Annotated in this window: 44 protein-coding genes and 1 other RNA gene (1 of these 45 running past the window's edge); 16 read left to right on the forward strand and 29 right to left on the reverse strand. The window is 34.2% G+C overall.

The window, feature by feature from the left end; translation table 11 throughout:
- From BLP44_RS11135 to BLP44_RS11145, 3 genes are all read left to right on the forward strand, one after another.
- Positions 1 to 4,671, forward strand: a 4,671-nt coding sequence (locus BLP44_RS11135; protein WP_091132948.1) for an HYR-like domain-containing protein, incomplete at its 5' end; no start/stop codon positions are given.
- Positions 4,672 to 4,801: 130 nt separating this feature from the next.
- Complete coding sequence (locus BLP44_RS11140; RefSeq protein ID WP_008468871.1) at positions 4,802 to 5,719, forward strand: PorP/SprF family type IX secretion system membrane protein; 918 nt, start codon at positions 4,802 to 4,804, stop codon at positions 5,717 to 5,719.
- A 12-nt stretch (positions 5,720 to 5,731) separates the two neighbouring features.
- Positions 5,732 to 7,675: an OmpA family protein gene (locus tag BLP44_RS11145; protein ID WP_091132952.1), complete on the forward strand. Its 1,944-nt coding sequence runs from the start codon at positions 5,732 to 5,734 to the stop codon at positions 7,673 to 7,675.
- 116 nt (positions 7,676 to 7,791) lie between these two features.
- On the opposite strand, the gene BLP44_RS11150 is transcribed toward BLP44_RS11145, so the two are convergent.
- The 6 genes from BLP44_RS11150 to pyrR all read right to left on the reverse strand — a co-directional run bounded on the left by BLP44_RS11150 (position 7,792) and on the right by pyrR (position 12,431).
- Entirely contained in the window at positions 7,792 to 8,298 is a 507-nt protein-coding gene (locus BLP44_RS11150; RefSeq protein ID WP_170830230.1) for a CAP domain-containing protein, read from the reverse strand.
- 185 nt (positions 8,299 to 8,483) lie between these two features.
- Positions 8,484 to 9,128: a pyridoxamine 5'-phosphate oxidase gene (pdxH, locus tag BLP44_RS11155; RefSeq protein ID WP_066034104.1), complete on the reverse strand. Its 645-nt coding sequence runs from the start codon at positions 9,126 to 9,128 to the stop codon at positions 8,484 to 8,486.
- A 145-nt stretch (positions 9,129 to 9,273) separates the two neighbouring features.
- Entirely contained in the window at positions 9,274 to 10,179 is a 906-nt protein-coding gene (locus BLP44_RS11160) for a ribonuclease Z (protein WP_091132955.1), read from the reverse strand.
- 59 nt (positions 10,180 to 10,238) lie between these two features.
- Complete coding sequence (locus BLP44_RS11165) at positions 10,239 to 10,571, reverse strand: hypothetical protein (protein ID WP_008468866.1); 333 nt, start codon at positions 10,569 to 10,571, stop codon at positions 10,239 to 10,241.
- 205 nt (positions 10,572 to 10,776) lie between these two features.
- Positions 10,777 to 11,706 carry an aspartate carbamoyltransferase catalytic subunit gene (locus BLP44_RS11170; RefSeq protein ID WP_008468865.1) on the reverse strand — a complete coding sequence of 310 codons (930 nt, stop codon included), beginning with the start codon at positions 11,704 to 11,706 and terminating at the stop codon, positions 10,777 to 10,779.
- Positions 11,707 to 11,891: 185 nt separating this feature from the next.
- Positions 11,892 to 12,431, reverse strand: a complete 540-nt coding sequence (gene pyrR, locus BLP44_RS11175) for a bifunctional pyr operon transcriptional regulator/uracil phosphoribosyltransferase PyrR (RefSeq protein ID WP_091132957.1) — start codon at positions 12,429 to 12,431, stop codon at positions 11,892 to 11,894.
- A gap of 252 nt (positions 12,432 to 12,683) precedes the next feature.
- On the opposite strand from pyrR, the gene BLP44_RS11180 reads away from it, so the two are divergent.
- From BLP44_RS11180 to BLP44_RS22950, 3 genes are all read left to right on the forward strand, one after another.
- Positions 12,684 to 13,298 carry a RipA family octameric membrane protein gene (locus tag BLP44_RS11180; protein ID WP_091132961.1) on the forward strand — a complete coding sequence of 205 codons (615 nt, stop codon included), beginning with the start codon at positions 12,684 to 12,686 and terminating at the stop codon, positions 13,296 to 13,298.
- A 29-nt stretch (positions 13,299 to 13,327) separates the two neighbouring features.
- Positions 13,328 to 14,290, forward strand: coding sequence for a hypothetical protein (locus tag BLP44_RS11185; RefSeq protein WP_091132965.1), 963 nt, complete (start codon positions 13,328 to 13,330; stop codon positions 14,288 to 14,290).
- Positions 14,291 to 14,460: 170 nt separating this feature from the next.
- On the forward strand, positions 14,461 to 14,634 hold the full coding sequence (locus BLP44_RS22950; protein WP_165352393.1) for a hypothetical protein: 174 nt from the start codon (positions 14,461 to 14,463) through the stop codon (positions 14,632 to 14,634).
- A 215-nt stretch (positions 14,635 to 14,849) separates the two neighbouring features.
- Here the strand turns inward: BLP44_RS22950 and BLP44_RS11190 are convergent, their stop codons facing one another.
- Together BLP44_RS11190 and BLP44_RS11195 are read right to left on the reverse strand one after the other, a co-directional pair.
- Complete coding sequence (locus tag BLP44_RS11190; RefSeq protein WP_091132969.1) at positions 14,850 to 16,469, reverse strand: ABC-F family ATP-binding cassette domain-containing protein; 1,620 nt, start codon at positions 16,467 to 16,469, stop codon at positions 14,850 to 14,852.
- 326 nt (positions 16,470 to 16,795) lie between these two features.
- Positions 16,796 to 17,569: a TlpA family protein disulfide reductase gene (locus BLP44_RS11195; protein ID WP_091132974.1), complete on the reverse strand. Its 774-nt coding sequence runs from the start codon at positions 17,567 to 17,569 to the stop codon at positions 16,796 to 16,798.
- 293 nt (positions 17,570 to 17,862) lie between these two features.
- Here BLP44_RS11195 and BLP44_RS23150 point away from each other — a divergent pair, with 293 nt between their 5' ends.
- Positions 17,863 to 18,006, forward strand: a complete 144-nt coding sequence (locus BLP44_RS23150; RefSeq protein WP_244511750.1) for a hypothetical protein — start codon at positions 17,863 to 17,865, stop codon at positions 18,004 to 18,006.
- Positions 18,007 to 18,201: 195 nt separating this feature from the next.
- Here BLP44_RS23150 and chiA read toward each other — a convergent pair whose 3' ends face one another.
- The 5 genes from chiA to BLP44_RS11225 all read right to left on the reverse strand — a co-directional run bounded on the left by chiA (position 18,202) and on the right by BLP44_RS11225 (position 32,305).
- Positions 18,202 to 22,938, reverse strand: coding sequence for a T9SS-translocated chitinase ChiA (gene chiA, locus BLP44_RS11205; RefSeq protein WP_091132978.1), 4,737 nt, complete (start codon positions 22,936 to 22,938; stop codon positions 18,202 to 18,204).
- Between the two features lie 486 nt (positions 22,939 to 23,424).
- On the reverse strand, positions 23,425 to 25,491 hold the full coding sequence (locus tag BLP44_RS11210) for a beta-N-acetylhexosaminidase (RefSeq protein ID WP_091132982.1): 2,067 nt from the start codon (positions 25,489 to 25,491) through the stop codon (positions 23,425 to 23,427).
- Positions 25,492 to 25,644: 153 nt separating this feature from the next.
- Positions 25,645 to 27,582, reverse strand: a complete 1,938-nt coding sequence (nagB, locus tag BLP44_RS11215) for a glucosamine-6-phosphate deaminase (protein ID WP_091132985.1) — start codon at positions 27,580 to 27,582, stop codon at positions 25,645 to 25,647.
- Between the two features lie 105 nt (positions 27,583 to 27,687).
- Positions 27,688 to 29,256, reverse strand: coding sequence for a RagB/SusD family nutrient uptake outer membrane protein (locus BLP44_RS11220; protein ID WP_091132988.1), 1,569 nt, complete (start codon positions 29,254 to 29,256; stop codon positions 27,688 to 27,690).
- 10 nt (positions 29,257 to 29,266) lie between these two features.
- Positions 29,267 to 32,305 (reverse strand): SusC/RagA family TonB-linked outer membrane protein, encoded by a 3,039-nt coding sequence (locus tag BLP44_RS11225; RefSeq protein ID WP_091132992.1) that lies wholly within the window; start codon positions 32,303 to 32,305, stop codon positions 29,267 to 29,269.
- 277 nt (positions 32,306 to 32,582) lie between these two features.
- On the opposite strand from BLP44_RS11225, the gene BLP44_RS11230 reads away from it, so the two are divergent.
- The 3 genes from BLP44_RS11230 (at position 32,583) to BLP44_RS11240 (ending at position 35,971) form a co-directional block, all read left to right on the forward strand.
- A complete protein-coding gene (locus BLP44_RS11230; RefSeq protein WP_008468852.1) occupies positions 32,583 to 33,635 on the forward strand; it encodes a sensor histidine kinase in 1,053 nt (350 codons plus the stop codon).
- A complete protein-coding gene (locus BLP44_RS11235) occupies positions 33,625 to 34,326 on the forward strand; it encodes a LytR/AlgR family response regulator transcription factor (RefSeq protein ID WP_008468851.1) in 702 nt (233 codons plus the stop codon). Before BLP44_RS11230 ends, BLP44_RS11235 begins: the two co-directional genes overlap by 11 nt.
- Before the next feature lie 175 nt (positions 34,327 to 34,501).
- A complete protein-coding gene (locus tag BLP44_RS11240; RefSeq protein ID WP_091132995.1) occupies positions 34,502 to 35,971 on the forward strand; it encodes an MFS transporter in 1,470 nt (489 codons plus the stop codon).
- A 124-nt stretch (positions 35,972 to 36,095) separates the two neighbouring features.
- On the opposite strand, the gene BLP44_RS11245 is transcribed toward BLP44_RS11240, so the two are convergent.
- The 5 genes from BLP44_RS11245 to ffs form a co-directional block, all read right to left on the reverse strand.
- Positions 36,096 to 36,593, reverse strand: a complete 498-nt coding sequence (locus tag BLP44_RS11245) for a hypothetical protein (RefSeq protein ID WP_091132998.1) — start codon at positions 36,591 to 36,593, stop codon at positions 36,096 to 36,098.
- Positions 36,594 to 36,684: 91 nt separating this feature from the next.
- The gene (gene fsa, locus BLP44_RS11250) at positions 36,685 to 37,341 is read right to left on the reverse strand and encodes a fructose-6-phosphate aldolase (protein ID WP_066034088.1); all 657 of its coding nucleotides are present in this window, start codon (positions 37,339 to 37,341) and stop codon (positions 36,685 to 36,687) included.
- A 250-nt stretch (positions 37,342 to 37,591) separates the two neighbouring features.
- On the reverse strand, positions 37,592 to 37,783 hold the full coding sequence (locus BLP44_RS11255; protein WP_091133002.1) for a hypothetical protein: 192 nt from the start codon (positions 37,781 to 37,783) through the stop codon (positions 37,592 to 37,594).
- A gap of 4 nt (positions 37,784 to 37,787) precedes the next feature.
- On the reverse strand, positions 37,788 to 38,591 hold the full coding sequence (locus tag BLP44_RS11260; RefSeq protein ID WP_091133004.1) for an SDR family oxidoreductase: 804 nt from the start codon (positions 38,589 to 38,591) through the stop codon (positions 37,788 to 37,790).
- 174 nt (positions 38,592 to 38,765) lie between these two features.
- Positions 38,766 to 38,863, reverse strand: an RNA gene (ffs, locus tag BLP44_RS11265) — signal recognition particle sRNA small type.
- A gap of 88 nt (positions 38,864 to 38,951) precedes the next feature.
- Here ffs and BLP44_RS11270 point away from each other — a divergent pair.
- Together BLP44_RS11270 and hutI are read left to right on the forward strand one after the other, a co-directional pair.
- A complete protein-coding gene (locus tag BLP44_RS11270; RefSeq protein WP_091133007.1) occupies positions 38,952 to 40,001 on the forward strand; it encodes a glutaminyl-peptide cyclotransferase in 1,050 nt (349 codons plus the stop codon).
- A 94-nt stretch (positions 40,002 to 40,095) separates the two neighbouring features.
- Complete coding sequence (gene hutI / locus BLP44_RS11275) at positions 40,096 to 41,334, forward strand: imidazolonepropionase (protein WP_066034084.1); 1,239 nt, start codon at positions 40,096 to 40,098, stop codon at positions 41,332 to 41,334.
- Between the two features lie 155 nt (positions 41,335 to 41,489).
- Here the strand turns inward: hutI and BLP44_RS11280 are convergent, their stop codons facing one another.
- A complete protein-coding gene (locus tag BLP44_RS11280) occupies positions 41,490 to 42,368 on the reverse strand; it encodes a hypothetical protein (RefSeq protein WP_008468844.1) in 879 nt (292 codons plus the stop codon).
- 98 nt (positions 42,369 to 42,466) lie between these two features.
- Here BLP44_RS11280 and BLP44_RS11285 point away from each other — a divergent pair, with 98 nt between their 5' ends.
- Together BLP44_RS11285 and BLP44_RS11290 are read left to right on the forward strand one after the other, a co-directional pair.
- On the forward strand, positions 42,467 to 43,504 hold the full coding sequence (locus tag BLP44_RS11285; protein ID WP_091133010.1) for a formimidoylglutamase: 1,038 nt from the start codon (positions 42,467 to 42,469) through the stop codon (positions 43,502 to 43,504).
- Between the two features lie 134 nt (positions 43,505 to 43,638).
- Entirely contained in the window at positions 43,639 to 44,886 is a 1,248-nt protein-coding gene (locus tag BLP44_RS11290; RefSeq protein ID WP_091133014.1) for a DEAD/DEAH box helicase, read from the forward strand.
- Here BLP44_RS11290 and BLP44_RS11295 read toward each other — a convergent pair.
- The 3 genes from BLP44_RS11295 to aroC form a co-directional block, all read right to left on the reverse strand.
- Entirely contained in the window at positions 44,883 to 47,066 is a 2,184-nt protein-coding gene (locus tag BLP44_RS11295) for a response regulator (RefSeq protein ID WP_008468841.1), read from the reverse strand. The two genes, BLP44_RS11290 and BLP44_RS11295, sit on opposite strands and share 4 nt — an antisense overlap.
- A 125-nt stretch (positions 47,067 to 47,191) precedes the next feature.
- Entirely contained in the window at positions 47,192 to 48,454 is a 1,263-nt protein-coding gene (locus tag BLP44_RS11300) for a dicarboxylate/amino acid:cation symporter (RefSeq protein ID WP_008468840.1), read from the reverse strand.
- A 52-nt stretch (positions 48,455 to 48,506) separates the two neighbouring features.
- On the reverse strand, positions 48,507 to 49,565 hold the full coding sequence (aroC, locus tag BLP44_RS11305; protein WP_091133017.1) for a chorismate synthase: 1,059 nt from the start codon (positions 49,563 to 49,565) through the stop codon (positions 48,507 to 48,509).
- A 188-nt stretch (positions 49,566 to 49,753) separates the two neighbouring features.
- Here aroC and BLP44_RS11310 point away from each other — a divergent pair, with 188 nt between their 5' ends.
- Together BLP44_RS11310 and BLP44_RS11315 are read left to right on the forward strand one after the other, a co-directional pair.
- Positions 49,754 to 50,575, forward strand: coding sequence for a UDP-2,3-diacylglucosamine diphosphatase (locus tag BLP44_RS11310; protein ID WP_008468838.1), 822 nt, complete (start codon positions 49,754 to 49,756; stop codon positions 50,573 to 50,575).
- 139 nt (positions 50,576 to 50,714) lie between these two features.
- On the forward strand, positions 50,715 to 51,212 hold the full coding sequence (locus BLP44_RS11315; RefSeq protein WP_008468837.1) for a hypothetical protein: 498 nt from the start codon (positions 50,715 to 50,717) through the stop codon (positions 51,210 to 51,212).
- A gap of 186 nt (positions 51,213 to 51,398) precedes the next feature.
- Here BLP44_RS11315 and BLP44_RS11320 read toward each other — a convergent pair whose 3' ends face one another.
- From BLP44_RS11320 to BLP44_RS11350, 7 genes are all read right to left on the reverse strand, one after another.
- Positions 51,399 to 51,824, reverse strand: a complete 426-nt coding sequence (locus tag BLP44_RS11320) for a protease complex subunit PrcB family protein (protein WP_008468835.1) — start codon at positions 51,822 to 51,824, stop codon at positions 51,399 to 51,401.
- Positions 51,825 to 51,838: 14 nt separating this feature from the next.
- Positions 51,839 to 52,984 (reverse strand): N-acetyl-alpha-D-glucosaminyl L-malate synthase BshA, encoded by a 1,146-nt coding sequence (gene bshA, locus BLP44_RS11325; protein ID WP_091133020.1) that lies wholly within the window; start codon positions 52,982 to 52,984, stop codon positions 51,839 to 51,841.
- A 244-nt stretch (positions 52,985 to 53,228) separates the two neighbouring features.
- Complete coding sequence (locus tag BLP44_RS11330; protein ID WP_066035183.1) at positions 53,229 to 53,711, reverse strand: ABC transporter ATPase; 483 nt, start codon at positions 53,709 to 53,711, stop codon at positions 53,229 to 53,231.
- A gap of 89 nt (positions 53,712 to 53,800) precedes the next feature.
- The gene (locus tag BLP44_RS11335) at positions 53,801 to 54,592 is read right to left on the reverse strand and encodes a (Fe-S)-binding protein (protein ID WP_008468829.1); all 792 of its coding nucleotides are present in this window, start codon (positions 54,590 to 54,592) and stop codon (positions 53,801 to 53,803) included.
- 134 nt (positions 54,593 to 54,726) lie between these two features.
- Positions 54,727 to 56,064, reverse strand: a complete 1,338-nt coding sequence (locus BLP44_RS11340; protein WP_091133021.1) for a 4Fe-4S dicluster domain-containing protein — start codon at positions 56,062 to 56,064, stop codon at positions 54,727 to 54,729.
- A 6-nt stretch (positions 56,065 to 56,070) separates the two neighbouring features.
- Positions 56,071 to 57,036, reverse strand: a complete 966-nt coding sequence (locus tag BLP44_RS11345; protein WP_008468826.1) for an MlaD family protein — start codon at positions 57,034 to 57,036, stop codon at positions 56,071 to 56,073.
- A gap of 50 nt (positions 57,037 to 57,086) precedes the next feature.
- On the reverse strand, positions 57,087 to 57,671 hold the 3' portion of the coding sequence (locus tag BLP44_RS11350) for an N-acetylmuramoyl-L-alanine amidase family protein (protein WP_091133712.1). The gene runs 540 nt beyond the window's last position; only the last 585 of its 1,125 coding nucleotides appear in the window; the start codon falls outside the window, past its right edge; the stop codon is at positions 57,087 to 57,089.

Genomic DNA, 57,671 nt, shown 5'->3' on the forward strand with positions numbered 1-57,671 from the left:
AAAGTAAGCGGACAGTTCGTAGCTTCTGAGGGATGCGGAAACGCCGGAACTTATACCAACACTTGGACTGTAAAAGATGACTGCGGAAACACTTCAGAGACTTTCACTCAGGTAATTACGATTCAAGATACAACTGCTCCTACTTGGCCAACTGCTCCAACAGCTTTGAATGTGACTTTAGAATGCAGCGATACAGAAGGTCTTGCAGCAGCTCAAGCTCAAATCCCTATAGCTTCTGACTTATGCGATTCAGATGTTCTAAACATCGAAAAAGTAAGCGGACAGTTCGTGGCTTCTGAAGGATGCGGAAACGCAGGAACTTACACCAACACTTGGACAGTTAAAGACGATTGCGGAAACACTTCTGAGACTTTCACTCAGGTAATCACCATTCAGGACACAACTGCTCCTACTTGGACAACTGCTCCAACAGCTTTAAATGTGACTTTAGAATGCAGTGATGCAGAAGGACTTGCTGCCGCTCAAGCCCAATTCCCTATAGCTTCTGACTTATGCGATACTGATGTTCTAAACATCGAAAAAGTAAGCGGACAGTTTGTGGCTTCTGAAGGATGCGGAAACGCAGGAACTTACACCAACACTTGGACAGTTAAAGACGATTGCGGAAACACTTCTGCTACTTTCACTCAGGTGATCACAATTCAAGATACAACTTCTCCTACTTGGAATACTGTTGCTGGCTCTCTAGACGTGACTTTAGAATGCAATGACACAGAAGGTCTTGCAGCGGCTCAAGCTAAAATCCCAGCTGCTTCTGACTTATGCGATTCAGATGTCCTAAACATCACTAAAGTAAGCGGAGAGTTCGTGGCTTCTGAAGGATGCGGAAATGCTGGAACATACACCAATACTTGGACTGTGAAAGATGATTGTGGTAACACTTCAGAGACTTTCACTCAAGTGATCACCATTCAGGACACAACAGCGCCAACTTGGACGACTGTTGCTGGCACTCTAAACGTAACTTTAGAATGTAGCAATACAGAAGGTCTTGCGGCTGCTCAGGCTCAGTTCCCTACAGCAGCTGACTTATGCGATGCTGATGTTTTAAACATTGAAAAAGTAAGCGGACAGTTCATAGCTTCTGAAAGCTGTGCAAACGCTGGAACTTACACCAATACATGGACTGTAAAAGATGACTGCGGTAATGTTTCTGATACTTTTACTCAGGTAATCACAATTCAGGATACTACAAAACCAACTTTCGCTGGTGAACTTCCTGCAGATATTACAGTTTCTTGTGACGCTGTTCCAGAACCATTTAATATGGTAGCTTCTGATAATTGCAATGTAGACTTACCAATTGTTTTCAGTGAAACTAAAAGCGATATTAAAAACGAATGCGGTACAGAATATACCTTAACTCGCAACTGGTCAACAAGTGATTGTGGAGGAAATTCAATTTCTTATACTCAAATTATAACAGTAAGAGATACTACTCCTCCAACCGGTACAGCACCAGCAGATGTTGCCAATCTACAAAGTGCAGCAGACATTCCAGGAGGAAGTCCAGATGACATAAAAGATGCAACAGACAATTGCTCAGGAACTGTAAATATTACTGTAAGCGACACTAACAATGGAGGAACAGGATGTAATGGAGAATCTTACATCTTAACCAGAACTTATACATTAACAGACTGTGCAGGCAATAAAACTGAATTAGTTCAAACCTTTACAGTTGAAAATAAAGTTTCTGTAAGCGGTATTGCTACAAATGTAAGCTGCCAAGGAGAAAGCGACGGTTCAATTGCAGTTACTAGCAGTGCTGGAGCTACTGTAGTAATTACCAATCAAAATAATGAGGTAGTTGGAAATACTAATCTACCAGCTGGAACTTATACACTTACTGCAACATCTTCAGTAAATACTGAAAATGAAACTTGTACAGCAACTGCAACAGTTGTGATTACAGAACCAAATTATAGAGTTAAAATATCTGGTCAAATCATAAATGTAGACACTAACGCTCCTCTTGCAAATGTACCTGTAACATTGATTCCTCAAGGAACAACTACAGGACCAATACAAATGCGTATTACAGGTGCAGACGGAATGTACAGTTTTACAGGAATGCCTGCCGGAAGTTATTTAGTGCAAGTACAAGATGCTAATTTAAATAGTGCCTATCAATTATACCCTGTTGATTCTAGCTTATTCTTTACTACTCTAGAGGAATGTGCTTTCCAAGTTCATAACTTCGAATATGGAGCTTCTAAACTTCCTGTTCTTGGAGATTATGTTTGGTACGATACTAATAGCAACGGAATTCAAGATGAATGGTATGATGCCAATAATGATGGTGCCGTTACTAAAAACATTCCAGATTCTAATGGAGCTATTGATTACACCCAATGGGAATGGATAGATCTTAACGGAGACGGAAGCTATGCTGGTCCTCAAAATATTGGGGAATTAAATGCTGGTGGTTTCGGAAATGCTCTTAGTGCAAATGTGATCATTGATGGTCCAAATGGATATCATGATGAAGTTATTGTGGGAATAGAAGGTTTCTGGAGAAACCGCCCAGAAATAGCAAATCCTTATGGACAATATACCGTAAAATTGGTAAGAGATGCTAATTTCGATACTGTAGCTGCAAACTTAGGATTTACTGGTTTGGTAAAAGTCATTCCTTCAATGTCTGCTAAAAACATAGCTGGCAAAACAACTAAAGCGCAATTGCATACCGTTTGTAAAACCACAACAGATAGCGGTTATGTCGTAACAGTTACACCAGAAGATTTGGTTCATTTAGATATTGATTTCGGTGTAAGCTGTAAAGAATACAAAGATATTGTAGCTAATGATGACAGCGCTGGTCCAATTGCAGGTGTAAATCACACTACAACCAATGTACTTAATGTATTGCCAAATGATACTTTAGAAGGAAATCCTATAACTGCATCTGATGTAATTATAACAACTGTAACACCAAACGAGTTTTTACAATTAAATGCTGACGGTTCTGTTGATGTACTGCCAAATGCTCCAGTTGGAACATTAACAATGGTATATCAAATTTGTGAAGCTGATCAAACAGACAATTGTGACACAGCAACCGTTACCATTACAATAGAAGCTCCAGTTATGACTGTTGCAGCAACATCAATATGCGTTAATGATGTTCCTTACCTAGATTACGTAGTAACACCAGGAAACTTTACTCCTGTAAATGGCGTGACCATAGCATGGGCAGATAGCAATAACAATGTAGTTACAACAATGACTGATCTGCCATTAAGTGGACGTGTACTATGGCCAGGAGCTGTAGTAGATGAACAAGGCAAAGGAATTGACTGGCCAGGCTGGATTTTTGAAAATAACAGATGGATTGAAGCAGCTGATGGATTTGAAAAATTACGTCCAACAGCAAATGTAACTCTATCTCTTAATCCAAGCCAAACTATCACAGTTAACTATCCTCCTGCTGATCCTTTTTGTACTGCGAGACCAACATTTGCTATAGTGGCAAACGATGACAATCCTGCACCAATAATAGGAAACTCAGGACAAACCACAGTGGGCAATGTTTTAACCAACGATACATTAAATGGTTCAGCAGTAAACATCAATGATGTAACTTTAACAACAAGCGTTACTGATCCAACAGGATCGATATCGATAGCTTCTGACGGAACAATAAACGTCGCAGCAAATACACCGGGAGGCACTTATACATTAACGTACCAAATTTGCGAAAAAGCCGATTTTGGAAACTGTGATACTGCTATAGTAACCGTTACTGTAATTTCCCCACTAATTGCAAATGATGATACATACAGTAATATAGGATGTAACACCTTTGGATTAGTAGGCAATGTTTTAAGTAATGATTTAAAAGGAGGAACACCAGTAACAATAGAGTTAGTAAACTTTACACTTACAGCCGAAGGGAATAACACCAAAACAGATCCAAACATTACAGTTGATGCTTCTGGTAATGTAAATGTATCAAGCTTGACACCTGCAGGAACTTATATTTACAACTATACAATCTGTGACAAATTAAGTTCTCAAAACTGCGATTCTGCCACTGTAACAATCATAGTGATTCCAAATGGTGTTGTAGAAGTAAGCGGCACAGCATGTACAGATGACTCAACATTAGTTAACTTGAACAGTCTGCTTCCTGAAGGAAGTCCATTGACTGGAGTTTGGCAGGATAGAAACAATACTAATGCGCTTCAGGGAAGCATTCTTAATCCATTCGGTTTAGCATTAGGCAATTATGCTTTTGAATATATAATAGCTGACGAAAGATGTCCGAGAAGCATAGTTTTAAATATGGAAATCAATGATGATTGTAAAGTCTTAGCTTGTGGTAATGTATTAGTGCATAATGCTTTTTCTCCAAATGGTGATAATATAAACGATTTCTTTAAAATTGACAATATCGATGATACCACTTGTTATCCAGGCAATACTGTGGAAATATACAATCGCTGGGGAGTTTTAGTATTTGAAACTACAAACTACAATAATACAACGAATGCTTTTGATGGAACTTCAAGAGGAAGAACAACTGTTAAGCAATCTGACGGACTACCAACTGGAACTTATTTTTACATTATTAACTATAAATCTCTGGATGGAAACAACAATGTTCAAGATCATAAATTAGACGGATACTTGTATCTATCCAAATAGTACTTAGAATACGCTGTAAATATCATTTTACAGCGTATTTAAAAACATCCGTAAAATTTAACCATCTCAACAAAAACATTGAAATTCAATGATTTAAAAAGTCAATAGTAATTATTAAATAAAATCTACTATGAGAACAAAATTATTTTTCTTCGTCATTCTGTTAGTTACATGTTCAGGGTATTCACAGCAAGATGCACAGTATACACAATATATGTATAACACAATAAATATAAATCCTGCCTATGCAGGTTCTCGTGGAGCACTTAGTATTTTTGGTCTTTACCGCACCCAATGGGTAGGTCTCGACGGAGCACCAGAAACAAGCAGTTTTTCAGTTAACTCTCCTATAAATAATAGCAAACTAGGTATAGGGGCTTCATTAGTCAATGACAAAATTGGTCCTACCAATGAGAATAATATCTCAGTAGATGTCTCTTATACAGTTCAGACATCTGCCGATTTTAAACTTTCATTTGGTATTAAAGGAACTGCAAATATTTTCAATTTAGATGTAAATAAATTAAATCCTGCTGATCAGGGAGATCCTCAATTTCAGGATTTAAACAATAAATTCAGTCCAAATGTTGGAGCTGGAGTCTACTGGCATTCTGATAAAGCTTATATTGGTTTGTCTGTTCCAAATTTTATTGAAACAAATCGTTACGACGACAATGACGTAGCAATTTACAAAGACAAAATCAATTATTATTTAATTGGAGGTTATGTATTCAATCTTGACAAATATGAATATGTAAAATTTAAACCTGCTGTTTTAGCCAAAATGGTTCAGGGCGCACCGCTTCAAGTAGATCTTTCAGCCAACTTTATGTTCTATGATAAATTTATGCTTGGTGCAGCCTATAGATGGAGCGCTTCTTTAAGCGCTATGGTTGGATTTCAAATCACAGACGGACTTTATTTAGGTTATGGGTATGATAGAGAAACTTCAAACTTAAACAATTATAATTCAGGATCACACGAAATTTTCCTTCGCTATGAATTCTTCTCAAACAAAGGCAAAATGACAACTCCTCGTTTCTTCTAAAAATTAGGTATCATGAAAAACTATACACTACTTTTAATTACAATTATAGGTGCTTTTTCATTTAGCAGTTATGCACAGCAGTCAAAAATAAATAATGCAGACAAAAAATATGACGGCTATGCTTATGTAGATGCAATAAAAACTTATGAAAAAGTTGCTGCAAAAGGCTACAAATCTGAAGATATGTTTAAAAAACTGGGAAATGCCTATTACTTCAATTCAGATTTTCAAAATGCGGCAAAATGGTATGGCGAGTTATTTGCAATGAACACAAAAGTGGAACCAGAATACTATTTTAGATATGCGCAATCTCTAAAATCTACTGGCGACATCAGCAAAGCCAATAAATTTCTGGATGAGTTTAATGCTATCTCCAAAAATGACAGCAGAGGAAAACTTTACAAAGAAGATGTAAACTACTTGGACCAGATTAAAGCAAATTCTGGGAGGTACCAGATAGAAGATGCAGGTATAAATAGCAGGTACTCAGATTACGGATCATTTATTTACAACAACAAAATATATTTTGCTTCAGCGCGAGATACTGGAAATTTTACAAAACGCAAACACAAATGGACGGGAGAATATTTCACCAACATTTACGATGCAGATTTAGATCCTGCAACAGGAAGCACATCAAAGGTAAATAAATTCAAATCTGCTATTAATACCAAATTTCATGAGGCCTCTCCCGTGTTCACAAAAGATGGGAAAACAGTTTATTTTACCAGGAATAACTATATTGATGGAAAAAAAGGAAAAGACGAAAACAAAGTTACCTTAATAAAACTTTACAAAGCAGAGCTGGGAAAAGATAATAAATGGACCAATATTACCGAGCTTCCTTTCAATAGCAATAACTATAGCACGGCTCACCCAGCTCTTAGTCCTGATGAAAAAACGCTTTATTTTGCTTCTGATATGCCAGGGTCAATCGGAGAGTCCGATATATATAAGGTTGCCATAAATCCAAATGGCGGATATGGACCACCAGAAAATCTCGGAAATAGCATTAATACAGAGGGAAAAGAAACCTATCCGTATCTGACCAGCGAAAATGAGATTTATTTTGCATCTGACGGGCGTCCAGGTTTGGGAGGTTTGGATGTTTTTGTTGGCGATATCGACAATAGCGGAAAAGTTAGCAATATCCAAAATGTGGGAGCAGATGTCAATTCGCCAAAAGATGATTTTGCGTACATCATTGATCCCGAAACAAGAAGAGGTTTTTTCAGTTCCAACAAAGAGGGCGGACAGGGTTCTGATGATATTTACAAATTTCTAGAAACTAAAAGGCTCAGATGTGTTCAGGAATTGTATGGCGCTATAACAGATGCTGAAACCGGTGCCGTGCTGCCTGGAGCAAAAGTTACTTTGTACGATGATCAGATGAATCTTAAAAACTCTGTTGCTGCAGATGGTTCAGGTCTTTACTCTTTTGCTGTAGATTGCGGAAAAACTTATTATGTTAGAGCCGAAAAACCAGAATACACAACCAGAGAATTAAGCGTTACGATTGAAAAAACAAGCGGTAAAACAAACTTGCCAATTGCACTGGAAAAAGCAACCTGTAAAGTTACCGTTGGAGATGATTTAGGAAAATGTTTCGGCATTAAAATGATTTATTTCGATTTGGATAAATCAAATATTAGAACCGAAGCTGCATTGGATCTAGAAAAGATACTAGCTGTTCTTAACGATTATCCTAATATGAAACTAGACATCCGTTCGCACACAGACAGTAGAGCTTCTCATCAATACAACGAAGCTTTATCTGACCGAAGAGCCAAATCAACTATTCAATGGCTGGTTAAAAACGGAATTGCGCCAAACCGATTAACTGGAAGAGGATATGGTGAAACAGAACTTGTAAATAAATGTGCTGATGGCGTTCCATGTACCGAAGAAGAACATCAGGCCAATAGACGAAGCGAATTTATTATCACCGCTTTATAATCTTAACAATAGACCAACAAAAAAAGCTGCTTAAAAGCAGCTTTTTTAATTTAAAAAGTCGTTGCAATTCTATGAATCACAACGACTTCTAAAAAACCAACCTGTTCAATAAATCTTTAAAGCTTAACAAAAATGTTAGTATAATATTTTTTTCCTGTAGCTGGATCTGTCGTGACAGACAATCCAAAATGAGTAAAATCTCCTTCAATATTTTCTTTGTGACCCGGACTTTCTAGCCAAGCTCTTACAGCTGCCTCAGGAGTTTTATAATTGTAGGCAACATTCTCTCCTACTTTTTTTGCTCCTAATACACTCGTCATATTGCTAGATCTAGCCGCAAAATCATTATGATTCACAACATTATTTTCAATCATATATTTGTTATGCTCTTCACATTTAAAAGATATATGATTCACTCTTTCCAAAGCATTTAAACCAATACTCAAACGGTATTCGTTTATCAGTCTCATCGTTTCTATTTCGGTATCGTTGTATGTGTAATTTGCAACAAGCGTTTCTGTTGGACTAGTAGTATCCAAGCTTGCTTCGGCAGCGTCAGCAGAACATGCGTTCATTGCGACTAAAATCGCAATGAACAACATGGTGCGCGTAATCTTTTTCATAATCATCAGCATTGTAGCGGTTTAAAGTAAATGTTGGGGCAAATCCTTTAAATTTATCTTTGAATAAATATCGTTTGCTTTATTGTATTCCAAACGTATTCAATTTACCGTTAAAGTGCAAAAATAATCGACGAAATGCATTCATTTTATATTTTTACATATAAAATTCCTACGTAAAAATACTTTTACGAAGATAATCTTTCAATCTTCCAAGAAAAATCTGACTGGCTAGTATAACGAATTCTATCATGAAGTCGATTTGGTCTTCCCTGCCAGAATTCAACTTGCAGCGGAGTCACAATATAACCGCCCCAATTTTCAGGTCTAGGAATTGGTTTTCCGTCAAATTCGGCTTCTAGTTTTTTTAAGTTTTCTTCTAAGAATGTTCTTGACGGAATCACTTCGCTTTGATTAGAAACAATCGCTCCAAGTTTACTGCCTTCAGGTCTTGAATCAAAATAATTATCTGAAATAATCTCAGAAGTTTTCTGCGCAATTCCTTTAATAATAACCTGACGTTCCATCTCCTGCCAAAAAAATGACAGACAAATATTTGGATTTGCTTCTATTGCTTTTCCTTTCTCTGAATTATAATTGGTATAAAATATAAAACCTTCCTCAGAAAATTTCTTCAATAAAACCACACGAGATTTAGGGAAACCATCCAATCCAATCGTCGAAACCGTCATAGCATTTACCTCTCCGCTTCCGCCAAAATCTTCCACTTCATGAAACCATCGGTTAAAAAGATTAATCGGATCTTCAGGAATATTAGTTTCCAATAACTCGCTTTTCTCGTAAGATTTTCTATAATTACTTAAATCGTTCATGATTTATTATTTAGATTATTGACTTTAGATTTTAGATTTTTTGTTTCAAGTTTCAGTTTTCAAGTTTGTCAGGCTGAGCGGAGTCGAAGCCCTTCTAGTTACAATAAGAAACTTAGCATCTTAGAACCTTAGTATCTTAGCAACTTTAAAGATCAAAACTCACTCCATCATCTCCCAAAAGCACATTTGGAAAAACTTCCTCAGCTTCTTTCTTAAAAGACTCTATTCCATCATATCGTGTTGAATAATGACCTAAAATCAATTGCTTTACATTAGCTTTTAAAGCAATATTTGCAGCTTCTTTTGCCGTTGAATGAAGTGTTTTTTCTGCCAATCTTGCCTCCGATTCTAAAAATGTCGATTCGTGATACAAAATATCTGTGTTCTGTATAATTGGAATTATATCTTCGTTATAAACCGTATCCGAACAAAAAGCATAACTTTTTGCTGGCGGTGGGTCAAAAGTAAGTTTTTCGTTTTCAATTATAGTTCCATCGTCAAGCGTAATATCTCCGCCATTTTTTATTTTCTGATAATACGCAACATGTATATTATAGCGCTGAACAGCTTCTACGTTTAATTTTCTTTCGTCTGGTTTTTCTTGAAAAAGATAACCATTGGTATAAACGCGATGCTTCAACGGGATTGTTTTTACGATAACTTTCTTATCCTCAAAAATAACTTCGCTTTCTTTCGATTCTAATTCATGGAAAAACAAAGAATAAGTTGTCCATGATTCTGTCAATTTTAACTGAAGCAGAATCAATTCTTTAATTCCTTTTGGACCATAGATATGCAAATCTGTGGTTCTGCCTAAAAGTGAAAAAGTTGAAATAGTACCTATTAATCCATACAAATGATCTCCATGAAGATGTGAGATAAAAATGTGATTAATTTTTGAGAATTTAATCTTGTTTTTACGAAGCTGAACTTGAGTTCCTTCGCCGCAGTCAATTAAAAATAATCTGTTTTTAATGTCTAAAACCTGCGAAGTCGGATTAGTAAGCGTTCTGGGAGTTGCGGCATAACAGCCAAGTATAGTTAATTTCATTTCTCAATTAAAAATTGATAATTGACAATTATTAATTTTTAATTATCAATTGTTAATTATTAGAAACCTAGATCTCTTTCTATTTCTTCCATTTCGATAATATCGTGAGCTTCTAAAAGAGAAGGCACCACAACCAATTTATCTGAAATAGCATTAAAATCAAGATCGGTTGCTACAATTACAAACGATTTTTTTGCTTTTTTCTGAACTTTAGAAAGCGGTAAAAAAGCTTTTAAATCATTTTCTGAAATATTAGAATCAGCTGATAAATCGATTATAATATTTTGTTTTTCAAAGGTTTTAAATTGTTGCGTTACTTTTTCCAAGAAAGCATTTACATCTCCTTGCGTATCTTTAATCGTAACGGTATGTCCTTTTTGATCTACTTTCATTTTATATTTTTGAGGGCTTATATTTATGCTAATTTACTAAGTTTTTTTGTTGTTTCAAGTTTCAAATTTAAGTTGCCAAACTTTGTGAGCTTAACCGCAAAGTTCGCAAGGTTTTTTCGCAAAGTACACAAGAAAAAACAAAGCTTTGCGAACCTCGCGTAGCTCTTTGCGAACTTTGCGGTTAAATTTTAAACCAGAAACAAAATTATTGCTGAATCTTAGAGGCCAGCAAATAAATAACCGCCATTCTAATCGCTACACCATTCTCAACCTGATTTAAGATTACAGAATGTTCTGAGTCGGCCACTTCAGAAGTAATCTCTACTCCTCTATTGATTGGCCCAGGGTGCATGATTACAATTTCTTTGCTAAGAGAATCCAAAAGCGGTTTATCTACTCCATATTGCTGTGCGTACTCGCGTGTTGATGGGAAGAAATTCACATCCATACGCTCGTTTTGTACACGAAGCATATTCGCTACGTCGCACCATTCTAGCGCTTTTCTTAAATTCGGTTCAACCGTAACACCAAGCGATTCAATATATCTTGGAATCAACGTTTTTGGTCCGCAAACTTTTACTTCTGCGCCTTGCATCTGCAAAGCATATATGTTTGAAAGCGCTACACGCGAGTGCAGAATATCGCCTACAATAACTACTTTTTTTCCAGCAACATCTCCCAGTTTTTCTCTGATAGAATAACTGTCCAATAAAGCCTGAGTTGGATGCTCATGTGCTCCGTCTCCTGCGTTTACAATGCTTGCTTTGACATTTTTAGATAAAAAATAAGCCGCTCCGGGATTAGAGTGGCGCATTACAACCATATCCACTTTCATTGAAAGGATATTATTTACAGTATCAATCAAAGTCTCTCCTTTTTTAACCGATGATTGAGCTGCAGAAAAACTGATGACATCAGCAGATAAACGTTTCTGCGCTAATTCGAAAGAGAGTTTGGTTCTGGTACTGTTTTCGAAGAAAATATTGGCAATAGTAATATCTCGTAATGAAGGAACTTTTTTAATTGGTCTATTAATGACTTCTTTAAAATGATCTGCCGTTTCAAAAATCAGGTTAATATCATTCTCGTTGATATATTTGATTCCTAATAAATGATCTACGCTTAATTCTTTCATTGTGTGTGTTTATATGTTTAATCGTTGAATTGTTTAATCGTTTTTTTAATGTTTAACCGTTTATTTGTTTAATTGTTTAATCGTCTGCTTTGCGATTTAACGGTTCAACTAATTTTAAAATTTGTTAAATTATTTAATCGAAATAAATCGATTAAACAATTAACCGATTACACGATTAACCAAATTTAATTCGTCACAAGGTGAACAACATCTTCACCATCATTTTCTTTCCAGCTTACAATTACTTTTTCACCATTAATAGCATCTACCTGACGGCCTCTATAATCGGGTTGAATTGGTAAATGACGGCTGAAACGTCTGTCTATTAAAACCAATAATTCAATTTCTGAAGGTCTTCCGAAAGATTGAATGGCAGTTAAGGCAGAACGAATGCTTCTTCCGGTAAACAAAACGTCATCAATAAAAATGACTTTTTTGTCTTCTACTATAAAATTGATTTGGGTTTTATTGGCTTCAAGCGGTTTATCAGTACGACGGAAATCATCTCTAAAAAAAGTGATGTCCAAGTATCCTAAAGAAATTTCAGGAACCATGTATTCGTTTTCTAATATTTGTTTTAAACGTTCAGCTAAAAAAACGCCTCTTGGCTGAATTCCAACTAAAATAGTTTCAGAGAAATCAAGATGTTTTTCGATTAACTGACAAGCCAAACGATGGAGTATGATAGTAACTTCTTTAGAATTAAGTAATACTTTTTGACTCATAAGTGATTGTAATGTTTGGTTGCGCAAATATACGGAATCTGATTTTATTTGTTGGGGTGTTGGGGTTGGAAATATACCTTTTTTTACAGATCTCAATTTGGAGTAAAAAAAGAATTTTGGATAAATATCTTCAATAGTTTAAAAAAAACTTACTTTTTAAACTATTTTACGATCAAAATTATATTTTAGCAAATAGATATGTAAAATTAATAGCAAGCAACTACTTATAGCTACTTTATAAAAAACAAAAAAATGGGGAACAAAAATTTACCTAGAACATTTAAAAATTTAAAAGAAATTTATAGCATAAATCTTTATGATAAAATTCTAGAGTTACGAAAATTTGAAATTGAAAATTTTTGGAAACGAACACTTTTTTTTTGGGGAACTATTGCAATTGTTTTAGCTGGATATTTTGGTTCGAAAGTAGATGAAAAATACCTCATATTTATTTCACTGATAGGTCTTCTCTATAACATCATATTTTCACTAAGTATTAGAGGAAGCAAATATTGGCAAGAGCACTGGGAAACAATGGCGGTAATTTACGAAAACGAATTAGATTTTGATTTGTTTAAAAGTGAAACTTCGTACTTAATTTACAAAAACAGCAAGCATTTTATAACTACCCCTTATAGATTTTCAGTTTCAAAATTAACAATGCTATTGAGCGATTTAACCGTTATATTATGGTTTCTTTTATGGCTTAAAGATTTATTTAATTCTTTCGACAAAAAATTTATATTCTTTCAATTTGAATACTGTGCAAAGCCTCATTTTTTCACAATCTATGTTATTATTGTACATATTCTACTGATTGGATACTTTAGATACTCTATAAGAGAAGGAAAAGTAATACACAACTAAAAAAACAATTTAAAAAAACCTTAAAAATTATGAATAATTATTTGAAAGATAGTTTTGTATTCTTTAACGAAGTTTCTAGAAGAATTGAATATACTATCCCCGATAATGAAATTATACAATTAGCTTTTAATATGGCTTTAGGCTGTGAAAGATTATTAAAAGGAATTTTGTATGAAATAAACCCAACGTATATACTAATAGAACCCGATTTTAAACATTCTTTACAAACTTTGTATCCTGATAAAATATTATCAACCATATCTGGATCTAAACAATTAGAAAACAAACCAAATTCCGATGTAATAACTTTTAACAATAGCTTATTAAGAACACAATTAGTTTCGGAAAGCACTATAAATCATAAAAATATTTTATTTACAATTTCTAAAGCAAGAGATATAATTGCGCATTGCGAGCTTAATCAATTGGAAAAACAGAGTATTAAAGAAATTATTCAACGTGATTTTTACACAATGCTTCTTTCTTTTTCAAAAGAGCTTCAAATTGATAAAAGACATTTTTTTGATGGAAAACACATAAAACTTTCTAAAATTTCTGCTTCTCTACAAACTGATTTAAATGAAAAATTAAAAATATTAATAGAAACACATCAAGAAATATGGAAATCGTTAAGTGGTAACGAAAATTTTATTACACAAAAAGAAAAAAGTACTCAAACAATTCTTGATTCAAGACATAAAGATAAAATTGAATGTCCTTCTTGCAAAAATATTGCAATAATTTATTTAAAACCCATCGTTGAATTTAATCAACTTAGATTACTTGAAGAAACTATAGGCCACGAAATTATAAAATTAAAATGTGAATTTTGTAAATTAGAAATTAACGAATCATCCATTTTAGATAAATTAGGAATACGTAATAGAAAATTACATCGAAATTCAGAATGTATTTATTGTGGAATACCACTTGAGGAAGGAGAAACTTGTAATCACTGTTCATCAGGAAGCATTAATATAGTTTTAAGTTAAAAATTACGAGATTGTTTTTAAACATTTATTTAGCATTAATTTTAAATACTAACCGTATTGTTTTTTAAAAAAACTTTTGCTCCAAATCCTAAAACATTTCCAAAAAATTCTATAACACATTTTCCTGATTCGTGAAGTAATTTTAAGTATCAATTTAAAACATCAGAATCATGCAAAATAAAATACTAAGATTGTTAATGGTATTTGTAATACTGTTTTCATTTTCAAGCTGTGAAGTTATAGGAGACATTTTTAAAGCCGGAATGGGATTCGGGATATTTATAGTAATCTTTATTATTGCGATTATTATCTGGATTTTTGCCAAAATGTTCGGAAGCAAATAGTAGTAAAATAAACAAATAAAAAATCCCAAATTCCAAGTTTAATCGGAATTTGGGATTTTTTTTATCGATGTAGAACAAAGTCCAATCTTTGTCGAGTTCCTTGCGAAGATTTCTCCTTCGTCGAAATGACAAACTATGCTTGAAAGATATAGAATAGAAAATCCCAAATTCACAAAAATTGGAATTTGGGATTTTAATATATTGGAATTTAAAGATTAAAGATTGTACATCTTCTTTCTTTGTTCTTGAATTTTTTCATCATCAAGATATTCGTCAAATGTCATGTAACGATCGATAACTCCGTTTGGTGTCAACTCTACGATTCTGTTACCAACTGTTTGTGCGAACTCGTGGTCATGTGTTGTGAAGATTACAGAACCTTTAAAGTTTTTCAATGAGTTATTGAAAGCTGTAATAGACTCCAAATCTAAGTGGTTTGTCGGTTCGTCTAGCATTAAAACGTTAGCACGCTCCATCATCATTCTAGACAACATACAACGCACTTTTTCTCCTCCAGATAAAACTCTAGATGTTTTAAGAGCTTCTTCTCCGGAGAAAATCATTTTTCCTAAGAAACCTCTAATAAATACCTCATCACGCTCTTCTTCCGTTTTTGCATACTGACGTAACCAATCCACTAAAGTCAAATCGTTTTCGAAATATTTATGGTTTTCAGCTGGCAAATACGCTTGGTTCGTAGTAATTCCCCAATCAAAAGTTCCTGCGTCTGCTTTTTGTTCTCCGTTTAAGATTTCGTAGAAAGCAGTTGTTGCGCGTGAATCTTTAGAGAAAAGAACGATTTTATCGCCTTTTGCCATATTCAGATCCACATCTTTAAATAAAACCTCTCCGTCTACAGAAGCCGCTAAATTTTGAACGTTCAAAATCTGATCTCCCGCTTCGCGATCTTGATCGAAAATAATTGCAGGATAACGACGGCTTGAAGGTTTGATTTCGGCAATGTTTAATTTCGAAATCATTTTTTTACGAGAAGTAGCTTGTTTCGATTTCGCCACGTTTGCACTAAAACGACGAATAAATTCTTCCAACTCTTGTTTCTTCTCTTCTGCTTTTTTGTTTTGCTGCGCACGTTGTTTTGCCGCTAATTGGCTAGACTCGTACCAGAACGTATAGTTTCCTGAGTAGTGGTTGATTTTTCCGAAATCAATATCAGAAATATGTGTACAAACCGCATCTAAAAAGTGACGGTCGTGAGATACAACAATTACAGTGTTTTCGTAGTTTGCCAAGAAGTTTTCTAACCAAGCGATTGTCTCGAAATCCAAATCGTTGGTAGGCTCATCCATAATCAGCAAATCAGGATTTCCGAAAAGTGCTTGCGCCAAAAGCACACGTACTTTCATTTTTCCTTCCATATCAGCCATTAAAGTATAATGATCTGCTTCTGTGATTCCTAAGTTAGATAACATCGCTGCGGCATCAGAATCGGCGTTCCATCCGTTCATTTCTTCAAACTGAACTTGAAGCTCTCCAATTCGGTCTGCGTTGGCATCATTATAATCCAAATAAAGTTCATCCATTTCTTTTTTAACAGCGTACAGAACTTTATTTCCCATTAAAACGGTTTCCAAAACAGTATGTTCGTCGAACATGTTGTGGTTCTGGTTTAAAACCGACATACGTTTTCCCGGCTCTAAATGAATGTGTCCAGAAGTTGGGTCGATATCGCCCGAAATCACTTTTAAGAAAGTAGATTTTCCAGCACCATTTGCTCCGATAACTCCGTAAATATTTCCATGAGTGAAAGTTGTATTTACTTCATCAAATAAAACTCTTTTACCAAACTGAACTGATAAATTATTGACTGTTAACATGAATGTCTTTTTAATTAATTTGGTGCAAAAGTAGTGAAAAAGGTTCTAAGTTGCAAAGATGCTAAGGGGCTAAGGTTTTTTTCTTTGCGTGAATATTTTCTCGCAAAGTCGCGAAGACGCAAAGTTTTGTTTCATCCAAAGTATTATAAATGCAATGATGAAGTGTTATTACACAATCTTGTCATTTCGACGAAGGAGAAATCTTCACAAGTGACTCTACAAAGATTGGCAATTATTAGGACCGGAATTTCTCGCGAAGATTTCTCCTTCGTCGAAATGACAAAAATGAGGTTACTTTGGTATAAAACTTTGCGAGATTAATTTAGCTAGAGTTTACTTTCCTTTTCTAAAGCCACTTCTAAACTTTCAAAATTAGGAAGCACTTTTGCAATCATTCCTTCTTTGTTTAGAATAAAATGTGTTGGGAAAGAATTCAGTTGCAAAGCATTATTCATATATTCTTTCATGTCTGGAATTACAGAATACAAAAGAGGTTTTCTAGCTAAAAACGTTTTTAATTGTTCTGCTGAATCTTCGGCCAAACTCATGAAAACGATATCTTTTCTGTCTTTATATTCTTCGGTCAATTTGTTGACTTGAGGAAACTCTCTGATGCATGGCGTGCAGTGAATGTACCAGCATTTTATCACAATGATTTTTCCTTTCATGGATTCGTTGGTTACTAGATTTCCGTCTAAATCTTTGAATGAGAATTGAGGAAAAGCGGTTCCTTCCATTTTATAGTTTTTATAAGCATCAAAACCAATTTGATTGATTGTCGCTTTTATACTTGTATCTGTTTTTGGCTGAATTTTAAAAAGCTTATAGACGTAAATATTCGCTTCAGATTTCAATCGAACTGGGATAAAGTTCCCGTTTGCTAATTTATCTAAAAAGGCTTCTTTTGTTATTTCTTTTGAAGCTTCGTCTAAAGCGGTAAAATCTCTCGAAAGCATTATTTTTTTATTCTGATAAACGGACCATTCTGGGTAAGTTTTTTGAATTTGAGTGGGATCGACTTCTGGATTTCCGAATTTATTTTGGCCGAAAGAGAGAGTAGAAACTAAAAATGTGATTAAAATAATTAATAATTTTTTCATGAAGTTTTATGCGATAATTGTAATTCAAAAGTACGGATTTCTTTTTAACCGCGAAGTTCGCAAAGGATTTACGCAGAGTTCGCAAAGGGTTTCTCGCTCCCGATAGCTATCGGGACTGCAGATTTTTTTCTAAAATCTTTCATTATGAAACAAATATGTGTCACAATAAAAATAGTAATTCTTTAGATTTGCTAAAAAAATAAGATAATGATTACAAATAATTTTTCAACCGAACTTGAAACAAGATTAAACGATTTCTTACAGACAAAATTGATTGTAAAGAAATGGCAAAAATGATACGCGAAGTAAATAATGTACTTTCATTATCAGTTATGAGAAAATGCGAAACGATAAAATCGGGAATAAAGAATGTCGATGATAATTTTTATTGGCTTAATCAACTTGCAGAAGTTTTAGATCCTTATTTGGAGGCATAAAAAAATGTTTTAGCCATAAAAAAACCCGACAATAAAATTGTCGGGTTCATAATGCTCTACATGAGGCAAAAACCAAATAACAAATTACCTCAATTCACAGCATTTAAGAAATAAAAATTAGGTTAAAAAATAAATAACCAAACTCAATTTTAACCGTCCCAATTTTCTTATTTCTAAATTTTCAATACTTTTATTTTAGTTTAAAAAGTTCATTACTTTCAATGACTTTTTGTGTCCTGATTTATTGGTTACAATCACAACAAAAATCTGTTTACTAGCAAAACTTGGGCTGTTAAGCAACACTTCTTTATTGTTTTGAATGTTTCTGTGGCTTGTAACATTTTGTCCTATCGTATTGAACACGTCAACCTGAGCAATTTCTTCTGTTTCATTAGATACCGATAAAGTATTGTTTCTAAAATAAGCCACAGTCGTATTGCTATCAGGCGTTATATCTTCTACAGCCAATGTTTTAGCCGTAGCTTGCGATGCAAAATAAGCTGCATACGCTTTAGACAATTCAGATGAATTACCGCAAGAAGAGGCATCCCAGTTTACAGACCAAGTCATTAAACCTCTTAAAGAAGGATATGGTCCGCCTGGCTGCATAGTGTAGGTTCTTCCAGTGAAATTGGTTCCGTTTCTTAAATAGTCCATAGCGTTAATTCCTTCTGTAGGAGTTAGATATCCGCTACCTGCCGCACTCGGACAAGCTGGCAATGCAATAAGAACTTTTGAAGCTGGCAAACCATCAAAATGCATTCCTGTTGAAGCAATGTTATACCCTTTTATAATCATATCAGTTAAAGCAGTAACCATGTTTGCTTTCTTAGCTGTACCATAATACTGGCCGTCTAATCCGTTTTCCCCTCCTGTGTTGTACAATTGTACCGCTAACAAATCCAATTCGTTACGTAAGTTTTGAATGATCGGCAAGAACGAACCGAAAGTATCTGTATAAGTAGTATAACCACCTTGTACATATTGTGTTTCTGGAGCTGCAGTTAACAAGAATCCAGGGCCATAGTACGCTTTTAATTCTTTGAAAGCATCTACTACGTTTTTCAATCTTGGATAAGCTGAAATACCCGCATAAGAAATATCTCTTAAACCTCCTGCGCTAAAATTCATCGATCCGCCTTCAAAATCAATATCAACTCCATCAAATTGGTACTCATCGATAATCGCTTTTAAACCATTAACGAAAATATTTTTCTGAGTAACATTTTCTAAAACAACATGTCCATTTTGACCTCCAATAGAGACAATAACAGGAACACCGCTATCTCTTAAAGATTTTATATCATTTTTCAATAATTGCTTATCGAAAACTCCATTGGTCAAATATCTAGCATCATTTGTAGTTAGTATTGGAGTATAACCATCACGATTAACGGTTTCTACGAAAGCATAATCGACTACGTTAAATTTGCTTCCCTTTATTTGAGAAAAATATAAAAATGGAGCTGAAGTATTTTCCCAAGAATGCGCATACCCTAAAATAATTTTAGATGGAAGCGGAATAAATCTATTACCACTTATTGTAGCAATTTTAATAGTATTGTTTAAAGTAGTCACAGCAGCTTTATTATCTGTTGCTTTGATTACAATTGGATAATCCTGATAAGCAGTTGGCGTAAAATTATATGTATAAGTATTATTTGTACCTGCTGTCATATTAAATGTCCCTCCATTTATGGTAATAGTAACACCAGAAACTGATCCGTCGCTGTCAACCGCTGTAACTGAAATTGGAACAGCTTGGAAAGAGCTTTGGTATATTGTAGTATTCGACGGCGAATTCCAAGTAATTACAGGTAATGTATTTGGACAATTTGCACCCGAACAAGTTAATGTAAAACTATAGGTTTTTGAATCTGTTGTTCCGTTTGATGCAGTAGCCGTAACGGTTAACGTATGAGAAACTCCAAACTGATTTGCTGCTGGCGTCCAAACCGAAGTATAAGTTCCAGAAGAATTGGTAGCACTTATCGTTTGTCCGTCTAAACTAAATACAACAGATGAGATTGTAGTCGCATCGGCAGCGCTTAATCCAACACTTGCCACAAAATTAATTGATGATCCTAAATTTATAGCAATCGCCGAAGCTGTTGGCGCTGTAATGGCAACTACTGGCTTAGTCACAACCGTAGTTTGTGTATTAAAATTATAAATTGTTGGCGTTGTCGGAACAGCAAAGTTTGCCAGATTATTTGGGTAATAGGCTACTTCTCCATTTTGCCATGAATTTAATTTCAAGCTTAGAATTTGCGTATATCCTGCTACAACTGAATTATCAAAAGTATAATTTCCTGATGCATCTGTTGTCGCTAGAACGCTTTTCCAGTTGTGTGTATTATCGGTCCATGGTAAAACGATTTCTACTTTAGCATTCGCTACAGGCGTTGAACCATTTTTCACAGTTCCGCTGATTAGATTTGTAGCTGCTGCTAATGCTACTTTAGCCGTTGAACTTGTATTGAAATTATAAACCGTAGGAGTTGCAGGAATTGCAAAGTTGGCTAGATTATTTGGATAATAAGCCACTTCGCCATTTTGCCAAGAGTTTAATTTCAAACTCAAAGCCTGTGTATAACCATCTATAACCGAATTGTCAAAGCTGTATTTTCCTTGTGCATCTGTTGTTGCTAAAACGCTTTTCCAGTTGTGGTTATTATCTGTCCAAGGTAAAACCAATTCTACTTTCGCGCCAGCAACAGGAATTGTTCCGTTTTTAACTGTTCCACTGATTTTGCTCGTAGTTGTTGCAACATCTTGAGTAAAATTCAATGTTTTATTAGCATTCAAGTTAGAATAAACTGTAGATGCTGGCGTGAATGTTTGGCCTGTTAAAGCAGCTGTAACTGTATAATTTCCACCAAAAGCTAAAGTCAATGAATATGCTCCGCTTGCATTAGTAGTTGCTGTAACATTTCCTGCTGTAGATGATGCAGTTACTGTTACACCAGAAACTGGAGTTGTTCCGTTAAGAACTGTTCCGCTTACAGTGTACGTTACCACTGCTGCTCCTTGAGTAAAATTAAGCGTTTTATTCGCGTCAATTGCATTGTAAACTGTTGAAGCCGGTGTATAAGAGAATCCAGATTTTGCGGCCGTAACGGTAAAGTTTAAACCAGCTGTTAATCCAGCAACACTATACGCTCCACTCGCATTTGAAACTCCTGTCAAAGTTGTGCTTCCAGAAACTGCAGAAACTGTAACACCAGAAACTCCTGTTGTTCCGTCTAGAACCGTTCCGCTTACTGTGTAAGTTGGTTGAGTTCCGTTGATTGTTACTCCTGTCTGATTAACTGTAACATTCGTTAAACTAACAGGAACAAATGTATAACTTGCTTTTACTGCTGTAAGCGAATAATTTTGTCCTGAAGTTAAATTATTGAAAGCAAAGTTTCCTGTAGCAGAAACTACTGTTTGAATTACTGCATTGCTTGCATTTCGCAATTCAACCGTAACATTGGTAACCAAAGCTGATCCGTTTTTTACAGAACCAGAAATACTAACTGTTCCTGGAACAACGCTTCCAAAAGAAGTATCAACTTGGTTTAATAATGAATTCGGAATTGAGCCTCTTGTATCTTGAGATAATTCCCAAATCATACCTCCTGCTAAGTTTCTAGATTTTATATATTGAACTTTTAAATCCATTGACTGTTTATCTTCATAAGAAATAAATTCTTTTGAAGTAGCATTATATAAATAAGGAACTTTTGTTGTGTTATCCCAATATCTCACCCATCCTGCAGAAGCTGCACTTGCAGTAACCTGCATTGTGTTTGGATCTAAATAAGCGTGTGAATTGGTAACTGGATTTCCAACTAAATCACAGATTTCGATACTTCCAGATTTTTCACAAGCTCCAGAACCATCCCATGTTCCTGTTGGGTTTTGCGGATTTGTACATCCAGGAACTACATATCTTGGTGCTGAAACAAATAATCCGTTTGTTGAATTTGCAGCAACGTTATCGAATTTTTTTCCGTAAAAAGGCAATCCCATGATTAATTTATTGGCAGGAAAACCAATTACATTCAAATATTGATTAGTCAATTCGTCTAATGATTCTGATTGCGTTGCGCCATACAACGGGTCATTAGGGTTTCCGCTTGCATATAAAGGTGCGTTGTAACAAGTTTTATCGTACCAGTTACCGCCAAAATCGTATCCGAAATAAGTGATATAGTCGCAATAAGTCGAAATATCTTCTGTCATTCCGTATTGTGCTCTGTTGTTTGGCCCTAAATACTGTTTAGAAACATTTCTAACATTGTTTCCAGCAGCAATTGTAACCAGTTTATTTGGCATTGCCTGACGCATCGCTTTCAATAAAAGCACTAAATTTTTATTGTCGTCTGGGCTATATTTTTGTGGAGGAACAGGCGCACCATTTACTATTTCTGTACCGTCAGTTCCACCAGAAAGAGGATATTCCCAATCGATATCGAAACCATCAATAAACGGGTATGTAGTAATGAAGTTTGCCATGTCTGCTGCTAAAGCCGCTCTTGCTACAGGACTTGCAGCAATTGGAGAAAGATCTTGACCTTTTGTCCAGCCTCCCACAGAGATTAAAACTTTTAAATGCGGATACTTTTCTTTCAATTTCATTAAATCATAAAAGTTTCCTTTTACTGGTGCATCCCAAGGAATTCCACCTTCCATATGCTCAAAATCAGCATAAGTGTCTAAACATTTTAATTTTGTATTCTCAGGATGGGCAGGATCATAAGTGGTCCCATAAAAAGAATAATTTAAATGCGTCAATTTACTTCCATCAATCTTCGGAACATTAAAGTCCCTGGCATAGATAGACCATTGTGCATAATACCCTACTACTTTTTTTCCGTGGGCTGGTTGCGCCAACGCAAGTAAGGGAAACAGTAACAAAAAGAGCAATCTGTAAAAATGTTTCATAATTAATAAATATTAGTTAATAGAAAATAAGTAATTGGGCCGCAGCAGCATCAAGCTTCTGGGTTTCGCTCAACTGCAGGTTGGAAGGCTGCTATCGATTGGAAATAAACTCAAATTAAATTCTATAGATAAATATTACTATTACTGATTCATACATAATCATTAGCCAATAGTAGTGATTGATATTTATTTATAATTTTTAAAAAATTAATGTTAAATACAAATGATAAATTTGGGACTACTCATCAATCTATACTCTTTTATTGTCATGTTTTGTGGTATTCTTTCTATTTGGTTTTTAAAAGGTTAATACTCCGTTATTGGTTATTTTTTTAAAATTTTTACTGATTATTTCTGATGTGTTTGTTCTAAAAATTCAAAGTTGTCATTGTAATTACCCCTGCCATAAATATGGCAGAGATAATTATCACTCTAAAAAAACATTAGTAACTCAAAAACGTACTAAATACTAATTCAAATCCAACTCTAAATTAATTTCTTTAAACTCTCATAAACAGACAGTTCTACATCTGCATGATCTTTTGTATTGCATTGTTCAATCAATTTTTTCAGATCTGCAGGCGCTAAAGTTGATTTATTATCCAAAACCAATAATAGTTCCTGAGAAGCATCATTTAGTTTTTTAGATAATGGTAATATTGGCTGCACCAACGGTGCGTTATTGCTTAATTCTGTTAATCCTTTATGAACTGCAATCCATTTTGTAAAAAATGCAGCCACTTTGGCTTTATTGTCTGCCGATTTATTAGCTAAATATTGGCTTACAGCTGCGTCAAATGCTAAAGCATCTTTTGCATCTGGTCCGCAGGCATCTGCAAACAAGGTAAACGGAGAATACATTTGGTACTCTGTTCCTCCTTTGTTACGAGTATATCCTTTCAATGGTTCGCTTACATTAGAGAATTCTTCCAATGATTTGATATCTTGATTGTTTGAAATGTTTCTTAAAATCACATCTTTGTTTCTGATATGTGTAATGCCCAATTCTTCCAATCTAAAAGAAATATTTTCTAAACGCTTGCGCATATTCTCAACATCTACTACATCTTCTGCCGACCATAATCTTTCTGCAATTGCAGCAGTTCTTGGCCAAATTCTCGAATCTATCGTTGTTGGGGTAACCAACTCGGTCCACATTGTAGCTTCTCCGCCTAAAATTCTTGCTTTTTCGTCACTAGTTAAATTAGCTCCTTTTGGCATTGGGTCATTTAGGTAATGGCTTGCGATTGGATACATTAAATCAATATAATATCCATTTGATAAAACTGTTTTGTATCCTTTTTTAACGGCATCTACAAGAGATTGTCCAGCTGGCATTCCTTCGTTTGGACCTCTCCAAGAATGCACAATGGCTTCTTTAGATAAATTTTTGGTTAAAATTTCTTCCCAACCCATTAATTGTTTTCCGTGTTTCTTTAACATCGGTGCCAATTGCATCGTGAAATACGTTTGCAGTTCGTGGTTGGTTTTTAAATTATGCTTCTTCTTGAATTCTTGAATTTTAGGATTTGCATCCCAGTCTTTTCCTTCGTTTTCATCTCCTCCAATGTGAAAATAAGCACCTGGAAACAACGGACAAACCTCATCAAAAACCTCGCTTAAAAGCTGGTATGTTTTAGGATTTGAAGGATCTAATGTTGGCGAAAAAATTCCAGCATTTCTTTCAATTCCATAGGTAGCAATTGCTGTACCTTGAATATTTTTTTCGGATGTTCCTCCTGTCAGCGTAATCACTTTGCTTCCAATTTCTGGATAAGCAGTTAAGATTGCAGATCCGTGACCTGGAACATCTATTTCTGGGACAATTAAAATACCGCGCTCATCGGCATATTTTACGATATTTTTAATTTCCTCTTGTGTGTAATACATTCCATCCGAAGCTACTTGCGTAAATCTTGGATGTTTTTTCATTTCAATTCTCCAGCCTTGATCATCAACCAAATGCCAATGGAAAACATTCATTTTCATTGCTGCCAGTGCATCAATATTTCTTTTCACTACATCAATTGGCTGAAAATGTCTTGAAACATCCATCATTAAACCTCTCCATGTAAATCTTGGGAAATCTGAAATTTTTGAAGCTGGAAAATAAAATGTTTTTGAATTGTTTTGAAGCATTTGCAATAAAGTCTCTAAACCATGTAAAGCTCCTAAATCGCTTGAAGCGTTTAAAGTGATTTTGTTTGAAGTAATATCTAAATGATAACTTTCGTCTTCGTATAAACCAATTTTACCGCTTTTGGTGCAATTAATCTGTAATTCCGCATTTGGAACTTCATTTAATTTTTCAATAAAACCTTGCTCGAAAAATATACCTGTTCTACCATCCAAACGGCGCAAAAAACGAGTTACTCCACCAAAAATTCTTGGATTTGGATTTCCAGTAATGTTTACTTTAAAATTTTTGCTTAAATTAAAATTACCTTCATTAATAACAACATTCTGAGGCCAAGGCATAAGATTCAGCTGCTCTTTCTGGACTTGAGCACCTGCAGATATGCCAGCAAATAATAGTACAAATAGATATTTCATTTTTCTTTTTTTTTGGTTGGATAGTTTTTAATAAGTATCCGCAATTTATATAAAAAACAAAACTCAGAATGATTCCAGCTTTTACCTCACTTTCGCAATGAGATCAATCTGAATTTTGCTATTTGATTCATTATAAAATGAATCGGAAAAAATTTAGTAGTCAAAACGTTTAAAGGCTTCAATCGCTTCATACTCAGCCAAACCTAACTCATCGTATAATATGGCTGTGTTTTTGTTTCGATCTTCTGCCCTAACCCAGAATTCACGAGAGTCATTGCCTTGAAACATTACCCTGTCCTTTTGAGACTGGTGGTGTAAAATGGCATGACGTTTCAATAAGACTTCTGATGGACTTAACGGAACGGCCATATCTATTTCATGAATATCCCATTCGTGCCAAGCGCCTCTATAAAGCCACAACCAGCAATCATCCATGTATGGTTCTGATTTAAGTTCTTTTAACGCGGCAAAAATGGCATTTAAACAAACCTCATGAGTTCCGTGAGGATCTGCAAGATCTCCAGCAGCAAAAACCTGATGTGGTTTTATCCTCGCAATGATATCTTTTACAATTGCAATATCTTCTGGTCCTAACGGATTCTTCTTAACTTGTCCTGTTTCATAAAAAGGAAGATCTAAAAAGTGGGTATTCTCATCTTTCAGTCCGATGTATCTTGTTGCTCCGTAAGACTCTCTTCTTCTAATTAATCCTTTTAGTTTTCTTACTTCTAAAGAATCAATCTGATTTTCGGATTTATTATTTAAAAACTCGATAACCGATTTGAAATTGATATCTGCTTGACCTTCTCCGATAAAATCACTGGCAACTTCTGCAAATTTTAACGCTTCATCATCTGAAACCGCAATATTTCCCGAAGTTTGGTACACCACATGAACATCGTGTCCTTGCTTGATTAATTTCGAAAATGTTCCTCCCATAGAAATCACATCGTCATCAGGGTGCGGACTAAAAAGTATCACTCTCTTTTTTGCCGGATTTGCTCTTTCTGGACGAAATGAATCATCTGTGTTTGGTTTTCCTCCTGGCCAACCGGTAATCGTGTGCTGCAAAATATTAAACATGTTAATGTTCATATCATAAGCAGAACCTTCCTGAGCCAATAGGTCGGACATTCCGTTATTGTTGTAATCACGATCTGTCAATTTTAAGATAGACTGTTTTGTTTTTTGACAAAGCCAAACAATCGCTTTACTTTTCAATTCAGGTGTCCAAAGACATTCGCCAACTAACCAAGGCGTTTTAAAACGAGTTAATTCTGAAGCGGCAGACTGGTCTAAAACAAAAGTTGCATTTGGATGATTTTGCAAAAATGTAGCCGGAACTTCTGAACTAATATCTCCTTGAACAGTTCTTTTAATAATGTCCGCTTTATTTTGTCCCCAAGCCATCAAAACAATGCGTTTTGATCTCATGATGGTTGAAACCCCCATTGTAATGGCACGTTTCGGCACATTATCAATACCATTAAAAGCTGATGATGCATCAACTCTTGTAATATGATCCAAAGTGATAATTCTTGTTCCTGAATTAATATGCGAACCAGGCTCATTAAATCCAACGTGTCCTGTACGTCCAATTCCTAATAACTGAAAATCAAGACCGCCAGCGTTTTTAATATTCATTTCATAATCGATACAGTATTGATTAATTTCATCAATTGCTACTGTACCATCAGGAATATTAATATTTTCAGGTTTAATATCAATATGATTAAAAAGGTGCTCATGCATGAAATAATGATAGCTCTGATTATTCTCTTTAGTCATCGGATAATATTCATCCAGATTAAAAGTGATTACATTGCTAAAACTAAGTCCTTCTTCTTTGTGCATTCTCACTAGTTCCTCATAAACTTTGATCGGAGAAGAACCTGTTGCCAAACCTAAAACACAAGATTTATTTTTTTCCTGCTTAGATCTAATAAGCTGCGCAATTTCCTGTGCTACAATTACAGAAGCTTCAATAGAACTTTTGAAAATCTCGTTATGAATTTTTTCAAAACGAGTTTCTTCAAATTTCCCAGCGCTTTTATAACTGATATCAGGTTTTATTTCTAAAGCACTTTTCATTTTTTTCTTTTTTTGTAGTAAATTACCCTTTTGGTCTTAAGATATGGTATAGACAGCTTTCACCATCTATACCATACTACTAACCAAACTTAATATTCTTTTTTTTTAGAAGTTTGCTTTATCAACATCCCACCAAAGTCTTGTAGCTCCATTGTCTGGTCCACCAAGAACCGCAACTCCAGATTCTACTCCTTTAGGATTGTTTGTTGCTTCAGATAATGGGAAAGGTAATCTTCTTACTCCTAATGCAGTACTTATAACTCCACCACTTTTATTATTTGTGATTCTAAATAATTTTGGATAACCTGTTCTTCTGAATTCAGACCAAGCTTCTTGTCCGTCAGGATATGTAGCAATCCATTTTTGAGTGATAATTTTTTCTAAGTTAATTTCATTTGTTGCTCCCCAAGCCACTGTAACTTTAGAAACTGCCGGAGAATTATTTACTGGATTAATTGGATCAACATAATCCTTAGCAACTTTTACATTATCAGCTATGTATGCAGCTGCACCCTCTACACCATTTTGTTCAAAAGATGCTCTAATGCCCGCTTCATATAAATCTTTTGCTACACCATCCATGTTCCATCCTCTTAATGCTCCTTCAGCTCTTAAGAAGTAAACTTCAGCTGTTGACATCCACGTAACTTCTCCAGTTTTTGTACGAGCTCCTGTTTGCGAAAAATTAGCATATGTTGAAGGTGTTGGATAAACAATACCTGTTCTAACTCCTTTATATTCGCCAGCAACTTGTACAGATGGCTCCCAATATTTAGCCATTCTAGGATCTTGATATCCGCCTAAAATAGATTCCATATCAGCCCCCATAAATAATCCAACCCAAGCATGACTCATCACATCTATAACATTTAAATCTAGTGGTGATTTAATCTTTAACACATCTGCATTCAATTTAAATACTCCTATTGAGTGATTTACCGCTTTTTCTGCTTCTGTTTTTGCCAGTGATGGATTCACTTTAGAAATACGCATAGCTAATCTTAAACGTAAAGAGTTTGCATATTTAACCCACTGCGAATAGCTTCCGCCATAATTAGATTGATCCGTTTCAGTAAATTTAGAAACCTCACCATCAGCAACTCTCGCTGTCAAATCGGTTACTGCGAAATCTAAATCTTTAAACATTTGAGTATAAATTTGTTCCTGAGAATCATAAGTCGCCAATCCATCTCCCCCAAACTTAGAATATACGGCTGGTCCATACATATCTGTAATACGTTGCATAGTTGCCACTTTGATTATGAGTGACCATGAATAAAACTGGTCATATTTTCCTTTTGCTCTTTGTTCAATCTTAAACAAATTAGCGATGATATTTACATAAGCATCATCCCAAGCGTAACCATTCCAGTTTTGATTTAAATTGTAGTTATGATTGTTTATTCCACCAAACTCATTTGGAGTAGTCATATACCCTGACCATCCATCTGCCTGTAAACTTTGCTGCAATTGATATTGCCAAGTTACATCTGATATGTAAAGTCTAGTAAATGCAGGTTTTATCAAACTTTTAATATTATTAAAATTTTGTTCCAAATCTGGTGTAGTTGCTCCTACAGGATTTTGATTCATCTCGTCAAAATTATCTGTACAACTAAAAGCTGCCAGAAGAGACAAGCATATCGCTGTTCTTTTTATTATATTTAATGTCATGATTGTAAGATTAGAATGTTAAGTTTAAATTAATACCGATACTTCTTGTTGACGGCATCCCAAACACATCAACACCTTGTAAACCTTCACCTGTACTTAGTGCCACATTTGGATCGAATGGAGCATCTTTATAAATAAAGAATAAATTTCTGGCAATTAAAGAAACTGTAGCCGTTTGAAAAACTGGTAATTTCGTTTTATTGAATGTATATCCAATTGAAACCTCTCTTACACTAACATTGGTAGCATCGTAAATATATTGGCTACTCACTCCATTTCTCCCTGCAACATTACTGTAGTATTCATATGGATCCATTGAAGTTACAGCAGTACCATCACTTGCTTTAACACCATTAATATTAACAGTTCCCGCATTTCTTGCATCTCCTGTAGCTTTAGAAACTCCATTGAAATCATTAATTGCTTGTGTTAAACTAAGCACTTCTCCACCAAAGCGGCCGTCTAATAAAATGTTTGCTGTAAAAGCACCTAGTTTGAAAGTGTTAGACCATCCTAACATAAAATCAGGATTTGCATTTCCAATTTCTTTCCAATCTGTTCTTTGCAATGTATTGTCATCATTAACTAAGATTCTGCCTTGTGCATCTCTTTTAAAATCGAAACCTTCAATTACACCAAATGGTCTTCCTTCGATTAATGAATATCTGTAAGAGTTAGATCCTGGATCTGTAAGCACGATTCTTCCGCCTGTTGATTCTGAAGGAATGTCATTTACCCTACTTCTGTTTTGAGAAAAGTTAATTCTTGTATCCCAATTGAATTTTTCACCTCTAACAATGTCAGCAAATAAAACAACCTCAAAACCTTTATTCGAAATACTACCAGCATTAATACCGTAAAAAGTAAATCCATCAGGGTTTGTTGACTCCGCCGGAACCTGAAGAAATTGATTTTTTGTTTCTGAAGTATAGTAAGATAATTCAAAACCTAACCTGTTATTAAAAAATCTCCATTCTGTACCAAGTTCTAATTCAGATTTTAACTCATTTTTCAAGCTAGTTCCTCTTCTTGGTCCCACTGTAGGGTTCACTATATTTCCAGCTACGATGCTAGATGTTGGGCTTGTAATAGTCGATGCGATATCATTACCCACTTGAGCAAAAGTGGCACGAACTTTACCATAATTAACAAACTCTGGCATCGTTGTCATTTCACTAAGAATTGCAGTGGCACCAACAGCTGGGTAAAAATAACCCGGATCTTGAGTATTTGCTAATGTAGAAGACCAGTCATTTCTTCCTGCTACATCCAAGAACAAATAATCTTTATATCCAAAAGTTGCTGCTGCAAATACAGACTGTACTTCTCTTTCCGATCCTGTCTGAACATTTCCATTATTGTTAACGAAGTTTCCTAGTGTAAAGATGTTATCATAAACAAGTCCGCCACCGATTCCTGAATCAATAGTCAATCCAGTAGTTCTTGAGTGATTTATACTTGTACCTAAAGTACCATTAAAACTAAAGTTGTCGTTAATTTTTGTATTAAACAAAGCAATTAAGTCAGCATAGTTTTGTGTTCCAATAAGATTTGAATTGATATATCTTCCCGTTGGGTGTACCAATGAAGTTGCAGAACTTCCATACATCCCTTTTTGAAAATTACTTTCATTTCTGTTATAACTATATCTTGAAGTTAAATGAAACCACTCAGCAATTTTATAATCTAAAGCGATTGCTCCTGTAAAGAAATTATTTTTATCAACAGATTTTTGTCTGTTAATCTGCCAGTATGGATTTTCATTACTTTCATTTACTGTTGCAAATCCTGGATAGTTTTGCTGCATCATATTTTTTACCGGATCAAAAACTTCATATGTTTTCAAATCATTTAAAGTAAATGCTCTTGGATGGCTATAAACTCCAGCGATTGGGTTAAAATATAAACCGTTAGTTGGTCTGTTGTTAATTGTTTGAGTAACATAATTTGCTGTTACAGCAACACTTAATTTATCATTAAAAAATTTACTTGTCTGACGAATTCCAAAGTTATTTTTCTTTATGTGATTTCCAGGAATAATTCCAGAACCATTTGTATTTGCATAACTTAAAGCAGTTGAAGCTCCATCTGTAGCTTTCGTAAAAGTCATAGAGGTAATTTGAGTATTTCCTACTTCAAAAAAGTCTTTAATCTCTTTATCTCCTTCCACCTTTTGTTTTGGTCCCCAAGATCTTGGATCACCTGGATTAGAAGTATAATCAGACTGAAATTCTGGAAGGTAAGCTGCTGTTTCAAATGTTGTAACTGAATTCACATTAAATGATTCAGCTCCAGCTTTTGCTTTTTTAGAAGACAATAAAATAACTCCATTTGCTCCTTGAGAACCATATAATACAGAAGCCGCAGCACCTTTAAGAACTGTCATACCTTCATAATCGTCTGGATTTATTAATGAAACTACATCTCCTCCATCTTTATTACCTCCATTCAAATCACCAAAAGTTCCATTTGGCTGCCCTGCCCCACCATTATATAACGGAATACCATCAATAACATATAAAGGCTGATTATTTACAAAAGATGAATTACCACGAATAGTAACTTTTGTAGTTCCTCCCGCTCCAGATGAACTTCGTGTTACCGCAACTCCAGCAATTTTACCAGCCACAGTATTAATTAAGTTGGCATCTTTAACACGAGTTAACTCTTCTCCCTTAAGCTCTTGAGCAGCATAAGCCAAAGATTTTCTTGTTTTCTTTATACCTAAAGAAGTTACAACAACTTCATTTAATGCATTTGAAGCTCCTTGAACCAACTTCACATTAATTGTAGCAGCATCTCCTACAACTATCGTCTGAGTTTCTAGTCCAACATAAGTAAATACTAAGCTCTGACCTTTTTGAACTTCAATAGTATACAATCCGTCAAAATCGGTAGTTGTCCCCTTTTGACCTCCTTGTACAGCAACAGAAGCTCCAGGTAATGGCATACCGTCAGAATCTGTAATCACACCTTTGACACTTTTTACTTGTGCAAGCGAAACTTGCGCCGTAAAAACAATCATAAAGATTAAGAAAATTTTTTTCATGTTTATTTTTATTTTGTTAGTTATGAAGTAAAATTATTCTTAAGGCATTGTTAAAAAAAATAAATTAAACCAACAGCAATAAAATTTAAACGAACGACATAAATCATTCAATAATACGCTTTACGAAAACGTTCTAATACAAAAATTAAACACCAATATCCTTTTTTTGCGAAATTTTATTCAAAAAAATTGGCTTTTTGCAGTTAATTGTTTAAAGTTGCACAATATTTCAATATTGTTAAGAAAAACCAAAAAACCGTAAAGAACTTAAAGCCAGTTGAAAGAAATTCGAAAAGTTAAATTTGATATTAAACTGCAAAATCATATCTGGTTTTGGGGAGTATACTTTACTTTAAACTTTTTAAGATGGGGCGCTTACTTTAATGATTATCCTTATGCTTTCAAATCAAACTTAATCGAATTTTCTCTGGTAATTCCTTTAGTATATCTGAATTTATTTGTTTTGGTTCCGAAGTATGTATTGAAGCAAAAATATATTATGTATACATTTTTATTGCTTCTGAGTCTATTTGGAATTTATTTGGCTAAAACTGCGCTTACTTACTACATTATATCTGAAAACATCTGGCCAGAAGCAAATCGAGAATATCATCCTTTTGAAATTAATCATATCGTTGCCGTTTGCATTGGAGAGTTGTATGTACTAGCAATGGCATCATCAGTTTATCTGACACTGACATGGTTACGAGAAAGAGAGAGAAACAGATCGCTAAGAGAAAACCAATTTAAGATTAAACTTAAATACCTCGAAAATCAAATTCAGCCACATTTTTTCTTTAATACATTAAACAACTTATACGCACTATCATTAGAATCATCCAAAAAAGTTCCAGATGTAATCATAAAACTTTCCAATTTGATGGAATATGTTTTATATGATGTAAAGGGAACTAAATTCGTTCCGTTAATAAAGGAAATCGATTATATCCAGAATTATATCGAAATTGAAAAGCTTCGCTTTGAAAATGTTGAAGTGACCATAAATTTAGAATCAAACATAGATGACGTAGTTGTACCTCCTCTAATTTTTATTTCATTGGTAGAAAATGCATTCAAGCATGGCGGTCTAAACAACAAAAACTTAAAAATAAAAATCAATTGCAGAGTCATCGAAAACAAAACGCTCGATTTTGAAATCTTAAATAATTTTGTACTTTCACAAAATCATAATCCAAAAAGAGGAATTGGTTTAGTTAATACAAAAAAGAGACTGAAACTGATTTACAAAAACAATTTTAGCCTGAAGCATAGCACTAAACTAAATTTCTACATAATCCGATTACAAATACCTACTCAGAATGAAGATTAAATGCGTGTTAATTGATGATGAGCCTTTAGCTATTAAAGTCCTGGAAAATTATTTTACCAATTTTACAGACTTTGAAGTTATAGCAACATTCACTAACTCTCTGGAAGCGCTCGATTTTATTAATAGCACTACTGTCGATGCCGTCTTTTTAGATATTAACATGCCCATGATGACTGGTTTTGAACTTATCAGCCTCATCGAAAATAAAACTAAAGTTATCATTACCACTGCTTTTAGAGAATTTGCTGCCGAAAGTTATGATTTGGATGTTCTAGATTATTTGGTCAAGCCCATTCCGCTGCCAAGATTTATAAAATGCATCAATAAAATAACCACCGAATACAATCTAAAAAACAATATTAAGGTCGAAACCGCAAAAGGCGATTCTCATATTTTTATCAAAGTCGATAAAAAAATGATGAAGATTAATATTGAAGAAATTCTATTTGTTGAAGGAATGAAAGAATATATAAAAGTTGTCACGCCAGACAAAACTTATATTACACATAAATCTCTTACATCGCTCTCAGAAGAATTACCTCAAGATCGCTTCCTTAGAATACATAAATCTTATGTAATTGCTCTAAATAAGGTAAAATCTATAGAAGGAAACCGCGTTCAAATTCAATCTTACAACATTCCGATAGGCAGAAACTACAGTAAAGAGGTTAAAAACAAGATATTGGAATAAAATATAATTACGAATTACATTTTCTAAGTCGGTTAAAATTAACACTTTGTTGAAAAAACACAGTCGTTGGTTTAAATTTAACATTATTTATACCTTTTTATTTTTTTTTGATAATCCTAACAAATATATTTACGGTCTTCAAAAAACAATAAAATAAAAAATTAACCTTATTATTATGAGTTCAGAAAATGTGCAAACCAAATGGGGGCAATTTATCTCTTTGATAATCGTCTTCTTCTTTTGGGGTTTTGTTGGTTCAGCCAATGACATCCTGATTCCAGTATTCAAAAAAGTATTTACGTTATCGCAAGTACAATCTCAATTAGTAGCTTGGGCTTTCTATGCTGCTTATTTTGTTGGATCAATCATATTCTTTATCGTTTCTTTAAAAGTAGACGTTTTACAAAAATACGGGTACAAAAGAACCCTGTCAGCAGGATTAGTTTTATCAGCTGTAGGTTCGTTTTTATTCGTCCCAGCGGCTACAATTCAAAGTTTCCCTTTCTTCTTAACAGCTTTATTTACAGTAGGATTAGGATTTTCAATTCAGCAGATTGTAGCAAATCCTTTAGCCATTAAAATGGGAAGTCCAGAAACTGGAGCGCACCGTTTAACGCTTGCAGGAGGAATCAACTCTTTTGGAACAACAATCGGAGCTATCTTGTTAGGTATCGCTTTATTCGGAATGGGAGACAACAAAAAAACAGCGCTTTCATTAGAAGATATTAAATTGCCATTCATCATTTTAGGTCTTGCATTTATTGCTGTTGCGGTATTTATGAACTTTTCTAAAATTGAAGATCCTATAAAAGAGGAAGAAGCAATCATCAAAGACAAACACAGCAGTTTTAACATTCTTGACTATCCGCAATTATACTTGGGGATGTTAGGAATTTTTATTTATGTTGGAACTGAGGTAACTATCATCAGTAACTTGCCTGCTTTATTGCACACACACGAATTCGGAAACGTCCTAGAAGATGCCGTTGCACCATTTATTGCGCTTTACTGGGGTAGTTTAATGATCGGCCGTTGGAATGGTGGAGTAAATGTTTTCAACACTTCTAACTTGGTAAATACGGCTCTTAAATTTATTGTGCCTGCTGCTGCATTTGGAGTAATTATCGGAGCAAATATCTTTGCTGCTCACGATGTTTCTTCATTCTACATCTACCCAATCTGGATTTTACTATTTATTGCTGTAAGTTTTGTTGGTGGTAAAAACGCTGGAAAAACATTAATGCTTTTCGGAATTTCGGGATTAACGATGATGGTTTTAGGATTGGCTTGGCCAGACCCAGAAATTACTAAATTCTTCTTTATTTCTGGAGGATTGTTCTTATCTATCATGTGGCCTTCAATCTTCGATTTAGCGATTGCAGGATTAGGGAAAAACACAGGAAAAGCATCTTCTTTCTTAATTATGATGATTCTTGGTGGTGGAGTAATTCCATTATTACAAGGAAGCATCTGTGATTTAGATGCTACAAATCCAAATGGAATTTTTGGAATCACATATACACATTTCTCATACATCGTACCGCTTATCGGTTTTGCTTATTTAGGATTCTATGGTTTCTATTGCCCTAAAATCTTGAAAAAACAAGGAATCAGCCACATCGAAAGTGCTGGCGGAGGACACTAAGAATTAAAAAAAATCCAATATATAAAAAATCCAAATTCCAATTTTACTAATCGGAATTTGGATTTTTTTTATTTCAAAAAAAGAAAAAACTTAGAATCTCAGCATCTCAGAAACTTAGCCTCTTTTACTTCGCATTAATGATATTACTCAAATTCTTCTTAAAAATAGCTTTATTCTGAGCCGATAAAGGATAAACGACATCTTTGTCTGCATGAACGATTATCTTATCAATATCGGCATTTAAAAGCGCTTTCGGATCTTTTATTTTTAAGGTGCAAGCTCCATCAAAAAAACCATCATCTTCTATCGTTTTTCTAGCTTCTATTTTTGTGCCATCGCTTAAAACTGCTGAGATTGTCATTTCACTATTTAATGTTTTCGAATAAAACCCATCCATTACCAATAAAAGACGATAAGAGTTTTTCAATTCCGGACCTTTAAACTCATGTCTCGTAATATTATAACGAAGACCTTTTGCAAGTGTTTGAAATTTTACAGAGCAATCCAACTCATAAGTAGCAACATCTCCAGCCTCATTTACCGAAGTAATAACTTTAGCGGCTTGGGCGTTTATTGAAAAACTCGCTGCAAAAAAAGACAACATAAATAAGATAACTTTCATATTTAACTATTTAAGATTCAACATAAAAGTAAAAAAAATCGCCTTTTCTCGTTAGAAAAAAGACGATTTTAATTTTGTAAATATCTAAGGATTATTTGTTTCCTTTTTCAAAATCAGCTACGAACTGAGCTAAACCGATATCTGTCAATGGGTGTTTCAATAAACCGTAAATTGCAGAAAGAGGTCCAGTCATCACATCAGCACCAATTTTTGCACAGTTTACAATATGCATTGTGTGACGCACAGAAGCTGCTAAAATTTGAGTTTCATAACCATAGTTATCATAAACCTCTCTAATTTCTTGAATCAAATTCAATCCGTCAGTAGAAATATCATCTAAACGACCAACAAACGGAGAAACATAAGTTGCTCCAGCTTTTGCTGCCAAAATAGCTTGTCCTACAGAGAAAACAAGAGTTACGTTAGTTTTAATTCCTTTATCAGAAAAATATTTAGCTGCCATAACACCTTCCTTAGTCATAGGAAGTTTTACAACGATTTGCTCATGCAATTCAGCTAGCTCCTCGCCTTCCTTAACCATACCTTCAAAGTCAAGGGCGTTAACTTCAGCACTTACATCACCATCAACAAGGTTGCAAATGTCAACATAATGCTTAAGGATATTGTTTTTTCCAGTGATTCCTTCTTTTGCCATTAATGACGGATTAGTCGTCACACCATCCAAAACACCTAAAGCCTGTGCTTCTTTAATTTGAGCTAAATTAGCTGTGTCAATAAAAAATTTCATAATTTATATTATTTAAATTGTGTTGAATTATTCTGGGCGTGACCATATTTGCAAAAGGCGCACTCATCAGAACGTTTATAAGAGCCTTTCTCAAATCTGGTCGGGATAATCTGCTGCTCCGCCGCGGACTGCTCCTATCCCTCACGCAAACGCAGGTGCAAAATTACGAAATCAATACCAATAACAATTTCAAAAACGAGATCAATTTGTAAATTCTATCAAAATTCACAAAATAATTACAAAGAGTAAATTATTTATTTCTGTTTAATTCTTTCAATTCGTCCCTAATTTCTTCCAGAACTCTTAAAGTATCTTCTTTATAATTTTCAGAATTATTTATTTTATCGCTTACTGCTCCTAATATCCTACGAATTACAAACCAAATAATCAGTAAAACTAAAACGCTAAAAACAGCTGGTAAATACTCTGCAATCTTTTCCATAATTCTATAATTTATAATGATTCATTAGCATTTTCTCGTAAACTTTATCTGGAAGTGCACGTTTTAAAACGATTGAAAACTTTTGCATAAATGCACCAACTTTATAGTGTACATTCGGTTTTTTGGTTTGAATGATTTTGTAGACCGCTTCTGCCATTTCATTTGGATTACTTCCCGCATCAACATGATCATTCATAGTTGCCAGAACTTCTCCATAAACCTTTTCGTAAGCCGAATCTTTTATAACTGGTGCATGATAACGTCCTGCTGCAATATTTGTAGCAAAATCTCCAGGAGCAACGTTGGTAATTTCAATTCCAAAAGACTTCACTTCCATTCTCAAGGCTTCAGTAATCAACTCTAAAGCTCCTTTTGAAGCCGAATAAATGCTTCTGTACGGAAGTCCCATGTAACCAGCAATTGAAGTAATATTTATTATAAGTCCCGAATTCTGTTTACGCATCTGCGGAAGCGCAGCTTTCATAACTTCAATCGGTCCGAAAAAGTTCGTTTCAAAATTATTTCGAATTTCTTCCGTAGGAATTTCTTCTAATGGCCCAGTAATTCCAACTCCAGCATTATTGATTACAATGTCTAATCTTCCTGAGGTTTCAATAATTCGGTTTACAGCATTTTTAATAGAATCAGAATTTCGAACATCTAATGCAACCAAAGGAAAAATAGAATTTAGAACTTTCTCAGGATTTCTGCTCGTTCCGTAAACAACGAAACCTTTCTGATGTAAAAATTCACCAATAGATTTTCCAATTCCTGATGATCCTCCGGTAATTAAAACGACTTTGCTCATTTTTTAGTTATAAATTATGGATTATGAGTTATGATTTTTGGAGATGGTATTATTTTGAACGCTATATAATATGTTCAATCTTTACTTTTAACCAAATAACGTCTAACTTAAGATTGGGTAAAAATAAAAAAATCCTCCATAAAGGAAGATTATAAACTAATTAAATTCTAAAAAAAATGGCAAGCGACCTACATCGCACCGCTCAACCACGTACCCTTGCTATGTTCCCATCCTGGGGGAGTCTGCAGGAGCTGGTCGTGTAGGACTTGCCGGTGCAAATATACAACCTTTTTATATTTTTGCAAGACCTTTGTTGCTATAAAAATAACGTCGTATATTGGCATATTGAAATTTTAAACTATGAAAAAATATAACTTCCTAGCTGTCATTTTATTAGGAATCACATTAATTGGATGTAAAGAAAAAAATAAAGGTGAAAATTCTTTATTTACTATCGATGATTCTGCTTTTCCAGCCCATTTTACACAAAAAGAATCGCTTTCAATCGGAGTTTTAAACCCAAATTCGAAAGAAATCGACAGCATTGCTTACTTTATAAACGATAAAAGAGTTGGAGGTACAAAAGGTGCCGAAAAATTTAAATTTGAATTAAAAGATCAAAAATTAGGCTACCAATATCTAAAAGCTTCTGTATATTTTGGTGGAGATTCTTCTGATGCAACTAAAAGAATTGAAGTTGTATCTGACATCGAACCTAAATTATTAAACTATAAAATTGTAAACACTTTTCCACATGATACAACAGCTTTTACTGAAGGTTTAGAATTTCATGACGGAAGACTTTTTGAAAGTACAGGACAAAAAGAAGATTCATACTTCAGAGAGGTAGATTATAAAAACGGAAAAGTAATCAAACAAGTTGATCTTCCGAAAGAATATTTTGGAGAAGGAATTACTTTCTTCAATGGGAAATTATATCAGCTTTCATGGCAGGAAAAAACCGGGTTTATTTATGATGCTAAAACTTTCAAACTAGAAAAAACATTCAAATACGATAAAGATATTGAAGGTTGGGGAATGACACATGATGACCAATACATTTATCATTCTGATGGAACAGAGAAAATCTGGAAAATGGATCCTTCTAATCAAAAACTAATTGATTACATTAATGTTTATTCTGGCAGTTCAAAAATTAAAGCATTAAATGAACTAGAATTGATCAATGGAAAATTTTATGCTAATGTTTGGCAAAAAGACGCCATTGCTGTTGTAGACCCAAAATCTGGTGCAGTTGAAGGAATTATCAATTTATCTGGACTACGTAAATTTGTAAAAAGCAAAAATGCTGAGGTTCTAAACGGTATAGCCTACAACCCTACTACTAAAACCATTTTTGTTACTGGTAAATATTGGGATAAAATATTTGAAATAACAGTTTCTGAATAATCTTTAGAGAAAAAACAATTTACGAATTTCACAAGTTTTCACACATTAATCCGTGGAAATTTGTGAAATTTGTGTTTTATAACAATTTATATTAATGATCACTTTAATTACAAACATACAAGAGTTACTTCAGGTTCGCGAAACTTCTATTGCTAAAGTTTCAGGTTCTGAAATGGCTAATCTTCCAACAATTAAAAATGCTTTTTTAGTCTTAAAAGACAATCTCATTAAAGATTTCGGCTCAATGGATAATCTTCCAAAAATAAATGCCGACAAAACAATAGATGCAACAGGAAGAGTTGTGCTCCCATCTTGGTGTGACAGCCATACTCATATTGTTTACGCAGGAAATCGTGAGCAGGAATTTGTAGATCGCATTAATGGACTTTCTTATGAAGAAATCGCCAATCGCGGCGGCGGAATTTTAAATTCAGCTAAAAAACTAAACGAAACTTCCGAAGAAGAGATTTATGAACAGTCTAAAATTCGTTTAGAAGAAGTAATGCATTTAGGAACTGGAGCCGTCGAAATTAAATCAGGTTATGGTTTGACGGTTGATGGAGAATTAAAAATGCTTCGAGTAATTAAAAAACTGGCCGAAAACTATCCTATTGCCATAAAAGCTACATTTCTAGGCGCACATGCATTTCCTTTACATTACAAAGACGATAAAGCAGGTTATTTGGACGAAATTATAAACGAGATGCTTCCCGAAATCTCTAAAAATAAATTAGCAGATTATGTAGATGTTTTCTGCGAAAGCGGTTATTTCTCAGTAGAAGAAACCGAAAAAATTATGGAAGCAGGTTTGGCCTTTGGCTTAAAACCAAAAATTCACGTAAACCAATTCAACTCTATTGGCGGAATTCAGGCTGGAGTTAAATTTAATGCACTTTCTGTCGATCATTTAGAAATTATGAATCCAGAAGATATTGAAGCTTTAAAAGGAACAGAAACAATGCCTGTAGCTCTGCCTTCGTGTTCTTACTTTTTAAGCATTCCATATACGCCAGCACGCGAAATGATTAAAGCGGGCTTGCCTTTAGCATTGGCTACAGATTTTAATCCTGGTTCTACCCCATCAGGAAATATGAATTTTGTTGTAGCAACGGCCTGCATCAAAATGAAAATGACGCCAGAAGAAGCCATCAATGCCGCAACCATAAACGGCGCATATGCCATGGGACTCTCTGAAACTCACGGAAGTATTACAAAAGGCAAAAAAGCCAATTTAATCCTGACAAAACCAATTTCCTCTTACTACCAAATTCCTTACGCTTTTGGAAGCAATCTTATTGAATCTGTTTTTGTAGAAGGAAAAATTTTAGAATAATCATTTCAACGATTTAAATATTGCCAGTGGTTTCAACAACGGATAACGTATCGTTTTTCAAACAACAATAAAATTCAAATTTCATACATAAAAAAAGGTCTGTGAAATCACAGACCTTTAATATCTTAGTGGTATTTTATATTCCCTTCTGCGAATTATCTTAAACTGAAACTAGTTTTAGAAACTAACTCATCATTATCAAAAATATTGATAAAATAAGTTCCTTTTGCAAAATCTTTTCCTGGAAGATCTTCGCTAACTTGTACAGTTTTATTTTCATACTTTACTGTAGTCTTAAAGCTGTAAGTTAATGAGTTATCTCCAAAACTTTCTGTTTTTTTCTCGCCTAAAACATTGTTTTTAGCATCAATAACTTGAACATAATACGTTTTGTCACCAGATTTAGCAATTTGGTTTTCAGCAATTGTAAAACTAACTTTTAAAACGTCAGCACGGCTTGCTTTATCTGTTTCAATTTGTTTACCTGAGCTTTTCAATTTGTAAGCTGAAGTTTTAGTATTCAATACAGATAATTTAGAACCTTTTTCAACAGTTTTAGCTAGTTCTTCGTTTTGACCCACTAATACTTCATTATATTTTTTAGATTCTCCTAAAACTACAATAGTACTATCTCTTTGAGTAGTTAAAACACCATTTTGTTTTTTCAACTCATCGTTTTCAGCAACTAAAGTTTTCATTTTGCTTTGCATTGCTTGAACTTGAGATCTGTATTTAGAAACATCTCCTTTAGACTTGTTCAAATCATCCATTAAAGCCACTACTTTGTCTCTTTCTTGGATTAATTCGTCAGACATCGAAGTATTTTCAGCAATTGCAGCATCATAAGTCGCTTTTAACTCCTGTAAATCTTTCATTACAGATTCTTTTTCTGTCAAAGTTGTTGTAAGCTCCGTTTTAACTACTTCTGTATCAGAAGATAATTTAAAAATATACACTAAACTACCGATCAGTAGGACTGCTAAAACTGCGATTACCGCCTTTAGACTTGAATTGTTGTTCTTTGGGTTTTCCATATTTAAATAATTTTCTTTAATAACAAATTTAAGAATTAATATAAGGTAATAACGTAAGTTTCTACAATTATATTATTTTTGGAAAATAAATTTTTTTCATGGAAAAATTAATCCCTTTCACTATAAATGATTTAGCAAAAGTCACAAATCATAGAAGTGGTGAATTAAAGTTCGGAGAAAAGATGATTGTCATTCCGCCAGGAGCTGACAAAATTACTTTTCTCAAAGAAAGTGAAGCAAAATATGTTCTTTTAGGAATTCCTGAAGATATTGGCGTGCGTGCCAATTATGGAAGACCTGGAGCTGCATCGGCATGGCAATCTGCCATAAAAAGCATTGCAAACATTCAGCATAATAGGTTTTGTAAAGGAAGTAACATTATTGTTTTAGGGCAAATCAATGTTGCAAATGAAATGCGCGAAGTAGAAAACCTTGATTTTAATGATATAGATGATCGTTCAAAATTAAGTCAGCTAGTTGAAAAAATAGACAAAGAAGTTTCTCATATCATTTTTACTATTATCAAAGCCGGAAAAACTCCAATTATTATTGGCGGAGGCCATAACAATGCTTACGGAAATATTAAAGGCGCCGCTCTTGCGAAAGGAAAACCAGTAAACGCAATTAATTTTGATGCACATTCTGATTTTAGGATTTTAGAAGGCCGTCACAGCGGAAATGGATTTTCATACGCTTATGAAGAAGGTTTTTTAAAGAAATATTTCATTTTTGGGCTTCATGAAAATTACACTTCAAAAAGCGTTCTAGATATTATAAAAAAACTAGAAGACCGCGTTCGATACAATACTTACGACAGCGTCAACATCAGAAAAGAAAAAGATTTTAATCGTGAGATGATTACAGCTTTGGATTTTATTAAAAATGATTCTTTTGGAATTGAAATCGACCTTGATGCAATTCCAAACATCGCCAGCAGTGCTATGACAATCAGTGGTTTTTCTGTGGAAGAATTGAGACAATTTGTTTCTTTCTTCGGCGAACATAAAAACGCCACTTATCTTCATATTTGCGAAGGTGCACCAGATTTAGACAATTCTCCAAACAATAATTTAATTGGCAAATTAATTGGTTATTTAGTGACCGATTTCATTAAAGCCAATATCGAAAAAGACTGATTTAAAAGTAAGTTCTAAATTCAAAACAAATTGGTTTTGCCAAATAAAAGCTAATTCAAACAAACGATTGACTGAATAAACCTATCTTTGCACGGCATTTTAGAATTAAAGCTAAAATAGTTAATCACTAAGATATGTTATTCGAAGATCTATCACTTTCAAAAAGTATACAAAAAGCCGTATTTGAAGAAGGCTATTTAAATCCCACTCCGATTCAGGAACAATCTATTCCGGTTGTTTTATCTGGAAGAGATTTAATTGGCTGTGCGCAGACAGGAACAGGAAAAACGGCGGCATTTGCCATTCCAATCATACATCAATTACATCGAATTGTTGGCTCATCAAAAAAAGCAAAACAAATTCGTGCGCTAGTTGTTACGCCAACTCGTGAGCTTGCTGTGCAAATTGGAGAAAGTTTTGACACTTATGGCAAATATACCAATCTAACACAATTAACAATTTTTGGAGGTGTTTCGCAAAATCCACAGGTTGAAACCTTAAAAAAAGGAGTCGATATTCTAATAGCCACTCCAGGGAGACTGCTTGACTTACATAAACAAGGTTTTCTTGATTTGAATCATCTACATACTTTAGTGCTGGATGAAGCCGATCAGATGCTGGATATGGGTTTTATAAACGATGTGAAAAAGATCGTTAAATTAACTCCAAAAAACAGACAGACTTTACTTTTCTCTGCAACAATGCCAATTGCGATTCGTGAGCTTGCTGAAATGTTTCTTCAAGATCCAGCAAAAGTTGAAGTTTCGCCCGTTTCATCAACAGCTGAAAATGTAGAACAGCGTATTTATTTTGTTGATAAAACAGAAAAAAGAAACTTATTATATAGCTTGATTAAAGAGGAAAATTTATCAAACGTTCTTGTTTTTTCGAGAACAAAACATGGGGCTGATAATGTTGTGAAAGCACTTCGTAAGAAAGATATTCCTGCAGAAGCCATTCACGGAGATAAATCACAAAACGCTAGACAACGTGTTTTAGATGCTTTCAAAAACAAAGAAGTTGGCGTATTGGTTGCAACGGATATTGCGGCGCGAGGAATTGACATTGAACAATTGCCATATGTAATCAATTTTGATTTACCGAATATTCCTGAAACTTACGTTCACCGTATTGGCCGTACAGGTCGTGCCGGTAATGGTGGAATTGCGATTTCTTTCTGCGGAAAAGATGAGCTTCCTTATTGGAAAGATATTCAGAAATTAATCAAAGTGGACGTAAAAACAATTGCAGATCATCCTTATCAATGGCATTCTGGAAGTCCAGAAGCTGGGGAAAAACCTAAAAACTCAAACAGAAGCGGAGGCGCTCATAAATCGAGAAAATCGAATAACTCCAAGAAAAATAAAAAACGCTGGTATTAAACAGCGTTTTTTTCGTTTATAAGGAAATTGATTATTTTAAATAATTTAACCGGTTCAAAAGGTTTAATGATTATATCATTCATTCCAGACGAAATCGCCTCATCTGTAATCTCGTCTTTATCGAAAGCAGTTAAGGCCACAATTGGAGTTTCTATGCCGAGAAGACGTATCCTTTTAGTAGTTTCAAATCCGTTCATTAAAGGCATATTGATATCCATCAAAATCAAATCAAAGGTTTCGTTTTCTAAAATTTTAAGCGCCGCAAAACCATCGTCAACCACTTTGCAGGAATAATTATTTTTTTCGATAATCTTTTTCGTAACAAGCTGATTGATCAAATTATCTTCGACAACTAAAATTTTATAAATTTCGCTTGAAGTAAGATCAACTTCAATTTCATCAATAATGCTTTTCGTTTTCGCTAAATCATGTTCGAATGCAATTGTAAACGAAAATGCAGTTCCTTTTCCGAGATCACTATCCAATGTAATCGTACTTCCAAAAAGCCCTAGCAATCTTTTTACAATACTAAGCCCTAAACCAGTACCTTGATAATCTTCATCTCGTCTGCCAACTTGGACAAATTTTTCAAAAATCTTATTCTGATCTGCAACTGCGATTCCGATTCCGTTATCTTTAATTAAGAAATCTAAATAATACAACTTTCCTTCTACTTTATTTAGCTTTACGTTAATTTCAACTTGTCCATCTTTAGTAAATTTCAATGCATTACTTACCAAATTCATTAAAATCTGAGCAAGACGAAGTTTATCACCAATCAAATATTCCGGAATATTTGAGTCAATATTGGTAGAAATTCTATTATTATTTTTCTGCGAAAGGAAAGAAAGAGAGTTTTTGATTACCGTAATTTCGTCTGAAATATTAAAAGTCAGGTTTTCAAGTACAATTTTGTTTTCTTCAATTTTATTAATCTGCAAAATATCATTTACTAGAGACAATAAATATCTGGCAGAAAATTTTAGAGAACTTAAATGCTGGCTTCTCGAAATTTCTTTATGTTCTTCGAGCAGCATGTTGGTAATTCCGACCACACCATAAAGTGGCGTACGTAATTCGTGGCTTATAGTCGATATAAATTGTGTTTTGAGCAAAGAAGCTTCTTCTGCGATTTCTTTTGCTTTAAGAAGCTCCAAATTGTGTTTCTTCTTATACCGGATATTCTTTATAAGTGTGACAATTAAAATTAAAAGAATGAGAGAAATCAAAATAAAAAGAATCACAATAATTTTTGATTTCCTTAAACTTTGAGACTGCTCTACTTTTTCGCCTTCAACTTTATCAATTTGCCTCTTATACTCATCCAATTCAAGACTTAAACCGGCCTGAGATGCCTTTTTAAGCTTCTTAACATCATATACCTTATCCGAAACTTTATAATGGTTAACCAGTGCATCATATGCTTCTTTGTGCTTGTTGATTTTATTTAAAAAATGCGAATATTCTAAATAAGCATTTGCCAGATCTGTTTTCTCCTGGCATTTTTTTCCTGTTTCAATAGCACTTAAAAAATAAGCATTTGCGGCCTTATTATCATTTATATGGCTAGAATAAATACCATTGAGCATATCAACAATAACTTCTGTTGAACCGTCATTATATTTTATTTTAGTGCTGTTAACATACTTTAAAAAAAGATTTCCCTGTTTATAATTTCCTATATCAAAATAAGCCCACGCGATATTTACATTGGTAAAATAAACTTCTTTTAGATCATTAATTTTCAAAGCATAGGCGACCGCTTTTTTATAGTACCGAATTCCTTCATCAAACTGCTTTTTTTCAAAGCAGTACATATTCCCTAAATTATTATAGAGATTGCATTTTAAAGTATCATTGCTGGTTTTATTGGCATAGTACAGTCCTTTTTTATAGAAAAAAATAGCTTTATCAAACTCCGTCAGCTCGTTGTAATTCGCAGCAATAATATTATACGAACGAGCAATGAGACAATAATCTTTTACTGCTGTCGCCGCATTTAAAGCAGCTCTCGAATAGATAAGTGATTTTTCAAAATTAGATTCTCTAAAATTCAAAAGCGCTTTCTTTACAGTCTTATCAATTTTAGGATCGAGGTTACAATTAGATTGCCCGATTGCCGAATTGGCAAAGCAATTCAGAATTAAAAATAAAAGAAAAAGAATCCGTTTGTGGGGCATTAATCGGCTAATTTGATCAAATATACACTTTAAAATAAAAAAAAGCTGTATTTCATAAAAAAATACAGCTTGTCAAATATTATATCGATAACTAAGATAAAAAAATTAAAATCTCAGTACTATTATTATTCTTTATTGCTCTCCCATTGCCCAACAACAGAAGTAGCCAATGCATTTCCTAGCACGTTCGTAGCACTTCTAAACATATCGCAGAAATGGTCAATTGGAAGAATTAATGCGATTCCTTCAATTGGAATATCAAACATACCGCAAGTTGCTGCAACGACAACTAAGCTTGCTCTTGGTACACCTGCAATACCTTTACTGGTAAGCATTAAAACTAAAAGCATTGCCATTTGCGTTCCTAAATCTAAATGCACATTGTAGAATTGAGCAATAAAAATACTTGCAAAGGTCATATACATCATGCTTCCGTCTAGATTAAACGAATATCCAAGCGGCAACATAAAAGAAACAATTTTATCTTTTACTCCAAAGCCTTCCAATTCTTCTGTTAATTTTGGAAATACAGCTTCACTGCTTGTTGTTCCAAAAGCAATTGCCAAAGGTCCTGTAATACGTCTTAACAATTCAGTCATTCTTCCTTTAAGGAAAATATATCCTATGGCAATTAAAATAATCCATAAAGTACTGATTCCAATTAAGAAAGAACCGAAAAATTTGAAGTAAGTAATCACCAATTCTTCTGCATCTCGTATGGCAAACACACCTGCAATAGCTCCAAAAACTCCAATTGGCGCAAACTTCATTACATAGTTTACCATTTTCAAAACAATGTGCGATAATTTATCGAAAGCACCAATAATTGGTTTAACAGTATCTCCAAGAGAAGCGGCTGCCAATCCGAAGAAGATTGAGAAAACTACAATCTGTAGAATCTCATTAGTTGCCATTGCTTCGACAATACTTTTTGGCACTATATGCTCAACGAAATTATCAAAAGACAGATTTTGCGTTTTGCCAGTAACTTCTGAAGCTGCTGCCATGTCAACGTGATCTAATTTTAGACCAACACCTGGCTGTAAAATATTGACATAAAACAATCCAATTAGAAGCGAAATAAATGAAGCTGTAAAAAACCATCCAATAGCTTTTCCTCCAATTCTTCCCACAGTTTTGATATCTCCCAATTTTGCAATTCCAACCACCAAAGTCGTAAAAACCAATGGGGAAATAATCATTTGCACCAAACGAATGAAGATGGTTGCCAGCATTTTTATTTTACTGCTAAATGCCTGTGCTGCTTCTGGCGAAATGGTATTGTGCAATATAATTCCTAAAATGGCTCCTAGAACCATTGCAATTATAATTTGCCCTGTTAATCCCGAAAGAAATGATGTTTTTTTAGTTTCTGTAACTTCTTGCATTAAATTATTTTTTGATTATTAAAATATAAGACCCTCACTGTCTTACCTTTTATTAATATGTTTTGTTGATTAAATAGAAATCTGCCAAAACAATTGCTGCCATCGCTTCTACGATAGGCACTGCGCGAGGCACTACACACGGATCATGACGTCCTTTTCCTGTCATGGGTGTAATGTTACCTTTATTATCTAAAGAATCTTGAGTCTGCATAATAGTTGCAACAGGTTTAAAAGCCACTCTGAAATAAATATCCATTCCGTTGCTTATACCGCCTTGAATTCCTCCTGAAAGATTTGTTTTTGTGGTTCCGTCTGGGTTATATAAATCATTATGCTCACTTCCTTTCATTTCAGAACCAGAGAAACCGCTTCCGTATTCAAAACCTTTTACAGCATTAATAGAAAGCATTGCTTTTCCTAATTCTGCATGAAGTTTATCAAACACTGGCTCTCCTAAACCAACCGGAACATTCTGAATTACACAAGTTACAACACCTCCGACAGTATCTCCTTGTTTGCGGATATCGCGAATATATTCTTCCATAATCGCTGCAGATTTCTCATCTGGGCAACGCACTGGATTGCTTTCAATTTTAGAAAAATCCAATTCCTGATAAGGTGTATCTAAATGAATTGGTCCAACAGAAGAAACATAAGCATTGATTTTAATTTCAGGCAACATTTGTTTTGCAATTGCGCCCGCTACTACCCTACTTGCTGTTTCTCTAGCAGAACTTCTACCTCCACCTCGATAATCGCGAAAACCATATTTCTGATCGTAAACATAGTCGGCGTGGCTTGGTCTGTAGTTATCTTTTATATGCGAGTAATCGTCTGATTTTTGATTGGTATTTGGAATAATGAAACCAATTGGAGTTCCTGTTGTTTTTCCTTCAAATATTCCTGATAAGAACTGAACGCTATCTGGTTCTTTTCTTTGTGTAACAATTGCTGACTGACCTGGCTTTCTGCGAGCCATATCTACTTCAATTGCTTCAAAATCTAATTGTATTCCTGGAGGGCATCCGTCGATAATTCCGCCTAACGCTTCACCGTGAGATTCTCCAAATGTAGTAACTTTATATAGTGTGCCGAAGCTGTTTCCTGCCATTGTGTTTTGTTTTGAGCAAATGTAAGTTTTATGAATTAAATTAAAAAATTTAAAACTGGTATTATTAACGAAACATTAAATGGAATAAAAATCACAATTTGGTAAAATTATCCTCTTTTTAATAACCTTTTAATAAAGTCAGATTTCACAAACTTTCTTTCATTTGTAAAACTTCAAATCAAGAAAAATTGAAAAAAAGAAATGTCGAATTGGTCATTCTTTCTGATGTCCATTTAGGAACTTACGGAAGTCACGCAAAAGAACTAAACAATTATCTTTCAAGCATTAAGCCCAAAACTTTAGTTTTAAACGGCGATATAATCGATGCTTGGCAATTTCGTAAATCTTATTTTCCAAAAGCACACTTGCGAGTTATTCAGCGCATTATCGGAATGGCTTCTAAAGGAACAAAAGTGTATTATATTACTGGAAATCACGATGAAATACTTCGAAAATTCAGCGATATGAATATGGGAAATTTTGCTCTAGTCGATAAATTGGTTTTAGAATTAGATGATAAAAAGGCCTGGATTTTCCATGGAGACGTTTTTGACGCTTCTGTTCAGCACTCCAAATGGATTGCAAAATTGGGCGGACTGGGTTACGATTATTTAATTTTAATGAATCGTTTTGCGAACTGGTGTCTGGCAAAATTAGGACGCGAACCGTATTCTTTTTCTAAAAAAATAAAAGCAAGCGTTAAGAAAGCGGTAAAATTTATTTCAGATTTTGAAACCACTGCAACCGATCTGGCTATAGAAAAAAACTACGATTATGTCATTTGCGGGCACATTCATGAACCAAAAATCATGACGAAAGAAAACAAACACGGTTCTACTTTATATTTAAATTCAGGTGATTGGGTAGAAAATTTAACTGCTTTAGAATATCATAAAAAACGATGGAAATTATATTCTTATAAGGCCAGCAATTTTGCAGAAGAAGAAAATCTTTTAGAAATGGAAGACCTGATCACTTCTCAGCTAATTTCATCCATAATCCTAAAATAAACATCTCAGAAACAGTTTTTTAAGAATTTTAACACGTCAAAATCTTAAAAATGTAAATTATGTAACAATTTTCAAAAATGTTATACGTTTTATATCTGACTGTAATAATACATTTGAAAAAAATTAATTTACCATTTTTATGAAAAAGATACTATTATCTGCCATTATGCTTCTTGGTTTAGCATTTACGGCTCAATCACAAGAAATTTCGAAACACGCTTTAGGATTACGTCTGGGTGACAATAACGGATTTGGGGGAGAAATATCATACCAACTAGGATTGAATCAAAAAAACAGACTTGAATTTGATTTAGGATGGAGAAACAGCAGAGATGTAGACGCAATAAAAGGAGTCGCTCTATACCAATGGGTTTGGAACATCGACGGAGGTTTTAACTGGTATGCTGGTGTCGGTGGAGGACTAGCTGCTTGGGATCATGATTATTACAACAATAATTACAGATACAATGATAGCGGAACATATGTTTTTGCTGCTGGAGATATCGGTATAGAATATAGATTTAAAGAGGTACCACTTACTTTATCATTAGACGCAAGACCAGAAATTGGTTCTGGATATTACGACGATGACAATTTTGGATTTGACGTTGGCTTAGGTGTCAAATTTAGATTCTAAAATAAAACTAAAAAATAATTGTAAGAAGAAGCCTGTCGTTTAAAAGCGACAGGCTTTTTTTATGGGTTTCAAAAGAAATTTAAAAAAGGGCTTCGATTCCGCTCGGCCTGACAAACTTTGGAATCGTTTCCTAAAAACAATCGATATCCAGGCTGAGCGGAATCGAAGTCCAGTCTTTATATAATTTTATTTAATAATAATTTCTTTCTTAGAATGGATTTTTACAACCGTATAAGGATATGAAATCACCTGCATAGTCATGGCGTCTTTTGCAGGACTGTTTTCTTTTACTGTTATAATGATGTTTTTATCGGTTTCTTCAACCTTTTCAACATCGATTGTATAACCGCTAGTGTTTTTCTCACCCATGTTAAGAATCACGTAATTATATTCTTGAACATCTGGATCTTTCATTTTATGTGCTAAATTCGGATCGTTTTCAAGCATTTTGATTTCATTTGGCTCGGTTAAAATTTCAAAAAATTTAATATTTCCACCGCCATCAGATTGTTTTGTCAAAACCTCATACAGCGATGCGTTTGAACTTTCAACCTTCTTCACTCCACACGAAATCAAAACAAAAACCGCTAAAACAGAAATTACTTTTTTCATTTTATCCTTTTAAATTAGTGTTTCTCCAACTTATAATCATCAACTGCTTTCTGATATAAAGCTTCATATTTAGGCAATATGTTTTTAATATCAAATTTTCTTGCTACTTCTAATGCGTTTGCTTTAAATTGACTTAAAACAGCATCATCTTTTAAAATCTTCAATGCATTTTGCGCCATTTCTTCAACATTTCCAACATTGCTCAAGTAGCCAGAAAAACCATCATAATTCACTTCAGGCAGACCACCAGAATTACTCGAAATTACTGGAACTCCACATGCCATTGCTTCTAAGGCTGCCAAACCAAAACTTTCAGTTTCTGAAGGCAGTAAAAACAAATCGGTCATGCATAAGATTTTATCAATCTCATGACTATTCCCAAAGAAAATTACTTTATCTAAAATCCCTAATTCCTGACATAATATTTCTGCTTTTTCTTTTTCAGGTCCGTCACCAACCATCATCAATTTAGATGGAATTTCTTTCTGAACATTGTAGAAAATCTTAATGATGTCTGGAATACGTTTTACTTTTCTAAAGTTACTGATATGCGTAATAATGCGCTCATTTTCATTAGCCATTACATAACGATGGCAAGGCGCATTCGGGTCTTTCTTTACTTTGTCCAACTCAATAAAGTTAGGAATAACTTTTATTTTGTTTTTAATCTTGAACAACTTCAAAGTATCATCTTTCAAACTCTGCGAAACCGAAGTCACATAATCAGATTTATTGATACTAAATGTTACCGCAGGTTTATAAAAAGGATGGTTTCCGACAAGCGTAATATCTGTTCCGTGAAGTGTTGTAATCATCGGAAGATTAATTCCTTCATTTTTCAGCATTTGCTTTGCCATATAACCCGCATAAGCATGAGGAATAGCATAGTGGACATGCAGAAGCTCTATTTTGTACAATTTCACCATATCCACCAATTTACTCGATAGCGCTAATTCGTACGGCTGATAGTGAAACAAAGGATATTCTGGAACATTTACCTCATGGTAATGAACATTAGGATTTAAAAGCGCCAATCTTACTGGCTGACTATATGTAATAAAATGTATTTCGTGTCCTCTTCTGGCTAATTCGAGACCTAACTCTGTGGCTACCACACCACTACCTCCAAAAGTAGGATAACAGACTATTGCTATTTTCATGGATTAAATTTAATTCTACGAAAATACTCAAAAATAGCGTCTAATTAACCGTTTAAATTGTTAGATTTTTGACAAAATTAGATTAATTCTAGTTGATAAATATTTCTAAAAATTGCAATATTTCAGACAAACCTAACAAGTTTTAAAAACCTATTAGGCTTCAAACTTGAAACTTGAATCCTGAAACCATAAAAAAAGGCACAAAATATAAATTTTATGCCTTTTTAATATTTTAATATTTTTCTTAGAAAAACCTGCTATGCCAGCTGTCGGCTGCAGGAACTTCCCAAGCTTCATTAAATTCTTCAATATTGGTAACCAAATTATTAAATACAATTGTATTTGCTGTTACCGCTTTATCTTTAACCATTTTCTTGAAATCAATTAATGGTTTATGTGCAATATGTTCTCCAAGCTTAAAAGTAACATTCATTTTATCTAATAAATCAACGTCATACTTTTTTTCTAAACTTTGAATAAACTCAACAGAACTATCTATAGAACATCCCGTAGCAGCTTGAACTTCTTGATTTACAGCCAATATAATAAATCGGTTGTATTTTAATAAATAAGAAGCTTCTAAACTTGTGCCATGTGCAGCCCACTGATCAACAAAAGCTTTTAAATCTGCTTCTATTTCAGAAAACTCTTCCTCAGAAAATTTTCTGTTAGATTGGTAAATCCAAACTCTAGATTCACCTGGTAAATTTTCGAAAGGTATATACATTTTTAAATTTTGTTTATTTTGTTTGTTTTGTTCCAAGTTTCAAGTTAAAAACTTAGAACCTTAGCACATTTGTAACTTAGAACCTCAGATTACAAATCCTGTGCGTTTGCAATTAATTCAGCGATGTCCAGAACTTTAACTTGGCCTTCTTTTTCTTTATTCTTAATTCCGTCTGTCAACATAGTATTGCAAAACGGACAGCCTGCCGCGATAATATCAGGCTGAGTTTCCAAAGCATCTTCTGTACGAAGAACATTTACTTCTTTGTTTCCAGGTTCAGCATCTTTAAACATTTGCGCCCCTCCTGCTCCACAGCATAATCCGTTTGCTTTAGAACGCTTCATTTCGACTAATTCAACGTCTAATTTCTGAATTAAATCTCTTGGCGCTTCGTAAACTTTATTTGCTCTTCCTAAATAACAAGGATCGTGGAAAGTAATTTTTTTCCCTTTAAACTGCCCGCCTTCTACAGTCAATCTCCCATCATCAATTAATGACTTCAAAAATTCTGTATGATGGATAACTTCATAGTTTCCACCTAATTCAGGATATTCATTTTTTAAAGTATTAAAACAGTGCGGACAAGCTGTAACAATTTTTTTTGCTTCATAAGCATTCAAAACCTCGATATTCATCATGGCCTGCATTTGAAACAAAAATTCATTTCCGGCTCTCTTTGCAGGATCGCCAGTACAACTCTCTTCTGTACCTAAAACCGCAAAAGAAACATTCGTACGGTTCAAAATTCGTACAAACGCTTTAGTAATTTTTTTTGCTCTATCATCAAAACTTCCTGCGCAACCTACCCAAAATAAGACCTCTGGCTGTTTTCCTTCGGCAAGCATTTCTGCCATTGTTGGCACTACTAAACTTTCTGACATTTCTCTCACTTTTGTTTAATCGGTAATCTATGAATTGTTTAATTGTCAAAGAAAAAAGACAATTCTATAAAACCCGAAATATTATTTTAAAATCGATTAAACGGTTAAACAACTAACCGATTAAACCATAAATCTTAATTCTCGTTTTTCCAATTTAAACGGTCTTGTTGGCTGTATTGCCATGGCGCGCCATTGTTTTCAATATTAGTCATCATGGCATTTAATGACATTGGCGCAGCACTTTGTTCCATAACCAAATAACGGCGCATATCCATAATAATAGACAACGGACTGATATTTACTGGACATTCTTCAACACAAGCATTACAAGACGTACAAGCCCACAATTCTTCTGGTGTGATATAATCGTTTAGTAAAGTTTTGTTGTCTGGAACAAAAACACCTTTATTGGCATCGATATTTTTACCAACTTCTGTCAAACGATCTCTTGTATCCATCATAATTTTACGAGGAGACAATTTTTTACCTGTTTGATTTGCTGGACAAGAAGAAGTACAACGTCCACATTCTGTACAAGTATAAGCATTCAACAGCTGAACCCAGTTTAAATCCTGAACATCACTTGCACCAAATTTAGCCGGATGTGCATTTTCATCAGCTGGAGCAGCCGCAAACGGATCTGCATTTGGATCCATCATTAATTTTACTTCTTTAGTAACCGAAGCTAAATTATCAAATTGTCCTTCCGGTTTCAAATTGGCAAAATACGTATTTGGGAATGCCAAAAGAATGTGCAAATGTTTTGAAAAGTATAAATAGTTCATAAAAACTAAAATACCAGCAATATGCAACCACCAAAAGATTTCAAATAATAGGCCCACAACTTCATTGGAAGTTCCATTAAAAATCGGCGCTATAAATTGGCTTATTGGGTAACTTCCCGCTTTATGAAAATGAGAATATCCTCCAGGCACATTTTGCAGATGATAATCTGAAGCATTCATCAACAAGAACAAAATCATTAAAACCGTTTCAAAATACAAAATGTAATTTGCATCACTTTTTGGAAATCCTGTTAAATCAGAATGTATGAAACGTTTTAATCGGATAAAGTTTCTTCTAAGCCAAAAAACTGTAACAGAAAAAATTACAAGTATTGCTAATATTTCAAAAGAGGCAATTAGAACATCATACACTACTCCTAAATAAGGAGCAAAAATTCTGTGCGTTCCAAATAATCCATCAATGATGATTTCGAGTAATTCGATATTAATGATAATGAAACCTGCATATACTATAATATGAAGGATACCTGCAACAGGGCGTCTCACCATTTTTGACTGCCCAAGAGCAATCAATGCCATGTTTTTCCAACGAGCTTTAGGATTATCTTTTCGATCTACATCGACTCCCAGATTAATATTTCGGATGATTTTTTTTACGCTCGCTGCAAAAAAACCGAAACCTGCTATAAGAAGTACTGCGAATAAAATATTATCTAAATAACTCATTTATAATTATTTTTTATCGGTTGAGTTTGTTTCTTCAGTTGGTGCCACGTATGGTTTATTTTTCTTTCCGAAAAGAGAAACGTTTACGTAACGAGTTGGATAAAGGCGAAGATCTTGCAATAACAATTCAAGTTCTTTTGAAGTTTTAGTCAGGTTGTTATATAAAGCCTCGTCGTTAAGTATTTTTCCTGCCGTACCTTTTCCAGAGTTCAGATTGCTCATTAAAACATCTACTTTAGCTAAAGTCTGGTTCAAGTTACGAACGGTTTTACCTAAATCTGCTTTGTTTAATGAATCTGAAATTTTATTGAAGTTACCAGACATTTTATTGAAGTTTGTTACCATTCCGTTAATCTGTCCTTTATTGGTATCCAAAATATTGTTTAGACTTCCTGAAGCTTTATGAAACTGTGTCATTGTCTGACTTAGTTCAGCAATTGTTTTCTTTAGATTTTCTTGAGTGTTTTTGTCTAAAGTATTATTTAATCCTGTAACCAAATTATCAATATTCAAAAGCATTTTATCAAGCTTTTGCTGAATTGGTTCAATTTTTCCTCCTAATGATTCTGTTAGCCCCAGTTCAACGTTCGAAGCCAATTTTTGTCCATCTTCTGCTAATTCTTTATCAGCAAAATTTGGAACAATTTTAATTTGCTTTCCTCCAATTAAACTCGGCGAATAAATATAAGCTGTACTTGTTTTAGAAATTGGAAAATCTGTTTTAAGCTGAAGTTCAACCAATAATTTACCTGTAACTTCATCAATTGTAATTTTATTTACTTTACCAATCGCAAGTCCGTTAAGCGTTACTGGCGCTGATGGTGATAAATCTTCAACATTATCATATTCAGCATATAATATTGTATAATTAGTAAAAAGGTCTCTTCCCTTTAAAAAACTATATCCCCAGATAAATAGTAGAATGGATGCGATGACTAAAATAGCCGTTTTAATTTCTCTTGTTAGTTTCAAAATTCTAAGTGTTTGTACAAAATTAATATAAATATTCGAACTTACGCTTATTATTTAATCGCGTCCTGAATACTGATTTTTTCGCCATCTTTAGTTGCCACTAAAAACGCAGCGCCATACCCTTTACTTTTAGCTTCTTGCAAATATTTTTGGGCTGTTTCATAACTCGGAGTTTCTTCGTAGAAATATTTATAAATATTATTTTCGTAGATCATCGTTACATTTTTAAGCCCTTTAAAGTTTTTAGGTTCTAAAGGTGTTTTTTTGATGCTTGCAATAAGCTGCACCTTAAAAAACGTTCCTTTTGGAGCACTTTTTGCCACGGCAACTGGAGCGGTTGCTTTTGGTTTTGCCTTAGTTGAAGTATCTTTTATGGGCCGACTATCCTCTGACTCAGTTCCTGAACCAAAGTATTCTCTTTTATAACTTAAAATAGCTTCCGCAATTGCTCTTGCAATATCATCCTGACCTTCTTCCGAATTAAGAATATTTCCTTCTGTTGGATTAGATACAAATCCTGTTTCAACCAAAACTCTAGGCATATACGCTTTATGAAGTACCATAAAAGGCGCTTGTTTCACACCTCCATGGCGAAGTTTTTTTCCTAATTTTTCAAAGTTCTCTTCGATTTTAGT

The organism is Flavobacterium anhuiense (assembly GCF_900101855.1).
GTDB classification, from domain to species: domain Bacteria; phylum Bacteroidota; class Bacteroidia; order Flavobacteriales; family Flavobacteriaceae; genus Flavobacterium; species Flavobacterium anhuiense.

Coding starts and splice junctions, on each gene's coding strand:
- BLP44_RS11140 (WP_008468871.1), top strand. CDS start 4,802: ATGAGAACAAAATTATTTTTCTTCGTCATTCTGTTAGTTACATGTTCA.
- BLP44_RS11145 (WP_091132952.1), top strand. CDS start 5,732: ATGAAAAACTATACACTACTTTTAATTACAATTATAGGTGCTTTTTCA.
- BLP44_RS11150 (WP_170830230.1), bottom strand. CDS start 8,298: ATGAAAAAGATTACGCGCACCATGTTGTTCATTGCGATTTTAGTCGCA.
- pdxH (WP_066034104.1), bottom strand. CDS start 9,128: ATGAACGATTTAAGTAATTATAGAAAATCTTACGAGAAAAGCGAGTTA.
- BLP44_RS11160 (WP_091132955.1), bottom strand. CDS start 10,179: ATGAAATTAACTATACTTGGCTGTTATGCCGCAACTCCCAGAACGCTT.
- BLP44_RS11165 (WP_008468866.1), bottom strand. CDS start 10,571: ATGAAAGTAGATCAAAAAGGACATACCGTTACGATTAAAGATACGCAA.
- BLP44_RS11170 (WP_008468865.1), bottom strand. CDS start 11,706: ATGAAAGAATTAAGCGTAGATCATTTATTAGGAATCAAATATATCAAC.
- pyrR (WP_091132957.1), bottom strand. CDS start 12,431: ATGAGTCAAAAAGTATTACTTAATTCTAAAGAAGTTACTATCATACTC.
- BLP44_RS11180 (WP_091132961.1), top strand. CDS start 12,684: ATGGGGAACAAAAATTTACCTAGAACATTTAAAAATTTAAAAGAAATT.
- BLP44_RS11185 (WP_091132965.1), top strand. CDS start 13,328: ATGAATAATTATTTGAAAGATAGTTTTGTATTCTTTAACGAAGTTTCT.
- BLP44_RS22950 (WP_165352393.1), top strand. CDS start 14,461: ATGCAAAATAAAATACTAAGATTGTTAATGGTATTTGTAATACTGTTT.
- BLP44_RS11190 (WP_091132969.1), bottom strand. CDS start 16,469: ATGTTAACAGTCAATAATTTATCAGTTCAGTTTGGTAAAAGAGTTTTA.
- BLP44_RS11195 (WP_091132974.1), bottom strand. CDS start 17,569: ATGAAAAAATTATTAATTATTTTAATCACATTTTTAGTTTCTACTCTC.
- BLP44_RS23150 (WP_244511750.1), top strand. CDS start 17,863: ATGATACGCGAAGTAAATAATGTACTTTCATTATCAGTTATGAGAAAA.
- chiA (WP_091132978.1), bottom strand. CDS start 22,938: ATGAAACATTTTTACAGATTGCTCTTTTTGTTACTGTTTCCCTTACTT.
- BLP44_RS11210 (WP_091132982.1), bottom strand. CDS start 25,491: ATGAAATATCTATTTGTACTATTATTTGCTGGCATATCTGCAGGTGCT.
- nagB (WP_091132985.1), bottom strand. CDS start 27,582: ATGAAAAGTGCTTTAGAAATAAAACCTGATATCAGTTATAAAAGCGCT.
- BLP44_RS11220 (WP_091132988.1), bottom strand. CDS start 29,256: ATGACATTAAATATAATAAAAAGAACAGCGATATGCTTGTCTCTTCTG.
- BLP44_RS11225 (WP_091132992.1), bottom strand. CDS start 32,305: ATGAAAAAAATTTTCTTAATCTTTATGATTGTTTTTACGGCGCAAGTT.
- BLP44_RS11235 (WP_008468851.1), top strand. CDS start 33,625: ATGAAGATTAAATGCGTGTTAATTGATGATGAGCCTTTAGCTATTAAA.
- BLP44_RS11240 (WP_091132995.1), top strand. CDS start 34,502: ATGAGTTCAGAAAATGTGCAAACCAAATGGGGGCAATTTATCTCTTTG.
- BLP44_RS11245 (WP_091132998.1), bottom strand. CDS start 36,593: ATGAAAGTTATCTTATTTATGTTGTCTTTTTTTGCAGCGAGTTTTTCA.
- fsa (WP_066034088.1), bottom strand. CDS start 37,341: ATGAAATTTTTTATTGACACAGCTAATTTAGCTCAAATTAAAGAAGCA.
- BLP44_RS11255 (WP_091133002.1), bottom strand. CDS start 37,783: ATGGAAAAGATTGCAGAGTATTTACCAGCTGTTTTTAGCGTTTTAGTT.
- BLP44_RS11260 (WP_091133004.1), bottom strand. CDS start 38,591: ATGAGCAAAGTCGTTTTAATTACCGGAGGATCATCAGGAATTGGAAAA.
- BLP44_RS11270 (WP_091133007.1), top strand. CDS start 38,952: ATGAAAAAATATAACTTCCTAGCTGTCATTTTATTAGGAATCACATTA.
- hutI (WP_066034084.1), top strand. CDS start 40,096: ATGATCACTTTAATTACAAACATACAAGAGTTACTTCAGGTTCGCGAA.
- BLP44_RS11280 (WP_008468844.1), bottom strand. CDS start 42,368: ATGGAAAACCCAAAGAACAACAATTCAAGTCTAAAGGCGGTAATCGCA.
- BLP44_RS11285 (WP_091133010.1), top strand. CDS start 42,467: ATGGAAAAATTAATCCCTTTCACTATAAATGATTTAGCAAAAGTCACA.
- BLP44_RS11290 (WP_091133014.1), top strand. CDS start 43,639: ATGTTATTCGAAGATCTATCACTTTCAAAAAGTATACAAAAAGCCGTA.
- BLP44_RS11295 (WP_008468841.1), bottom strand. CDS start 47,066: ATGCCCCACAAACGGATTCTTTTTCTTTTATTTTTAATTCTGAATTGC.
- BLP44_RS11300 (WP_008468840.1), bottom strand. CDS start 48,454: ATGCAAGAAGTTACAGAAACTAAAAAAACATCATTTCTTTCGGGATTA.
- aroC (WP_091133017.1), bottom strand. CDS start 49,565: ATGGCAGGAAACAGCTTCGGCACACTATATAAAGTTACTACATTTGGA.
- BLP44_RS11315 (WP_008468837.1), top strand. CDS start 50,715: ATGAAAAAGATACTATTATCTGCCATTATGCTTCTTGGTTTAGCATTT.
- BLP44_RS11320 (WP_008468835.1), bottom strand. CDS start 51,824: ATGAAAAAAGTAATTTCTGTTTTAGCGGTTTTTGTTTTGATTTCGTGT.
- bshA (WP_091133020.1), bottom strand. CDS start 52,984: ATGAAAATAGCAATAGTCTGTTATCCTACTTTTGGAGGTAGTGGTGTG.
- BLP44_RS11330 (WP_066035183.1), bottom strand. CDS start 53,711: ATGTATATACCTTTCGAAAATTTACCAGGTGAATCTAGAGTTTGGATT.
- BLP44_RS11335 (WP_008468829.1), bottom strand. CDS start 54,592: ATGTCAGAAAGTTTAGTAGTGCCAACAATGGCAGAAATGCTTGCCGAA.
- BLP44_RS11340 (WP_091133021.1), bottom strand. CDS start 56,064: ATGAGTTATTTAGATAATATTTTATTCGCAGTACTTCTTATAGCAGGT.